The organism is Caballeronia sp. LZ043, assembly GCF_031451075.1.
Lineage (GTDB): Bacteria > Pseudomonadota > Gammaproteobacteria > Burkholderiales > Burkholderiaceae > Caballeronia.
The window spans coordinates 801,022-850,208 of record NZ_JARUXT010000004.1; the positions used below are offsets into that span (position 1 = coordinate 801,022).

Here is a 49,187-nt window from a genome sequence, read left to right on the forward strand (position 1 = left end):
TTCGCGGACCAATCAGGGAATGGCGCCACGGCCCAAAGAACGCAAGGTGGGCACGCGCACGCAGCGCGAACTGACCCTGGAGCGACTCAACGCGGCTGTGTTGGGTTGCGCCGAAGAGCGGGCAGCCGCGGTGGGGAGATAATGATCTAAAGAGATTGGCAAGGCTTAAACCCTGACATTTCTAATGAGCCAGACATCGGACATTTGTATTTAGCCGTGACATTTGATGCCGCAGCAAAGTTGGCAATGCCGTCATGTCATGAATCACGCCATCATCGATACCCGCGCATCTTGATCTTGGAACAGCGAAACGACGGCATCGCCGCCGCGTTGCTTTCGACCATGCGCTCGTCACTGCCCAGTCAATTGCCAGTTGAGGACCGGATGCGTAGCGCCAACCGGCAACGCCCACGCGCCGCCCAAGCTGAAGTCATACCCGCTGAGACTGCCCGGTTGACTCATCTGCGCCGTGGTCAGGCCGTTGGCATTCGACACCGGAGTGCCCGTGTTCATGAACACGCCATTCGCTTGCTGTGTCCCTTGCGCGTCCCAATACACGTTCGCTGCAATCGCGCCCTCGTTGGAGGCCGCGATCCCGGCAGTCCGTGCGCCCACCGTTCCAACGGGAATCACTGCGCCGGTCGCGAAGGACTCGCTGATGACGCCGCTCGGACCATTGCCGTTCACCAGACCGCCCGCGCCGGGAGCATTAACGCCGCCGAAAGCGCCGCTGACGGCCGCAGTGGAATACGACCGGAGGATCGAGCCACCGTTGTATTGGACAAGGCCGCCAGCCGAATAACCCGTCACGGTGCCCGTAGAAAACGACTGCACGATGGTGCCGTAGTTCGACACCGCAAGACCGCCCGAGTTACCTGCATCTCCCACATCGGCACTGCTTGACGAGCGTTCGATCAGACCAAGATTGACGCCCACAAGGCCGCCGTTCTCGTTGTAATTGCTTCCCCCGACGCGACCGCTCGACGTTGCGTAAGCGATCGTGGCGAACTTTTCACCGGCGAGCATGCCCAAGGCAGCATCGGTTGAGCTTGCATTGGTGGATGAGCCGGACACGTTGACGTTCCGCACCACGCCATTCGTGCCGATCACAGCGAACAACCCGCCGAACACGCACTGACAGACAGGCGAGATAACCGTGCTCACCGCATCGACGTTCACCGAATGACCGAAGCCGTCGAACTGCCCTGTAAACGGCGTTTGATCAGAGGCGATCGGACTGATCGTGCCGGCCGAGAAGTCTTTGCCGAGCGCATAGTTACCCGACACATCGCTTGATACCTTCTGCAAGTCCGCTGTGTTGTTCACGAGCTTGTACGCCGTGATGTGCGTCACATCGCCTCTGTAGCGCTGCGGGGTCCATTGTGCGTTCGATAGCAACGTGCCCGGCGTATAGCTGCCGTTCATGTCGTACAGCGCGCTGACCAGCCCTGTGCTCTTCGACCAGTCGATCTTGCCCGCGTTGTTCACGCTGCCGCCGTTATCGACGCCATGCATGTCCGCACGCAGTGTGAGATCGCCCGAACCGCCCTGGTTCGCGATCGTCGCGCCACGGTTGATGGTCACGCCATGACCCGCATCGGGCACGAGCGCTGCATCGCCCTTCCATTCGATGTCGCTGCGCACCGTGCGTGGGGTTGCGCACATAGACCAATGTGCCAAAAGCATGGGCATGCGTGTCCGGATGTCGCGGTCTTGCAGCCACCCGCGCGCATAAAAAAACGCGCGGCATCCCGAAGAACACCGCGCGCAACCTTGCACCCTGGTGCGACCGCTGCTCTCGCTTAACGCGGCGCGCCCGTCTCGATCGCGTGGACAAACTGCCGCAGCACCCCGCCCGATGCATCCGTCACCGCCCAGAACGTCATCCCGTCGTGACTCCAGCGTGCGAGCGCATAGCCATCGTCGGACTGCGTGACGACCGGCTGGAAGTCCTTGTCGGCGGTCTTGCTCTTGCCATCGCCCTTGTGCTCGGGAAACACATACACGTCGATCGGATGCTTCAGATACCGGTACACCACCACCGCCACCGGACGATGATCGATGTAATCCAGCCTGCCGCCGACCAGCGCGAATCCCGGTCCGGCCGGATCGATCACCGGCGGCGCGTAGTCGATACGCCCGTTGAACCACGGCTTCACCGTGTGCTTGTCGCTGGACAGCACGTCGATAGGACGATCCGACATCAGCGCGCGCACGTGGCTCGACACGATCTCCTGCGCCATCGGCGATCCGGTCGCGACGCCCGACATCAGCGGCAACGCCTGGAACCACAGCATCGCGCCGAGCACGAGCGCCGAGAGCGTCGCGCCGGCGAACGCGCCGCCGAAGAACGGCCAGGGCGCGGCGAACGCATTGCCGACCCAGCCCCGGCTCGCCCGATGCACAGGCGCGCGTTCACGCTCTGCCTCGAAAGCCTCTTCCCGCACCCGCGCCAGCACCTGCGTGCGCAAATGCACCGGTGCGCGCTGGTACAGCGAACCGTCGGCGAGCCTCGTATCCAGCGAGGCGGTGTCGTTATTTTCCATTTCCCGACTCCTCTGATTGACCCGGTGCGGCACGGCGCACGAGCCGCACGCTCGGCCGGTCTTGCCCACCCTGGGCCGCGCGTACCGCTCCCGCCAGCATCTTGCGGCCGCGCGCGAGCCGCGACATCACCGTGCCGATCGGCACGCCCGTCACAGATGCGACTTCCTTGTAACTCATGTCTTCCAGTTCCCGTAACACCAGCACCTCGCGAAAGGCCACCGGCAGCGCCTCCAGCGCGCGCTGCACCAGGTGAATCTCGTCGCGGCGCACGGCCAGCGTCTCGGGATCGGCGCCCCCTTCCTCCGACCAGCCCGGCAACGCCTCGTCGCCGCCCAGTTCTTCGTCGTAAGGCGTCGCGTCGGCCGTCTGCACCCGTCGACGCCACTCCGTGAACCAGGTATTGCGCACGATCGCCAGCAGCCACGCACGCGCGTTCGCCTCGGCGCCGCCGTCGAATCCGCCAAAGAAACGAAAGGCGCGGAGATACGCTTCCTGCACCACGTCGTCGGCATCGCTTGCATTGCCGGACAACCAGCGCGCGAGGTTGTAGGCCGCATCCAGATGCGGCATCACGGTCGCCTCGAAACGCGCCCGCATGGCCACCGCAGCCTGCGGGTCCGCGTGCTCGCCGCGTCCGGCCTTGTCCTGTCTCGACCTGCCTTGCCACATCGCGCGGTCTCCTTTCGCTGCCACGTTCGGCAAACTGCCCCAGGCGGCGCGGCCAGACTGCTTCCCGCGCCCTCCCTCACCGTTACGCATGCCGTCCGGGTTTTATTCCCGTCTCCAGTCCGCTTCTACAACAAATAAAAAGGGAATAACAGGCCATCCACGCCGGTTCGATGGACGGATGCCGCAGCAACGTCCGCACACCGGGCGCCACGCTCAGGCCTCGTCCCCTGCACCGGGCCGCCAGGGGCACGCGATCCCACAAAAGGGAGCGCACCTGCCCCAGGAAACACGACCCACATCGACACCAAGGAACCGCCATGAAAACGGATAGCCTCGCTCAGGATCAGCACCCACACGAAGAACTCGACGATCACGGCAAGCACCGCCGCACCGCCCTGTCGTGCATGGCATGGGCGGGCGCCGGCGTGATCTGGACCGTGAGCGGCGGCGTGCCCGTTTCGCGCCTGATCTCGTCCGCGCAAGCCGCCGAGACGACCAGCGGCTTCAGTTTCGTGCAGATCAGCGACAGCCATATCGGCTTCAACAAGGATCCGAACACCGAGCCGACCAGCACGCTCGAAGAAGCCGTGAAGCGCGTGAGCGCCATGAAGAAACAGCCGGCCTTCATGATCCATACCGGCGACATCACGCATCTGTCGAAGCCCGCGCAATTCGATACGGCGACGCAGATCATCGGCGCCGCCGGCATGGATGTGCACTATGTGCCCGGCGAACACGACGTATTGGTCGAAGACGGCAATCCGTTCTTCGACCGCTTCTCGGCGCAATACGGCCGCGGCAGCAACCGTCACTGGTACAGCTTCGACCAGGGCGGCGTGCATTTCATCGGCTTGACTAACGTGATCGACCTGAAGGGCGGCGGCCTCGGCTTTCTCGGCGATGCGCAACTCGCCTGGCTCAAGGCGGATCTGCAGGGCAAGTCGAGCAGCACGCCGATCGTCGTGTTCGCGCACATCCCGCTGTGGGCGCTGTATCCGGAATGGGGCTGGGGCACCGACGACAGCGCGCAGGCGCTCGCGCTGCTCAAGCGCTTCGGCTCGGTGACCGTGCTGAACGGCCACGTGCATCAGGTCGCACAGAAGGTGGAAGGAGAGATGCGCTTCTATTCGGCGATGTCGACCGCCTTTCCGCAACCCGCGCCGGGCGCGCCGTCGGGACCCGGACCGATGAAGGTGCCGCCGGATCAGTTGCGCAGCATGCTTGGTCTGCGTGAAGTCACCCATGTCGCCGGACGAACCCAGCTTGCGGTCACGGATACGTCGCTCGCGGGGGTGCAGTCATGATCTCCACGACGCTCGCGAACCATGTGTCGCCGTATGTTTCGCCGGCCACGCTCCGGCCGCTCGCCGGCAAGTGCCTGCGCAAAGCGGCTTTTGCGCTGGTCGTGAAGGGCGTGATCGGCATGGTGCCTACAGCCTGTGCCGCGGAACCGGCGCAGAAGCCGATGCCCGCGCCCGCGCAACAGGTAGCGATAGCCGCCGCGCCGACCATTTCCATCGACAACTTCGCGTTCAGCCAGCCCAGCATCACGGTGCCGGTCGGGACCACGGTCACCTGGGTGAATCACGACGACATGCTGCATACCGTCGCGGACGAGGGCAAGACTTTCAAGTCGGATCCGCTCGACAGCGGCGAACACTTCTCGCACGTATTCGACAAGCCCGGCATCTACAAGTACTTCTGCTCGCTGCATCCGCACATGACCGGGACGGTCGTCGTGCAATGAGCGCCGATGCGAAGGTGTGCCTGTTCAACCGCGCGCCTTTGCAATCGCGCTCAGGTTGCCCTCGCCGAAACCGTGATGGCCGCGCCGCTCGACGATCTCGAAGAACATGTCGCCGGGCCGGCGCTCGGCGAAGGTCTGCAGGAACAGCTGCGGCGTGCCGTCGGCAAGGATCTCGCCATCGACGAGAATGCCGCGCGAACGCAGCGCCTCGATGTCGAGGCCATGACCGGGCAGACGTTCGTCGATCTCGTCGTAATAGCGCGGCGGCGGCTGGAGGAAACGCACGCCGCGCGCGAGCAGGCTGTCGACGGAAGCGAAGATGTCCGCCGATGCCAGCGCGATATGCTGCACGCCCTCGCCTTCGTGGTCCGGCAGGTACTGCTGCATCAGGTCCGTGCGATAGGTGCCTTCCTCATACACCGGAATGCGGATCGAGCCGCACGGCGACACGATCACGGCCGAGTCCTGCGAGACGTGCCAGTCCGGATGCACCTGATGGATTTCCGCGAAGTGCAGCACTTCGCGATAGAAGTCGAGCCATTCCTGAATGCGCCCCGCACCGACTGTCTGGGTGAAGTGATCGACGTCGAGCAGGCCGGTGCTGTCCGCGGCGGGGCTTGCGTCCGGAATCGGCCGGAAGTCGATGTCGTAGATGGAACTCTCGCCGCTGTTCTTGCCCGGCCAGTGGTCCACGAAGTAGATATGCGAGTCGCCGATGCCCTGAATGGCTGGAATCGCCAGTTCGTTCGGGCCGATCTTCTCGCCCTCGAAGTCCCACGCGCCGTATTCCAGCGCGCGCTCGTGCGCGACCTGCGCATCCAGCACGCGAATACCGATGGCGGCAATGCCCACTCCGTGCGATTCCGCGAAGCGCGAGGCGAACGAATCCGGTTCGGCGTTCAGCAGGAAGTTCATGCTGCCCTGGCGAAACAGCGTCACCGCCTTGCTGACATGCCGCGCCACGGGTACGAAGCCGAGCCGGCCGAACAGCGCGGCGAGCCCCTCCGGATCAGGGCTCGAAAACTCGACGAACTCCAGTCCCGCAATGCCGAGCGGATTGTCGTCCGGACGGGATTCGGACGTCGCGCGGGCGGGAGAAACGGAGTCGGGCTGTGTCATCAGCATTACCTCAAAATTGTACGATCTGGTTCACCGACGCAAAGCTACCACGACCGGCCGCCTCCGCGCGACCCGGCGATGTCCCCGCCGGGCCGGAATGCTTGCGCCTAGAGTAGCGGCAGCGGGTTCGCCGTGTCAAAGCCGGAGCCGCCCGACGCGCTCCGGCCCTGCCCGGCTGTCCGTCGCCGTCGCGGTCGTCGTTTTCAGGCGGCGAGACGCTGCGCGCTCATCGACGGGCGCCGTGTTTGCGGCGGGAACACGTTCCAGGTGCCGTCGTCGTGACGGAAGAAGATGATCGCGAGCGGGCCGCCCGGATGCTGCGCCTCGATGCAGACATAGCGCGCGCCGGTCGCCTGCGAACGGCACAGGCGCACGACCCGTGCCGGATGCGCGGAAGTCGGCGCGAGCCACTTGTCGACGGCCCAGTGCAGCGAGTTGGCGGCGCTTTGCATGACGGTCTCCTCGGGTTCAAGGTTCAGCATTCGGCGCGTCGAGCGCCAATCAGGCGGCGAGCGCCGCATCCATGCGGCGGATGCGTCGGGCGGCGATATAGGCGCGGCACAGTCCGCTCACGGCACGGACCGCCGCGCGCGGATGTGCGAGGCAGGCCTGCACCTGACGGCTGCGCGCGCGGCCGTCGAGGCACCACGTGACGAAGTGCTCGCAGTTGTTGGTCAGCAGGTGATAGCGGTCTTCGCCGATGCGGCTGCGCGCGCGGCGCACCGCTTCCATGCCGACGAAGGTGGCGGCCGGGTTCTGGCGCATCGTGACTTCATGGCCGGCTGCGAACTGTTCGACGGTCACTTCCTCGACCGGCCCGCGATGCAGCGACTTGGCGAAGCCGGCGTAGTGGATGACCATGCCGTTGCCGGCATAGATGCCGTGATGGTCGTAGCCGGAACGCCGTGTGACGAGTTCGGTGCCCAGAGCGGGTTCGTCTTCCTGCGCGAAGGCTTGCGCCTGATTCACTTCGATTTGTTCTTGGGTTGACATGGCTGGCTCCGAGGCTGTTCGGCTTGGCGTCATGTGTTTGTGTGACGCCGGGTTGCCAGCTCTTTTGCATCTTCCTTGCCAGTGTTTCTATGTCGTTGATTTTCATATGGTTCCGCCAGTTTTACCCCATGTGACGGTCGGCGGATGTAGGATCGAGGCCAACAGTTCTCAGGCGTGTCTGTCGGGTCCGTAGTGCCATTTGCTCGCCTGCTTCGTGAAGCGCTTTGGAGCGTATCGAGCGCGCGTCGGAGAAGGTGTTGGCGAGATACAGTCGAGTCTGTACACGGTGTTGGCGCCGTGCCGACTGTTCGCCTGAGTCTGCGAAGCAGAAGTTGTCAGGGACCCAGCCGCTCACGCCCGCCCGTTATGGCGACCCATTTTTCGAACGGCTATGGCGCGCATTCCGGCACGGCCTTTGCATTGATCTCGCGCGTCCCTTCAGGCCATTCCGGAGAACTGCCATGGGCATCCTCACCATCACCGATCTCGCCTACGACAAGGAACTCGATCAGGCGGCGATGTCGGCCATCAGCGGCGGCGGCGGTGCTCCCTGGGTCTACGGCTGGATCACGCCGTACGTGGACCGGGGATCGGGCGGCGGCGGAGTGGGCGGCGCGGCCGTGAATGTCTTCGATGTCACGAACAACATCTACGAGGTGACGAACAACGTCACCAACAACACGACGAACGTCGGCCAGATGGTCAACCAGTTCCAGAGCACCACCGTCAGCAACACGGGCAACGGGGCGACGCTGACGGTCAATCCCGACTCGGTCGCCGGGAATCGCGCGGGCTGAGCGGTGCACATCCGCCGTTCGCTGCGGCGCATGTTGGGAGACAATGACCGCGATCGCTCGCAGTCTCCGCCCGCCGCCGCGCCACCCCGAATTCCGGAGGTTGCCATGACCTTCCCCAGCGAGTTTCGATGGACTTCCGCCGCCCGCAGCGACACCGGCTGCGTGCGGCAGATCAACGAGGACGCTCTGCTCGATGCCCCGGCGCGCGGCGTGTGGGCCGTCGCCGACGGCATGGGCGGCCATGCGGTCGGCGATCTCGCGAGCCGCATGGTCATCGAGAGTCTGGCGAAGGTGAAAGGCGCAAGCGGCCTCACTAGCGTGCTGGCCGATGCACGCGCGAGGCTTCTGCGCGTGAACGAACAACTGCGGGCGGAGGCGGCGCGGCGACAGGTCTCGCGAATCGGCAGCACGGTGGTCTTGCTGATCGCACGCGATCGCGCCTGCGGCTACCTGTGGGCCGGCGACAGCCGGATCTATCTGCTGCGGCGGGGCAATCTCGTGCAGCTGACGCGCGACCACAGCCATGTGGAAGAACTGAAGGCGCGCGGGCAATTGACGGCCGAGGAAGCGCTGCACCATCCGGCGCAGCATCTGATCACGCGCGCGGTGGGCGCGCTGGACGTGCTGGAGCTCGACGAGAACACGCTCGAACTGCGCGACGGCGACACCTTCCTGCTATGCAGCGATGGTCTGTCGAACGAGGTGAGCGAAGCGGAAATGGCGAGCGAGCTGGCTCCCGGCGATTGCGATAGGGCGGCGCAAAGGCTGCTCGAGATCGCGTTGTCACGCGGCGGGCGCGACAACATCTCCGTGGTGGTCGCGCATGCCGAGGATCTGATGGCGTCGGACAAGACGCAGGTGAATCCGGGGGTTTGATTGATAGGGGTGGCGCCGAGGTCCATGCGCTCCGCATCCGATCACCCCGCCCTTCACCCCTCCGCCTCCCGGCTCTTCTGCGCCGCCAGCCGGAACTCCTTCGAATGCAGCCCGTGCTTCTTCAGCAGCATCTGCAGATGCGAGCGGTTCATCTCATAGCGCCGCGCCAGTTCCGCCACTGTCCCGCCGGTCTCCTTCAAACCGCGTTCGAGAAACGCACGCTCGGCTTCATCGCTCGCCACGCGTTTCGCTTCCGCGAGCGAACTCGCCGTCACGATGCCATTGCCGTTCGCCGAGGCATCGTTCATGGCCAGCGAAAGCGACGACTTCGGCCGGATATCCACCGGCAGATGTTCGAGGTCCGCCATGTCGGTGGCGAGGCACGTCAGCCGGTACACCACGTTGCGCAGCTCGCGGATGTTGCCGGGGTAATCGTAGTTGCGCAGGAAATCCCGCAGCCGTGGCGACATGCGCACCGGCCGGCGCTTGAGCGTCGCCGCCGCTTCATCGCCGAAGTACTGCAACAGCAAGGCAATCTCGTCGCGCCGTTCGCGCAACGCAGGCAAGGTCAGGTGAATCACGCTCAGACGGTAGAACAGGTCCTCGCGAAAACGCCCTTCGTCGCAGAACTGTCGCAGGTTGCGATTGGTCGCCGCGACGATGCGCGTATCCACCGCAATGGGTTCGTCCGACCCGACGCGCTGAATCTCATGCGCCTCCAGCACGCGCAGCAGCTTGACCTGGCCCGTGAGCGGCAACTCGCCGATTTCATCGAGAAAGATGGTGCCGGTATGCGCGCTCTCGAACTTGCCCTTGCGATCGTTGGTCGCGCCGGTAAACGCGCCCTTGCGATGCCCGAACAACTCGGACTCCAGCAGATTGTCCGGAATCGCGCCGCAGTTGACCGAGATATAAGGCTTGTCGGCGCGCCCGCCGTTCGCGTGAATCACCTTCGCCATCAGTTCCTTGCCGGTGCCGCTCTCGCCGTCGATCAGGACCGGCAGATCCGTGGGCGCGGCCTTCTCGGCAATCTCCAGCGCTTCGAGCAGCTTCGGATTGTCGCCGAAGGTCCCTTCGAAGATGAAGCTGCGTTCCAGCAAGGCCCGCCTCCGCGCACCCGGCGATAGATCCCGCTTCGGCTCCGCTGCCGCGGCCTGCACGAAGCGCTCCTTGTGCGACATCTGCATGACTTCGTCGCGCAGGGCGCTCGCCTGGCGCAGCAGCTTTTCGATTTCAGGGCGTTCGAGACGCGAGGTCCAGCGCAATGTCGAGCGCAGGATCTCGATCTTCTCGATCAGTCCCGCATACGAGATCGCCGAGGTCGGCGCGCTGGCTTCGCTTTCCGGTTGGTCGAGTATTTTCATGCTGCGCTCAGTTGCTTCTGCACGAGTTGGTAGTACATGCCTTTTCTCGCCACGAGTTCGTCGTGCCTGCCCTGCTCGACGATGCCGCCTTCGTACAGCACGAGAATCTTGTCGGCACGCATGATGGTGGACAGCCGGTGCGCGATGATGACCGCCGTGCGCCCTTTCAATATCTCCTGCATGTTGCCGAGGATGTTGCTCTCCGACTGCGTATCGAGCGCGGACGTGGCTTCATCGAACACCAGCAGGCGCGGGTCGTGATACAGCGCCCGCGCGATGCACAGCCGCTGAATCTGTCCGCCCGAAAGCCCCACGCCGCGCTCGCCCACCACCTGCTCGTAACCGAGCGGCATCTTCACGATGAACGCGTGAGCGTCGGCCATCTTCGCGACTTCCTCGATGCGCCTGCGGTCCGGCGCTTCATCGCCGCTCGCGATGTTGTCGGCAATCGTTCCCGAGAACAGCAGGTTGCTCTGCATCACATAGCCGATCTGCGCGCGATAGAAACCCTTGTCGACCACATTGATGTCATAGCCGTCCACCGTCATCTTGCCTTCGCTCGGCCCGTAGAAGCCGACCAGCAGTTTCGCGAGCGTCGTCTTGCCCGAGCCGCTGCGCCCGACCACCGCAATCAGCTCGCCCGGCTTGATGTCGAAGCTGATGTTCTCCAGCACGTAGGGCGTCTCGCCGTCGCCATAACGGAAGTACACGCCCTTGAAGCTGATGTCGCCCTGCAGGTCGGGCAGCATCACGCGCTGCTGCATGTCCTCGGGTTTCTGCTCCGGCTCGATGTCGAGCACATCGCCCAGCCGTTCCATGGCGACGCCGGCATCGTTGAGCAGGCTCCACAGGTTGATGAGCCCCATCAGCGGCGCGAGCACGCTGCCCATGAACGCGTTGAACGCAATCAGCTGGCCAATGGTCAGCTCGCGCGCCAGCACCAGGTTCGCGCCCACCCACAGCACGCCGATGGTCGTTGCCGCGTTCAGCAACTGGCTGCACAGCCCCACGGCGATATTGAAACGCTGCGACCTGTACTGCACCTCCAGCGACTTCGCATACTTCTTCTCCCACTTGAGCCGCACCGCGCGCTCGATCCCCATCCCCTTCACGGTCTCGACCCCGCCGAGCGCTTCCATCAGATAGGAACGCGCGTCGGTGCCTGCCGAAAAGGTCTCGCGCGCGTTCTGCTTGATGCGCGGCGTGGCGAGCACGGTGAGCGCTGTCATCGGGATCACGAATGCGATCAGCAACAAGGTCAGCTTCACGTTGTAGAGGAACATGATCGTGAAGTAGATGAAGATCATCAGCAGGTTCAGCACGGTCGTGACCGTGGATTCCGTGAGGAACGCGCGGATGGTCAGGTTCTCCTGAAAGCGCGCGAACACGTCGCCGGTCTTGCGCTTGGCAAAGAAGCCGAAGGGCAGCGAGAACGTATGCTTGAAGAACTGCGACATCATCGCGAAGTCCATGTTGCGCACCATGAAGTTCGCGAGATAGGCGCGGATGGTGGACATCAGCTGCGTGAACAGACTGGAGATGATGAGCCCGGCAATCAGCACATGCAGCAGCCCGACGTTCTGGTGCACGATCACGCCGTCGAGAATGTTCTGGATGATGAGCGGCGGAATCACGCCCAGCACCTGGATCACGAAGGTGGCGAGAAACAGGTGCAGCAGGATCTTCTTGTAGGGCTTCAGATAGCCGACGAAGCGCAGCCACGGCGAACGCGACACCGCCTTCTGCGCGAGATCCTGACCCGGCGTGAAGAGCAGGCAGGTGCCGCTCCAGCCGCGTTCGAACTCGCCTACCGTCATCTTCCTGAAGCCGAGCGCCGGATCCGCGACCCACACGTTGTCCTTGGAGACGCCGTAGATGATGATGTAGTGATAGCCCTCCCAGTGCGCGATGAACGGCATCTCGAAGCCGCGCAGCGATTCGAACGTGCATTGCACGCCGCGCGCGGTGAAGCCGAGCGACTCGCCCGCGCGCGCGAGCGAATCGAGCGTCGCGCCGGAGGTCGTCACATTGGCGAGTTCACGCAGCTTGCCGAGCGTCATGTTGATGCCGTAGTGGCGGCAGATCATCGCGAGACACGCCGCGCCGCAATCCATCTCCTCCGCCTGTTCCACCCACGCGAAGCGCTTGAGGACGCGTTCGCCCATTTCGGGGCGCGTGTGCAGGTCGAGCATCGCGGGCAGGCGGCGGCGTTCGGCCATCTTCTTCTGCCGCTGCATTTCGCGCTCGGTGAAGCGGATGCGTTCCTCCAGCACCTCGCGCAGCTTCACATTGCGCTCGATGATGAAATGCACCGTCTTCTCGGGAATCACGAGCAGGCGTGTATCGGTGTTCGCGATCGCCGAAGCCATCTGCTCCTGGCGCATCACGCAGGCTTTCTCGCCGAAGATCTCGCCTGGACCGAGCGTCGCGAGCACATGCTGCTGGCCGCCTTCCTCGCGCACGATGCGCACTTCGCCCTGACGCACGACATAGAGCCGCCGGTCGTCGCGCGAATCCTGCTTGAGGATCTCCTTGCCTTCGGCCACGCGCTTGACGCCCACGCTGCGCACGCACTCTTCCAGTTCGGCCTTGTTGAGCTTGGTGCGCAAGTCGAACAGCTTGGCGACGAAGCCGCCCGCCGAATTGATCGCGACATAACTCGTCACGAAGGCGAGCGCGGCGGGATTCTTCGCGATGACCACTTCGATCGCGGCGCGCGGAATGAACAGCAACTCGGTCTTGCCCGACGAGCGCACCGACGATTCATGGCGGTAGTCGCGCAGCATCGCGATATCGGCGAAGGTCTCGCGCTCCTTCCTGACCCCCATGCTGATTTCCTTGCCATGCTCCTCGGTGAAGATGCGCACCGAGCCCGCCTTGACAATATAGAGGCCATTGGCGGCGTCGCCGGCATTGCACACGGTCTCGCCGAAACCGAAGCGGCGCGAGCTCGCCTGAGCGGCGAGTTCGTCGATTTCTTCGCGCGAAAACGGCGAGAGTATCTCCACCGACGAGAGGAACTCGGCGGGTGAATCGAGGCTCGATGGCGCGTCCATGTCGTGTCGCTTGCTCGGTGGGCTTCGGAGGTCTTCAGCGTGCTTCGATCACATGTTCCTGCGCCCGCAGCGACATCCATTCCTCGCGCAGCAGGCGGCGGATTTCAGCGGTCACGTCGTCGTCGAGCTGCGCGGAATACTTGGCGGTCACCGCGAAGATTTCATATGAGGTGCCGTCGGCGGAGACGAACGGCCCAAGCAGATCGCCGACTTCGGCGTTGAACACCTTCGCCTCGATTTCCGGCTTCAACTGCCCGCGCATCACGCGGCCGACCCGCCCGCCTTCGTCGCGCGTATCGGCCAGCGAATGCTCGCGCGCCATCTCGGCGAAGCTGTCGGGATCGTCGTTGAGATAGGAGATCATCTCCTTCGCGCTGCCTTCGGTGTCCAGCAGGATGTGACTCACTTCGATGCTGTCGAAGCGCGGCGAATTCAACTGGAAGTATTCCTCGACCTCACGCGCGGTGCCCACGCGGTCCAGCATCTTTTCCTGATAAAGCGAGTCCGTGATGAACACCTCGAACTCGTCGAGGCTCACATGCAGCGCATCGAGATAGTTGTTCATGTCCGCCGCGCGATGCAGTCCGCGAATGCGGCGGAACTGGTCCGCGCGGTTCTGGATTTCCTCGTCGCTGACTTCCACGCCGGTCTTGCGCGCCGCGCGCACCGTCAGCTTGTCGCGCACCAGTTGCTCGATGAGGCCGTCGAACTGGCCGCTCAGCTTCAGTGACCTGAGAAACTCGCCGACGTCGACCACTTCGTCGTCGATACGCACAATCGCCGTCATGTTCTTCTCCGTCTGGATGTGTGTCGATCTGGTGATGAGCCTGCCCCTGCACCTACCCCGCCACGTTGCGGAACGGATCGAGCCCGAGGTCGATCAAGCGCCGCTCGCGCACGACGATCTCCGCGTTCGCCGTCATCCCGTAGCGCAGCGGATAACGCGTATCGGCAACCTGGTAATAGTCGCGGTCGAGCGTCACGCGTCCTTCATACACCGGCTGCTTGGAAGTCGGACTCGGTTTCGTCGCGGGTGAGATGAACGCGAGCGTGCCGTCGATCACCCCGTAACGCTGATACGGAAACGCATTGAACTTGAGCTTCACGCGCTGCCCTTCGCGCAGGAACGCCCGGTCGTGTTCCGCGATCTCGATCTTCAGCACCGGCTTGGCATTCGCCGGCGCGATGCCGCCTATCGGCGTGTTCGCCTGGATCTTGTCGCCGGGCTGGGTGGACGTGACATCGGTGATGACGCCCGACACCGGCGCGAGGATCAGCAGGAAATTGTCCTTGTCGATGTTCTCGAACTTGATGCGCGCGGCGGCATCCGCCACCAGCCGCGCGGTCTGTAGTTGCAGACGCAACTTGTCTTCGGTACTCGCGACCTCGCGCATCGCCGCCTCATATTGAAGCCGCAGGCTGGTCGCTTCCTGGCCGCTGGTTTCCAGTTGCCGCTTTGCCTGCGTGAAGTCGTGGCTCAAACGGAAGTCGAGTTCCGCGAGCCGCGATTGCTCGACGCGATACGCGCCGTCCGCTTCGAGATAGGCATTGCGCTTCTGGTCCACCTGCGTCTGCGCGATGCCGCCGCCGCCCGGCAGCGCGAACAGGCGCTGGAAGCGGTCGAGCTCGACCTTGGCGGCATCGCGGGCGCGGCGGGCATTTTCCAGCGTGCTGCGCGCTTCCTGCAACTGCGCCTTCTGGCCTTCCGCGAGCTTGCTCGTACCTTCGGAGACGCGCTGCTGATGCTGATGCTCCTCGACATCCATCTGATCCTTGAGCGCCGCGATGCGCCGCTCCATCAGCAGTTTCTTTTCCGGGAACTGCTTCCATTCACGCTCGGCGTCATCGAGCTTCAGTTGCGCTTCGAGCGCGTTGGAGGCCGCCTCGATCGCGCCCCGGGCATTGAGACGCGCGATCACGTCGTCCTTGCGCACCGGCTGACCTTCCGCGATATACAGATCGGCGAGTTCCCCGTCGATGGGCGCATAGAAGCGCCGCACCTCGGATTCCGGCGCGAGCGTGCCCTGCGCCGACACCATCACGTCCGCATGGCCGACGAACGACCAGATCAGCCCGGAGCCGATCAGCGCGACCATTGCGAAGACCAGCGCCTGCGTGAACCTGAGCGGCTCCGCGGTGAGGATCGAAATGCCTTCCACGCCGTGATCCCCGAGCGCTTCGGACAAGGGCTTAAGGTGTGCGTCTCGCTTCACTGGTCGCGCCTCCGCCGGAATTCGTCATGGCGCCTTGCGCGCCGCCGATCAGTCCGAGCTTCGTATTCAGCAATCCGGGTTCGAGCACCATGCGCAGATCCTGCAGCGAGCGGCGCTGCAAATCCGCTTCGGTGTCGATCTCGCGCGCCAGCGTGCTCCACTTCGCGCTTGCGGCGTCGGCCTTCACCTGCCTGAAGATGCGCATGCCGCGCGTGGCGGCGTCTTCCGCGTCGGACAGCAGCTTCGCCTGGGCACGGAAGGTGTCGGACACGTTGGCCTCAAGACGCTGCGATCCGCCAATGCCGCCGTTCGTCCGGTACTGCTGCCACGACGTCTGCGCCTGCGCCATGAGCGACTGCGCGCGGGCCGTCGCGCGGTCCTTCAGCGAGACTACTTCCGGCGCGACGGTCTTCACGTAGTACGCGTCGCTGTCGAAGTCGAGCGTCTCGTAGAACGAGAGCAATGCCTCTTCATAGTTCTTCGTGCCGCGCGCCTTCTGCACGTCGGCAAACTGTGCGGCGACGGCCTTCTTGTGGGCCAGTTCCTTTTGCACGGTCGCGGACCATGCGCCCTGCGGCAACTGTTGCAGCGCGTCGATCGCCTGGGCGCTCTTGCCCTGGTTCCATGCGTCCGCCAAGGCGGCATACTGCGTCAGCACCGGCTGCTGCGGCAACTGACCCGCGCTCATCTGGCGCAGCTTCTCCTGGAACGGCGGCGTCGAGAAATTCGCCTTCTTCAACGCAGCCGCGAGCGGCGCAAGGCTCGCGCCGTTCAGGCCGCGACGCACGGCGCCGAAGGCATCGAGATCGGCGCGCACGCGATCGAGGCCCGCAAGGCGCGGATACTTGTCCGCATAGTCCTTGAGCGTCGCGTCGATGGCATCGAGATCGTCCTGTCCGAGACTCTTCACGATGCTCGCATCCAGCCGGTCGATAGCCGAGAGATACACGGAATCGTCGCTTTGCAGTTTGCGCAGGTGACTAAGCGCCAGCCCATACGGCTCGCGGAACTCCGGCACATAGCCCGCGATGCGGTCCAGGTCGCGCTGATGTCCGCTTGCATCGGCGTCCCAGTGCTTCAGGATCGCGTCGATGCGCGGCTCGTCGGCATAGATGCGGATGGGCGCATCGGCGCCGCCGCGGCCCATCACGAACGCCTCCAGCTTGCCGATCCAGGCCAGTTCGTCGAGCAGCGAACGCACGTCCGCATTGTGTTCGCCGAGCGTCCTCATCTGCGCGATGATCGCGTCCGCGTCCTTGAAATCGCCTTTCTTCAGTGCAGCGAGCCAGCGCGGCACGTTCGACTTGAGTACGGCCTCCGTGTTGATCGCCGTGTAATGCAGGTCCTGCGGATGGGCCTTCAGATACGTGTCCGTTGCGGCGGCCGCCGCGCCGTAGTCGCCCTCCGCCATCAGCGACTTGACGTGCCGCTCGGACGAGCCGCTATAGAACAGCGCCGCGCCGCCCGCGACGAACACGGCCAGTACGCCTGCCACCACCATGCGCGTGCGCCGCGCCGCGGAACGGTCATCGCTCGCGAGCGCCCGACGCAGCTCCCCGACGAACAGCACAGCCTTGCTCCGTTTCGCCTGATGCGTGTCCGGGCGCTTTTCTTCAGCGACGCCGGGTTGCGCGTCCACGTTGATTTCGTCTTCGCGCGCGGCCGCCTGGTCCACGCAGAAGATGTCGAGGAACGAATGCGCCGAGCCGACGAAAGTCGTCTTGTCGCTGTCGAACGCTTCTTCGGGAGCGACCTGTGCCTGCGGGCTCGCCGACAAGGCGATTTCCGTGAGCGTCGACTCGCCTTCGTCGCCGTGCAGGCGCACCGTGTACGCGAAGTGCGAGCCGCCGAACGCGACACTGTCGCCATCCTTCAGTTCGAGCGCCGACGCGCCGAGCCGTTCGCCGTTGACGAAGGTGCCGTTGGTGCTGCCGAGATCCTCGACGAACGGCGCGCCGCCCTTGATGAACACATGCGCGTGCCGCCGCGACACATAGTTCACCTGATGCGGATAGCGCTCGCGGAAACGCGCGAAGTGATCGTCTGTCTTGCTGACGAGAAACGGAAACTGCACCAGTTCGATGATCTGCAAACCGAGATCATCGCGTTGCGGCACGAAGGTGACGCCGACCGGTCTCGCCTGGCCCGCGCCGCGTGCGCGCGGGGCGAACTGCACGCGATACGACAGCCGGCTGCCGAACGAAACGATGTCTCCAATGTGCACGCGCGCGGGTGTTTCGCGCACGGGCGTGCCGTTGACGGCGGTGCCGTTCTTGCTGCCGAGATCGGCGATATAGACAAAGCCGTGCTCAATGAAAATGCGTGCGTGGCGGCGCGACAGCTGCGCCACGGCTTCGGGCGGACTTGCATCGAACGGCGCTTCGGCACGGCCGATCGGGAACAGGTTTTCGTCGATGCGGATTTCCGTCAGATGGTCGGCATCGCGGCCGAGCTCCGGGTTCGGCAGCGGCTTCAGGATGACATCGAACGCCTCGCCGACACTCGGCGGCGGTTCCGCGACGGGATAGCCTTGAGCCATGTCCATGTCACACGCTGCGTCCAGCCGCTGCGGCCGACGCGTTATGGGAACGCCCGTCGACGCCGGGTACATGGACAAGTTGAGCCGCACCGGAGGCTGCAGCAACGGGTTCCGGCGGCTGTTGAAAGTTTAAGTCACGCATCGTCGTAGTCAATCGTGCGGTACCGGTGTAATCGATCATGAGCGGTCGTGAGCAATCCTGCATGGATTACTTCATATGAAACATCGCCACGGCACATGGGCCGAAGCGATGCTTACTTCATCGCGTCCTTGCTGGCGCTCTGCACGTCGACCGTCGGCCAGCCGCCGCCCAGCGCCTTGTAGAGCGTCACCGTATCGGACAGGATCTGCTGATGATTCGCCAGCAGGGCCAGTTGCGCGGCCAGCAACGTACGTTCGGTCTCGAATACCTGCAGCTGCGAGATCACGCCTTCCTTCAACTGCGCGTCGATCTGCGCGGCCACGACCGACAACTGATCCACTTCCTGCTGAAGCTCGCCACGCTGTTTCATGTGCGAATCGAGATTGACCAGCGCGTTCTCCACTTCCTCGAACGCGCCCATCACCGTGCTTCGATACTGCTGTTCGAACACCGTGGTCTGTGCTTCGGTGGTCTTCACGCGGGCACGCACGCTCGGGTCGAGCAGCGGGATGTTGATGCTCGGCAAAAAGCTGAACGTGAAGGTCTTGAGCAGGTCCGTGAGCGCGAAGCTCGCCGTGCCGCCGCGTCCCGTCAGGCTGATGGTCGGCAGTTGCGCCAGCTTCGCCTGGCCGACGAGGTCGTACGCTTCCAGCACGCGGTATTCGGCCGCGATCAGATCAGGACGGCGCGACAGCAGTTGCGAGGGCAAACCCGAGGGCACTGGCGGCGCCTGCACGCGCTTCTGAAGCTGGCCTTCGGGCACCTTGAAATTGCCGGCCGGCACGCCGATCAATGTCGCGAGCGCGTTGTCGCCGAGATCGCGCGAGCGCTTGATTTCGAGCAGATCGCGCGTCAGCCGGTTGAGTTCGGCGCGCTGCGTCAGGACCTGCGTATGCGGCACGAGGCCGTTTTTCTCCATGCCTTCGAAGATCGTCAGGATCTGCTGATTGGTCGCGATGGTTTTCTTCTGCTGGTCGATCTGGTCGTCGAACTGGAGGATCTGGAAGTAGGTCGTCGAAACGGACGAGACGAGTTCGAGATAACCGGCGCGCCAGTCGGCCTCGGTGGCACGGAATTCCGCCTTCTGCGCCTGCACGCCCTTCTCCACCGCGCCCCAGATGTCGATGTCCCAGTTCACCTGCGTCGCGACGTTATAGGTCTTCAAGAACTTCTGGCCGGTGGTCTTTTCGAAGGCCGCGCCCGCGCCGAGGTCCATCGACGGCAAGGCGCCGGCGCGCGCTTCGCCGATCTGCGCGCCCGCTACCTGGATGCGCGCGGCGAGCACCTTGATGTCGACGTTGCCCTTGATGGCCTGCTCCACGAGCGAATCGAGATACGGATCCTTGAACTGCTTCCACCAGTCGGGCTGGATGGTGTCGGATGCGGCGACGGCCGGTGCGTCGATTTTGGTGAATGCGGTCTTCTCGGGCGTGTCGGGGCGCTGGTAGGTGGGCACTTTCACGTCGATGCAACCGGACAGCAGCGCGGCGACGCTGAGCCCGGCGGCCGTCAACCAGCGACGAACCGATCGCACGCGCAACGATGGCAACAAGGCTTGCACGATCTCACTCCCGGTGAACGCGCACCGACGGTCGGATGAACAGGTGAGAAGCGCGGCGCCGGCCGCAAGTGACGTCATTCAGTCAATCAAGTAAATCACACGGCGCACCGCGACTCCATACGGGTTATGTCACATGGCGCGCGCGTGTTCTGCGACACGGCGCGCGGCCATGAAGCCCGCTTGCGGGCAGTGTTACGGCAGAGCTCCCCGCGCCCCGCCTTTCCTGCATTGATGCATTGATGCGTTACTGCTGCGACGGCTGTTTCATTCCCGGAAATACTCAGGCGACATCGCCCGGCACGCCGAAATTGAAGTTGGTGATGTTCTTCGCATCCTGTTTGGGCGCGACGTTCGATCGTGCGGCAAGGCCTTCGGCGAAGGCAATGTTGCTGCCGTTTTCGTTCAGCGTCGTCTGCGTCTGGTTGATGAATTGCTGCGGCGTCAGCGACATCGCGAACGCCGAAAGATCCAGGCCCGGGAAAAAGCTTGAAGCAAGCGAAGCGTTGCCGCCGCGTACGGCATTCATCGCACGGCGATCCAGTTCTTCGCTGACGGGAAGATCCTTGATGGTGAGCTTCGTCATGTCGGTTCCCCTTGGATGGGTGGCAGGTTCGAGCGGGTGTCGGCTCGTACCGCTTAAATGCATGGGTCATGCCAGTTGCTTCGCTGCATCGTTTTATCTGCGCTGCGCCTTGTCTGGCCTGGTTTGCATCGATACGGCCGGTGCTGCGCTTCATCATCTTGTGCTCGCCGGAGGCCAACACTTCGGATTCCGTCTGTTGGTCCTTCAGCAACAACCCTCACGATCCACAGACACATTTCTCCCGCCGCACCGGAACGTGCGCCGTTTCATCGGCTGAGGACGGGAAAGGCGCCGCGCGCGGCGGCGCCCGATTCACCTGACGTAGATCGTGATCTTTCTGGAATAAACCGGCGGGTTATGCGGTATGTGCTTGTCGTCGCCCATCAGGAGCTGAAGCGTATGCTTGCCCGGCGGAAGCTCGATCAGGGTTTCGGTTTCGCCGGCGCCGTAGTGCAAGTGATTGCGGTCCGATGGAATCTCCTGATCCATCGGCGGCAAGTCCACGTCGATCAACAAATGATGATGTCCCGTGTTCGGAAACTTGACGCCGCGCGGCGCCACGCCCATGAAGCGCAGACCGAACCAGACCTTGAACGGCTTGCCCGCCGGCAGGGTCTGGCCGTCGTTCGGATAGCCGATGTACGCGTATGCATTGGCCGGCGCGGGCGTCGGGCCGGCCTGCGTGTCCGTGGATGCGACAAGCGCAGTCGCGGTGACAAGCGTGGCCGCCAGCAGGAGAGCGGGCGCGCGAGCGGATCGTTTCTTCATGTCGTATGCCCTCGGCAAGTGTCACGCCTTCACGGTGATGGTGATCTTCTTCGAGTACACGGGCGGGTCGTGCGGAACGTGGTTGTAGTCGCCCATCAGAAGTTGCAGCGTGTGCTTGCCGGGCGGAAGTTCGAGACGCGCGTCGGTTTCGCCCGCACCGTAGTGCAGATGATTGCGGTCCGATGGAATCTCCTGATCGAGCGGCGGCAGGTCGGTATCGACCAGCAAGTGATGATGGCCGACGTTCGGCATGTCGATGCCCTTCGGACACACGCCCATGTTGCGCAAGCCCATCCGCACCCACAGCTTGCCGCCGCTGATCACCGCGCCGTCGGGCGGCCAGATGATGTAGGCCTCGGCGTTCGGCGGCGCGGGCGTGCGGGCACGCGCGGCGGGAAACGACGAATCGGCGACGAGTGCGGCAAGGGAAGCCAGCGCGCCCAGCACGGTTCTTCTCAGCATGTTATGCACGCCTCTCGGGTTGAAAGGGCATGGCGATCAGCCAGGGAATCGCTTCCTGCACGAGCGTACGCACAGGTACGGCCATGCTTGAAGCGCTCGACATCGTCTGCGGTTTTTTTAGATTAGGCCGTAACGTTTAAAAAAGATACGTATGCACGCAGGGCCCCGAATGCCTGATTGCGGAGCCCTTCTTCAGGGGGATGAAGCATCGTATGACTAAGTGCTATCGTTGTTGTTGCTGCACTGGCACGGAAACGCGCTTCGCTTCACGTGACCGGCCCCGGGCGCGGACCTCGCCCGTGCAGTCTTTGCGCAGAAGCGCGCAAGCGGCGCTGCGCCCTACAACTCGAAGCCGGACGCACAGGGTGTGAATATGTGGCGAACTCTTCTCATCGCAAGCATGTTCGTAACGATCGGCGCCGCGCTCGCGCCCGACCACGCGGCGGCGTCGAGCGCATCCGCAGCACCGCTCGCACCGCATCGCGCCGCGCTGGTCATCGGCAATGCGGACTATGAAGGGCATCCGCTGCCAGGCGCCGCGCGCGATGCGGACGATATCGGCACGGCACTCGCCTCGCTCGGCTTCGCGGTCACGCGCGGCATCGATCTGGACGCCGGCGCGCTGCGGCACGCCGTTGATGATTTCGCCAGCCGGCTCGGTCCGCGCGACACGGCGCTTGTTTACTTCGCGGGACACGGCGTTCAAGTGGGCGGCGATGCGCTGCTCCTGCCGCTCGACGCGCGTGCGGCCGCGCCCGCGCAGCTCGTCGAAAAGGGCATGGCGGCGCGGGAGATCGTCGAGCGCATGGCGCGCGCGAGACCCGGCGGCGCGAATCTCGTCGTGCTGGACATGTGTCTTTCAGAGCCGTTCGAAAAGACAGCGCCCGCAGTCTGGCGCCTGCCTGCGCACACGCTCGTCACTTATGGGGCCGCGCCCGGCGAAGAGGCTGGCGAGGGTCCGCACAATGGCCGCTACACGACGGCGTTGCTGCATGCATTGGGCGAGCGCGATGTATTGTCCGCCGCGACGTTCAGCGCGGCGGCCGTGCGGATCGCGCAGCAATCCCATGAGTCGCAGCGGCCATGGATTGCGTCTTCTCTGGAAGAGGGCTTTGTGATTGAAGGAAAACCGGACAACATGCGTGTGACTGCCTCAACCGCCACGCATGCAGCCGAATCCGCCATCGACGAACCCATTCGCACACGCGGCATTCTTCCCAAGGACAGCAACGAGCAATACGAACTGGCGTTCTGGGACTCGATCAAGGACAGCACCTTCCCGAGCGACTATGAGGCGTATTTGAAGGCCTATCCAAACGGCCGCTTCGCGGCGCTCGCGAAAGCGCGCATCGAACGGTTGCACGCGGCCGGCAACGCGAAGCCGAGCGTATCGGCGCCTGCTGCGCAGCCCACGGCTCCGTCCGCCGCCACCGCCACGCCCGCCGCGCCTGCGCCCAAGCCGGCGCCTGCCGTCGCCGCGGCTCCCGAGAAGCCGCGTTCGCCTGCCCCTGCCCCCACGCCCCCTACGCCCGCTACGCCCGCCGCGACAGCCGCCGCTGCCACCGCGTCAGCCAAACCCGCCGCGAAGACTGCGGGCGGCGAGATCAAGGACTGTCCGGCCTGCCCGGCCCTGATCGCGATCACGCCCGGCAGCTTCACGATGGGCAGCAACAACGACGATCCCGCTGAGAAGCCGCCGCACAAGGTATCGATCGGGCACGCGTACGCCATCGGCAAGAACGAAGTGACGGTCGAGCAATGGAACGCCTGCGCCGACGCCGGGGCCTGCACGCGCATCGCACCGGATGGCGAAACGGGCGGCGCGCCCGCCGCCAATGCGCCGATGCGCAACGTCAGCTGGGACGATGCGCAGGTGTATGTCAAATGGCTGAGCAAGACGGGCGGCAAGCCGTATCGCCTGCCGACCGAAGCCGAATGGGAATACGCCGCGCGCGGCGGCACGCAGACGGTCTACTGGTGGGGCGACCAGATGAAGAAAGGCAACGCCGACTGCAAGGACTGCGGCGAGCCGTATCGTGCGGATGCGCCGACGCCGGTCGGATCGTTCGCGGCGAATCCCTACGGCCTGCACGACATGAACGGCAGCGTCTGGGAATGGGTAGCCGATTGCTGGCACAGTTCCTACAAGAACGCGCCCGCCGATGGCCGCGCCTGGGACGAACCGTCGTGTTCGGTGCGCGTGATCCGCGGCGGATCGTGGCGGGAAGGCGCGAGCTACATGCAGTCCGCGACGCGCTTCAAGTACAGCGCGAGCGTGCGGCAGTCGCAGAACGGCTTTCGCGTCGTGCGCGAGATGGAATGAGGCGCGCGCTCAGCTTGTCATCCTGACGATGATCTGCTGCCGCGTGTCCCACTCCGTCTTGCGCAGCGCCGGCAGCGCCGTCTGAAAGTCGCCGGGCGAGCAGGCCTGCTTGCCGAAGTCGGCGCCGAGCGTCCACGTGATCCTGATCGTGTGGGTCGCGGGATCGAGCGAATAATGCGCGTGGTACTTGAAGAAGCCGCTCGACAGATCGAGGTTGTCCGGCATGCTCGTGATATGGATGTTCTCCGGCAGCACGATCTGCGCGGTTTCGAGAAAACGCCCGCCGACACAGATATAGGGCTGCGTGCGCGCACGCTCGACGAGCCAGTCGCGCACTTGCGTCGCGATGCCGCCCGACAGACTCGTCAGCGCGGGAAGCGCCGTGGCGCCGTTCGACCAGACGACGTCGTCGAGCGTGCCGCGCTGGGTGGTCGAGAACGGGCCGCTGGTGGCCGCGAGATCGCTCGATGTCAGCACGCCCGTGCCGCGCAGATTCGACTCACGCAACCGGTTCTGCGCGATCTGTTCGCTTCCCGTTGCGTCGACGCGCCCCAGCCTGGTTCGCTCGATGTCCGTCATCACGCCCGCATGTTCGACCCAGTAGGTGTAGTCCGCCGCGCCGTCCGGCTTGACGTCGGTATTCAGACGCGCCTTGCGCTCCGACGCCAACGTCGCGGGCGTGCGCGACAACACCGCGGAGTTGACCAGTAACACCGGCCGGTCCATGTCGGCCGTGGGCAGGAAGCCGAAAGAGACGTCATCGGCCGTGGTGTCGGCATAGAGCTGAAGATCCGGCAGCCAGGTGATCACATGATCGATTGCGCCCGATCCGTAACCCGGCACGGACGGCAGCGTGTACACCGTGCCGAGCCCGGTCAGCGCGGGCTCGCTGTGAATCCCTACTGCTGCAAGCAGCGCGCCGTAAAGCGCAACGTGATCCTTGCAGTCGCCGTAACGGTTAGCGAGCACTTGCGTCACGTGATGCGGATTGGCCGGATTCTCCCCGATGTACACGAAGACGCAGCGGATGTTGTGACGCACCCAGTCATACAGCGTCCTCGCCTTTGCGCGTTCGTCCGGATCGTTGCGGGTCAGTTGGCGCGCGAGTGCCTTGGATGGCTGGATCGTTCGCGGTCGCATCGACAGCGGCTTCGCGATAGCTCGCCGCAAAGCTCGCATAGTCCGGGAAAGTCGAGACTATCAAGCAGTCGTCATACTGCGCACGGCCAACCGAGCCCTGCTCGGCACGCACGAGGTTCTCGCGCCGATAGTCGAATACATAGCGCGTACGGCGATTCGCCGTGACCGGCAGCTCGCGGACGTAGCCACGCGCATCCGCGTACAGAGGCTTGTCGGCGGGCAGGTCGTATTTGAGCTGTTGCTTGAGCACCGGTTGCTGCCCCGGAACCGTAAAGTCATCGAACTCGCCGGGCACCACTGCTTCGGACTGAATCATTCGGTAATGCAGATGCACCGTCCAGCCCACCGTCACCGCCGGGAAAATTACGAGACGCAGCTTCTCGTCGAAGAACATCGGCGCGCCCTCAGGACGTGACTTCTGAAGGTCATCGATCTGGCTGGAGGCAACATCGTGGCGCACGCCGTTTGCATCGAGCGTGTAGGCCTCCAGGATGTCCAGCTTCGACCGGCTCGGGTCATATTCGACATATCGACGTCGCTAACGAGAGTCGAGGGAGAGTCCGTCTGCGCGGCGCTTGCCGAAGCGGCACATACGAAGGCGAGCACACAGGTGCCCATTAGAAGAAGAACTGAGCGGGCCATGTCGGAAATCGCCTCGTGATGCAAAGCACCAAAGCTACACGACCAAGCCGCCTCCGAGCACTTCCATCAGATGAATTCCCCGTTCGATGAAACCGGCCGTTTTATATCACATTGAGATATACTTTCGAACTCGACGCACGCTTGCTCTCGCACCTTCCGCCGGTCAGACAGTGTGTAACCCGCTGACTGACTTCCCCGGAATGCCCGACACGTGTCGCGACTCGCCTTACTCCGCTGGCTGCATGGTTTCCTCCCCGCTCCCGTCGCGCTGCGCTGGAGCGAGCGCCTGCGCGGCGGTCTGGGCGCGCTGCTCGGCATCGCGCTGACGGGCGGCATCGGCCATCTGCTGCCGGGCAATGCCGCCACCATCCCGTATCTGATCGCACCGATGGGCGCCTCCGCCGTGCTGCTGTTCGCGGTGCCGGCGAGCCCGCTGGCGCAGCCGTGGTCGATCATCGGCGGCAATCTGGTGTCGGCGACCGTCGGCGTGAGCTGTGCGCTGCTGATCCACGATCCCGTCGAAGCCGCCGCGCTCGCCGTCGCGCTCGCCATCTGTGCGATGTTCGCGCTGCGCTGCGTGCATCCGCCGTCGGGCGCGGTCGCGCTGACGGCCGTGCTCGGCGGGCCGTCGGTTCACGCGCTCGGCTACGGCTTCGTGCTCGCGCCGGTGGCCATCCAGTCGGCGGCGCTGCTGGGCGCGGCCATCGTGTTCCATGCGCTGACGGGGCATCGCTATCCGCACGGCCATGCCATACCCAAACCCGCAGCCGCGCCGCAGGACGCCGCATCGTTCACGCGCGCGGATCTGAAAGCCGTGCTGGCGCGCCGCAGCGAACTGCTCGACGTCGATCCGGACGATCTCGAAACCCTGCTGCGCGAAACCCAGCTGCAGGCCTATGCGCGCCGCTTCACCGAGTTCCGGTGCGCGGACATCATGTCGCGCACGGTCGTCTCGGTGACGCCGCAGACGAGCGCACAGGAGGCGCTTGCACTGCTCGGACGCCATCGCGTGAAGGCGCTGCCGGTGATCGATGCGGCGCGCCGCGTGTGCGGCATCGTGACCCGCGCGGACCTTGCGCCCGTGCGGCGCGGTGCAAGCTTCCAGGGCCTGCGCAGCGCGCTCGCGCGGGCCATGCGCGGATCTACGGCGGACGCGCCGCGCGTCGCCGCCCTGATGACGACCGAAGTCCGCACCGTGACCTCGAATACCGCCATCGCCGAACTGGTGCCGATGTTCGCCCACTTCGGCCATCACCATATTCCGGTCGTCGATGCGCACGACCGGCTCGCCGGCATGATCACCGAAGCCGACCTGATCGCCGGGCTCTACCAGCAGTCATTCGCAGCCGAGCGCAAGCAGGCCTGATCCAATTCCGTTTTCCCAGACCGTCTCCATGACTCGACCCCGCACGCTCGCCAAACCGGACTTCGAACAGTTGTCCGAATTCCGCTATCAGATGCGGCGCTTCGAACGCTTCTCCGAACACGCCGCGCAGGACGAAGGCATCACGCCGTTGCAGTACCTGCTGCTGCTGCACATCAAGGGCTATCCGGGCCGCGCCTGGGCGACGGTCGGCGAACTGGCCGAACGGCTGCAGTCGCACCATCACGGCGTGGTCGCGCTGGTCACGCGCTGCGAGGCAGCCGGGCTCGTGCGGCGCGCGCCGAGCGCGACGGACCGTCGCCAGGTGCAGGTGCATCTCGAAGCGCGCGGTGAAGAGGTGCTGACGCGCCTCGCCGCGCTGCACCGCGCGGAGCTCAAGTCGCTGCAGGGCGCGTTCCGCGTGCCGCAAATCGATCTTTGATTCATCAGGACATCGGGAGCTCATCTCATGGACCAGCATAAACGCGACTTTTCCGTCAACGACCGCCTGCTGACGATCTGCGGACTGGCCGCTGTCATCGGCGCGATCAGCACGCTCGCGGCCGTCGTGCTGCTCGGGCTGATTCATCTGTTCACCAACCTGTTTTTCTTCGGCACGTTCTCGGTCGCGGAGCACTCGCCGGCGCTCAATACGCTCGGCCCCTGGGTGATCGCGATTCCGGTGATCGGCGGGCTGATCGTCGGGCTGATGGCGCGTTTCGGCTCGGAGAAGATTCGCGGCCACGGCATTCCCGAAGCCATCGAGGCCATCCTGTTCGGCAAGAGCCGCATGTCGCCGAAAGTCGCGATCCTCAAGCCGCTCTCGTCGGGCATCGTGATCGGCAGCGGCGGGCCGTTCGGCGCCGAAGGCCCGATCATCATGACCGGCGGGGCGCTCGGGTCGCTGATCGCGCAGTGCATCGACGTGACCGCCGCCGAACGCAAGACGCTGCTCGTGGCAGGCGCGGCCGCCGGCATGACCGCCGTGTTCGGCACGCCGGTCGCGGCCGTGCTGCTGGCCGTCGAACTGCTGCTGTTCGAATGGCGCCCGCGCAGCTTCCTGCCGGTGGCGCTCGCATGCGCGGTCGCGGGGTTCGCGCGCGCCGCGGTGTTCGGCACCGGCGCGCTGTTTCCGCTGGAGACCGCGCCGCCGCACATGCTGTCGCTGCTTTCCTGCCTCGTCGCGGGTCTGCTCTCGGGCGCGCTGGCCTCGGGCTTGTCGGCGTCGCTGTACAAGCTCGAAGACCTGTTCCACAAGCTGCCCATCCACTGGATGTGGTGGCCCGCGCTGGGCGCGGTGTTCGTCGGCATCGGCGGCTATTTCGAGCCGCGAGCGCTCGGCGTCGGCTATGACGTGATCGGCGACCTGCTGCATCAGCACATCGCCATCCAGGTGGCGCTGTCGATCCTTGCGGTGAAGGCGATCATCTGGGTCATCGCGCTTGCGTCGGGCACCTCGGGCGGCGTGCTCGCGCCGTTGCTGATGCTCGGCGCCGGCCTCGGCACCGCGCTCGGCGCGATCCTGCCCGGGCACGACGCGGCGCTCTGGCCGCTGGTGTGCATGGCCGCGACGCTCGGCGCCACGCTGGGCGCGCCGCTGACCGCCATCGTGTTCGCCTTCGGCCTCACGCACGATGCCAACGCGCTGCTGCCGCTGCTCGCGGCGACACTGGTCGCGCACGGTTTCGCCACCGTCGTCATGAAGCGCTCGATCATGACCGAGAAGATTGCCCGGCGCGGCTATCACATCTATCGCGAATACGGCGTGGACCCGCTGGAGCGGCATCACGTCGAGGAAGTAATGACGCGCGATGCCCAGACCATCGACGCCGGCACGCCGCTCGCCGACGTCCTCGCCAGACACTTCGGCCCGCAGCAGATGCACCGCGCGTATCCGGTGCTGCGCGACGGCGCGCTCGCCGGCATGCTCGACCGGGCGTTGCTGGGCACGCTGATCGGCGCTTCGTCGGTGCGGGAAGCGGGCGTCAGTGTCGGCGATGCGCTGCGCGGCGCCGGCTATGCCACGCCGGTCTTCGCGCTGCCGGGCGAACCGTGCCGTCTCGCGGCCACGCGTCTTGCCGTACACGAACTGGAGCGCCTGCCGGTGGTCGCGGACGCGGCTTCGCTGCGGCTGGTGGGCATCGTCGCGCGCAGCGATCTCGTGAAGCCGGCGCGCGCGCACTTCGACGAGGAGCATCGGCGGGAGCGGTTCAGGGGCTTCCGCCGCGCGCCCGCGTTGCGCAAACACTGAGGCGGCGCGGAACTTTCTGGCGGGATCGCGCTTCCGAAAGCAGTCGTCCACGCTTTCGCAGGAGCCAAAAAGATGGCCGCTTTCCCGCTTGCTTTCCCTTGCGACATCCCGGCGCGCGTGCAACCGTCATGACCACGCGCCGCGCCTTTCTTCACTGGACGGCCGCCGCCGCGCTCGTGACGCAGGCCGGACGAGCCACCCGAGCCGCCGACACGCCACCCATGCTCAAGCGCCCGATTCCATCGACGGGCGAGCCGCTGCCGATCGTCGGCTGCGGCACCTGGCGCACCTTCGATGCGGGCACGGACGCCGCCCGCCGCCGCGAACTCGCCGACGTGCTGCGCGCGCTGTTCGCGGCAGGCGGTTCGGTGATCGATTCCTCGCCGATGTACGGCTCCTCCGAAGAAGTCGCGGGCGCATTGCTGGCCGACGCGCGCACGCGCGAGCGCGCGTTCATCGCGACCAAGGTCTGGACCGAAGGCCGCGCGGCGGGCATCGCGCAGATGGAGCAGTCGCTGCGCTACTGGCAGACGGATCGCATCGATCTGATGCAGATCCACAATCTGCTCGACTGGCGCACCCAGCTCGCGACGCTGCGCGAATGGAAGGCCGCCGGCAAGGTGCGCTACGTGGGCGTCACGCATTACACCTCCAGCGCGTTTCCGCAAGTGGAAGCGGTGCTGCGCTCGGAGCGCGTGGATTTCGTGCAGATCAACTACGCCGCCAACGATCGCGACGCCGAAGCGCGCCTGCTGCCGCTCGCGGCGGAACGCGGGGTCGCGGTGATCGTGAACCAGCCGTTCGGCGGCGGCTCGCTGCTCGCCAGTCTGCGCGGCCGGCCGCTACCGGACTTTGCGCGCGAACTCGGCTGCGGCTCGTGGGCACAGCTTCTGCTGAAATTTGTGCTGGGCAACCCCGCCGTGACCTGCGTCATTCCCGGCACGGGCAAGCGCGACTACATGATCGACAACGCGCGCGCGGGCAGCGGCGGCTTTCCGGACACGGCGATGAGACAGCGCATTGCCGCGGCCGTCGCATGAGGAGCCGATCATGAGCGATCCGTATGACCTGCAGCGCTTCGTCGATGCTCAATCGGGCGTCATCGAAGACGTCCGCGCCGAGCTTGCCGCTGGCCGCAAGCGCACGCACTGGATGTGGTTTGTCTTTCCGCAGATCGAAGGGCTCGGCCACAGCGCGATGGCGCAGCGCTACGCCATCGCGTCGTGTGACGAAGCCCGGGCGTATCTCGCGCATCCGGTGCTGGGCGCGCGTCTCGTCGAGCTCACGCGGCTCGTGAACGGCGTGCAGGGACGCGGCGTGGACGCCATCTTCGGCTATCCGGACGACCTGAAATTCCATTCGTCGATGACGCTGTTCGCCCGCACCGCCGACGATCCCGCCGTCTTCGACGAAGCGCTGCGCCGCTACTTCGAAGGCCGCGCCGACGAAGCGACGCTCGCGCGCCTCTAGCCTCCCCGGCGACGGGCACAGCCGTTGCGCGAGAGCGGGCATTCTCATCCGAACGGAGCCTCATCTCATGAGCCATGCCTTCAAGATCAAGGACCACGTCAGCTGGAACACTCCGCAGGGCGAAACGACGGGACACGTCGTGCGCGTCATCACCGAGCGGACCCATGTCGACGGCCACACCGTCAACGCCTCGTCCGACGATCCGCATTTCGAGGTCGAAAGCGACAAGAGCGGCAAGCGCGCCGTTCACAAGGGCGAAGCGCTCAAGCGCATCGCGCGCTGAATCCCCTTTCCGACCACCGCACGCTCGCACTAATGCAGTGCGCGCGGCGCGGGCGGACACCGTTTCTGCAGAAGTCACGAGAAACGTTCAAACTTCCATCGCGCTGCAAGCTTGAATCGCGCATTTCCCATTGAACCGGTTGGCCCAACCCTTTGAGGAACAGAAGAATGAAAGCGAAACTCGTGGCACTGCTCGTTGCATCGTCGGCACTTGGCCTGACTTCCACGGCATCGTTTGCCCAGGTCGCCGGCGCCCAGCCGCTCGGCGTATCGGTCGAGGTCTCGACTGCCATCATCAACGGCTGGAGCGTCAAGAAGTCCATCCTCAACAAGCCCGTCGTCAACGACCAGGGACAGCGCGTCGGCGTGATCCACGACATCATCGTCGCGCCGGACAAGTCGGTGTCGTTCGTCATCATCGCGGCGAACCAGTTCCTCGGCGTGTCGCATCACGACGTCGCCATTCCGGTCGATCAACTCGACGTCAAGGACGGCAAGCTCGTGCTCGCGGGCGCGACCAAGGACGCCATCAAGGCGCTGCCTGAGTTCCAGTACAACAAGGTCAAGGCCACGCCCCAGCCGCGCGCCGAATACGAGCATCACTGATCCAGCCTTTGCGTCATGAACGGGGCGGCCTCGCGCCGCCCTTTTTCCAGCCACAGGAGCCCCGCCGATGTTCAACGCCCTCATGCTCCAGAAGCAGGACGACCGCACGCTTGCCGCCGTCGAATCCATCGACGAATCCCGGCTTGCCACATCGAGCGACGGCGACGTGCTGGTGCGGATCGACTACTCCACGCTCAATTACAAGGATGCGCTCGCGATCACCGGCCGCGGCCCGGTCGTGCGCGCCTGGCCGATGGTGCCGGGCATCGACTTCGCGGGCATCGTGGAGACGAGTTCGCATCCGGACTATCAGCCCGGCGACCCGGTTGTCATGAACGGCTGGGGCGCGGGTGAAACCCACTGGGGCGGACTCGCGCAAAAGGCCCGCGTGCCGGGCGCGCATCTGATCGCGCTGCCCACCGGCATCACGACGCGCCAGGCGATGGCCGTCGGCACCGCGGGTTACACGGCCATGCTGTGCGTGCAGGCGCTGGAGCGGCACGGCGTGAGCGCCGCCGACGGCGAGGTGCTGGTGACGGGTGCGAACGGCGGCGTCGGCAGCTTCGCGGTCGCGATTTTGGCGCGGCGCGGCTATCGCGTGATTGCCTCGACGGGACGGCCTGAAGAAGCCGCGCGGCTGCGCGAACTGGGCGCGGCGGATATCGTCGAACGCGCCACGCTGTCCGCGCCGGGCAAGCCCTTGCAGAAGGAACGCTGGGCGGCGGCGGTGGATTGCGTCGGCAGCCATACGCTCGCCAATGTCTGCGCGAGCCTGCGCTACGGCGGCGCGGTGGCGGCGTGCGGCCTCGCGCAAGGCATGGATCTGCCGGCCACGGTCGCGCCGTTCATCCTGCGCGGCGTGGCGCTGCTGGGCGTGGACAGTGTCTATGTGCCGCGCGAGCGGCGAGTCGCCGCGTGGCGGGCCATCGAGGAAGACGTGCCGGTGGCGACCATGGAAAGCGTCGCGGCCACGATCCCACTCGCCGATACGCCCGACTACGCCGCCCGGTTGCTGCGCGGTGAAGTGGCCGGGCGCGTGATCGTCGATGTCAACGCCTGAGAGACGTCAGAAGGTGCTCCAGCCGTCGGCGCTGACTGTTGCCGGGCGCGTGATCGCCACCGGCGCGACATGCCGGACGGGCTTGACGGCCGGCGCTTGCACCGCCTGAGTCAGGCGAGACGGCGCGCCGCCTTCCACCACGAAGAACGCCACGGCTTCGTTGAGCCGGCGGCCCTGCTCTTCGAGCGAAGTCGCGGCGGCGGCGGCTTCCTCCACCAGCGCGGCGTTCTGCTGCGTGACTTCATCCATCTGGGTGATGGCCTGATTGACCTGTTCGATACCGCGCCCCTGTTCCGCCGACGCCGCCGCGATCTCCTGCATGATGTCCGTCACCCGCGCGACCGCCTGCGTGACTTCGGCCATCGTCGTGCCGGCTTCGCCCGCGAGTTCGGAGCCGTTGCGCACCTTGTCGACGGACGCGGCAATCAGGTCCTTGATCTCCTTCGCAGCGCTCGACGAGCGCTGCGCAAGGCTGCGCACTTCGCTCGCCACAACTGCAAAGCCGCGGCCCTGTTCGCCCGCGCGCGCCGCTTCGACCGCCGCGTTGAGCGCGAGAATATTGGTCTGGAACGCAATCCCTTCGATGATCCCGGTGATCTCCGCGATCTTGTCCGAGCTGTCGCTGATGCCGTTCATCGTCGCGACGACGCGGCCCACCACGTCGCTGCCCTTCCTGGCGATCTGCGATGCGTTCGACGCGAGCGAGCTGGCTTGCTGGGCGTTGTCGGCATTCTGGCGAACCGTCGACGTGAGCTGTTCCATGCTGGCCGCGGTTTCCTGCAGCGACGCGGCCTGTTCCTCGGTGCGCTGGCTCAAGTCGGTATTGCCGGTCGCGAGTTCCTTCGCCGCGCCGCCCACGGCGCCGCTGCTTTCGCGCACCCGGCTGACGGTCTCGGTCAGACGGGCATTCATCTCGGCGAGCGCGCGCAGCAGGTCGCCGGTTTCGTCCTTCGCGTCGGCGACGATGCGGCTCGTCAGATCGCCGCGCGCCACCGTCTGCGCAATGTCGACCGCCGCGCCGATCGGCCGCGTGATCGAACGGATGATGGCGATGCCCGCGATCACCGCGAACAGCGACGCCGCCACGCACAGCGCGATCAGCACATTGCGCTGGAACACGTAGCTGGCGTCGTAGTCGCGCACGATCTCTTCGCGGCGCGCGATGGTGTAGCTCGCGTAGTCGTCGGTGGCCTTGACGAGCTGGGCGAGCAGCGGACGGCACTGGTCGTCCATCTTGACGATCGCGTCCTCGTGTTTGCCCGCCAGCGCCAGGCCGACGATATCCGTCGCAACCGGCCCGTACAGCGTCTCCACACGCGCCATCTCGGCGACCAGGCTGCGGGCCGTCTCGCTCGTGTCGGTGGCGCTCGCGATCATGTCGCGCAACTGCTTGAGCCGCGCCTGCACGTCTTCGTGCGCGCGCGTGACGGCTTCCTTCTCGATCTCCACGTCGGCGGGCTTCGTGACCAGCACCAGATTGCGGGCAGCGATGGCGCGGCGGTCGACGGCGGTGCGAATCTGTGCGGCGACATCGGCGCGGGCGTTGATGCCGTTCACGTAGTGCGAGAAGCCGTCGGTCGCCACCGACAACGCCCGCAGCGACATGCCGGCCACCAGCACGACCAGCACGGCCAGGATGCCGAATCCAGCGATCAGTTTGGTTTTGATCGTGATGTTCTTGAGGTTCATGGTTTGGGTTCTCTCAGGGTCCGGTTGTGGGACTGTCGGCGCCATAGGGTTCGATTGAACGTTTGCCCTCATGCGGGGCGCGGCGCTCCAGGTACTGATTACGGCCTGTGGCCATCGCTCTTAAGATCAGACAAGTAAATAAGTCTGAGATTTGTCCAACCGTGGCGGCCGGTGTATATCGGCGATACTGAGCGGCCGTGCTGTCCCGTCGATCCCTCCTGATAACAATCCATGTCCGATTTACTCGACTTCCGTACGTCCGAATTCGAAGCGGCGCTTGCCGCGCTTCCGCCGACGCCCGTTTCCGGCATTGCCACCGACGAGTCCTGGTGGAACGCGGTGCGCGGCCTGTACCAGCAATCGGATGAGCTGATCAACCTGGAGAACGGCTTCTGGGGCGCCATGGCCGAGCCGGTCAGGCAGATGTTCGAGTACTGGACCGATCGCGTGAACCGCGAGACGACGCTGCTGATCCGGCGGCACTACACGCCGCTGCTCGACGGCCTGCGCACGCGGGTCGCGGCCGCGATGGGCTGCGCGCCCGAGGAGATCGAGCTGACGCGCAACGCCACCGAGGCGCTGCTGGCGCTCATCAGCGGCTATAACCGCCTCGCGCCCGGCGACACGGTGCTGTACAGCGACCTCGATTACCCCTGCGGCAAGGACGCGATGGAATGGCTGCGCGAACGGCGCGGCGTGACGCCGGTGCGTCTCGTGATCCCCGAGCCCGCCACCCGCGAAGCGGTTCTGGACGCGTATGCGGAAGCGCTGCGCGCGCATCCGCGCACGCGCCTCGTGCTGCTGTCGCATGTGTGCTTCGCAACGGGATTGGTCATGCCGGTGGCGGAACTGTCGGCGATGGCTGAACGGGCAGGCGCGGATGTCATCGTCGATGCCGCGCATTCGTGGGGCCAACTGGACTTCGACGTGCCCGCGCTCGATGCGCCCTTCGCCGCGCTGAACCTGCACAAGTGGATCGGCGCGCCGCTCGGCTGCGGGGCCATTTATGTGCGGCGCGGGCATGTCGCTTCGATCGATCCGTATCTCGGCAATCGCAGCTGGCCCGCGGACGACATCCGCGCGCGCGTCCACACCGGCTCGCCCAACTTCGCCGCGTGGTTCACGGTGCCGGCGGCGCTGGAGTTGCACCAGCGCATCGGCGCGCACGCGAAGGAAGCGCGCGTGCGCGCGCTGCGCGATGCGTGGGCCGAGCCGGCGCGCGAGATCGACGGCGTCCAGATCCTGACCCCGCCCGATCCCGGGATGACCGCGGGCATCACCGCGTTCCGGCTGCGCGGCCACGCCGGCAAGACGGGCTGCGATTCGCTCGTGGCCGCGCTGAGCGAGCGCTTCGGCGTGTTCACGGTGACGCGTCCGGGGCCCGAAGCGGGCGAAGTCGTGCGGGTGACGCCGGCCGTGCTTTCGCGCATGGAGGATGCACAGCGCCTGCTCGACGGCATCAGGACGCTCGCGCGCGGGGCTTGAGGCCCGCGCGTTCAGTCCGCGACGGGCCGTGCGTCCAGCCGTTCGATCAGCGCTTCCAGCGCCTCCGAGCACGGCGCTTCCACTTTCAGCGCGAGCAGCGCGTCGGCGCGCGTCTTGCCGAGATTGATCGCCGCGATCGGCTTGCCGCTCTTCGCCGCCCATTCGCAGAAGCGGTAGCCGGAATAGACCATCAGCGAGGAGCCGACGACCAGCATCGCATCGGCGCCCTCGAGCGAGCGTGCCGCGTCCTCGACGAGCGGACGCGGCACGCTTTCGCCAAAGAACACCACATCCGGCTTCAGCAAGCCGCCGCAGCGGGTGCAGCCGGGCACCTCGAAGGCGGCGAAGTCGAGATCCTCGATCTGCGCATCGCCATCGGGCACGGCGGGCGCCGTGTGGCCCACGAAGTCCGGGTTCAGCGTCTCGAGCCGGCGCTGCACGGCGGAGCGCGTGTGCGGCTCGCCGCAGGCCAGGCAGCGCACCCGCCCGATGTTGCCGTGCAGTTCGATCACGTCCGGATTGCCGGCCCGCGTATGCAGGCCATCGACGTTCTGCGTCACCAGCCGATGCACGCGCGAACGCGCGGCCAACGCCCGCACCGCGTGATGCGCGGCATTGGGGCGGGCCTGCTCGACCATCGGCCAGCCGATCAGACTGCGCCCCCAGTAGCGGCGGCGCGCATGGTCGGAATCGAGAAAGTCCTTGAGCAGGATGGGCGAGCGGCCGGTGCGCTGGCCTTCGCGGTCGCGGTAACAGGGAATGCCGGACTCGGTGCTGATGCCCGCGCCCGACAGCACGAACAGCCGCGGATGCCGTTCGACGAATTCATGAAGCTGCTGCACGTGTCGTCCTTCGACGCGCGTGGGGGACGCGTCCGTATCGATCGATAGAGTCAAAATATACGGGCAAACCGGCCGCGCTGCTGGCCTTACCAATTTTACGATTGGTAAATTGGCTTGACCAAATGAGCGGCCCTCGCTAGATTGTCGGCACCCCACTCCAACGACACATCGAGACAATCGGCATGCTGACCGTCATCTGCGAAACGCCCGGAACCCTCAAGGCCGAACAGCGCGACAAGCCGCAACGCGGCGCCAATGAAGTCCTGCTGCGCGTGAAGCGCGTCGGCGTGTGCGGCACCGACCTGCATATCTTCACCGGCAATCAGCCGTATCTCTCCTATCCGCGCGTAATGGGCCACGAACTGTCCGGCGTGATCGAGGAAGCGGATCCGGCGAGCGGCCTCGCCGCCGGCGACACCGTCTACGTGATGCCCTATCTCTCCTGCGGCACGTGCATCGCCTGCCGTCAGGGCAAGACCAATTGCTGCGTCAACATCCAGGTGCTCGGCGTGCATCGCGACGGCGCCTTCACCGAATATCTGAACCTGCCCGCGCAGTTCGTCCACAAGGCCGAAGGCGTCACGCTCGATCAGGCCGCGATGGTCGAATTCCTCGCGATCGGCGCGCATGCCGTGCGCCGCGCCGATGTCCAGCCGGGCCAGCGCGTGCTGGTGGTGGGCACGGGACCGATCGGCATGGCCGCGCTCACCTTCGCGCGGCTGCGCGGCGCCCATGTCACCGCGCTCGATACGCGCGCGGACCGCCTCGCGTTCTGTCAGCGCGAGCTGAAAGTGGATGCCACCGTGCAGATCGGCGCGAACGACAAGGACGAGTTGTCGACGCTCACGAACGGCGAATTCTTCGATGTCGTGTTCGACGCCACCGGCAACCCGCGCGCGATGGAACGCGGCTTCGAATTCATCGCGCATGGCGGCAAGTACGTGCTGGTGTCGATCGTGCCGGACCGGCTCTCGTTCGCCGATCCCGAGTTTCACAAGCGCGAGGCGACGCTGCTGTCGAGCCGCAACGCGACGCCGGAAGACTTCGAAACCGTGCTCGCCGCGATGCGCCGCGGCGACGTGCCCACCGACGCGCTCAACACGCACCGCCTCGCGCTCCACGACGTGCCCGAGCGCTTCTCTTCGCTGCTCGATCCGCAGGCGGGCGTGGTGAAGGCGATCGTCGAGTGCTGAGGCTTCATGCCGGCGCGCCGCGTTCAAAGCGCGGCCGTCCATGCGCGTCGTGCCACGGCTCGGCGCTCTTGCACCAGATCTCGTAGCGCGGCGGAAACAGGCCGGTTTCATCGAAGAGACCGGTCGGCACTTCCACCTCATCCACGCCGTCGAACGCGAGATAGACCGGCGACCCGCATGACGGGCAATGATGCCGCCGGCCCGTCGCGGAACTCGACCACGCACGCGTGTCGCCCGACACCTGCACTGCGTGGCGCGCGAAGATCGCGTAGACGCCGAACGGCGCGCCGTGAATGCGCCGGCACGTCATGCAATGGCACAGGTTCACTTCCTTCGGCTGGCCGGTGACGCGGATCCGCACCGCGCCGCATGCGCATTGTCCTTCGTGGACCGGTTGAGGATTCATGGCCTGCCTCCGTCTGGATTCGCCGCCTGCATTTCGCCCTATGAACCGAGCAATCGACGCCGCGTGACGCTGGCGCTTTGGGCGTTGAAAGTGTCTTTCGACGCGCCTGCACGTTCGATACCATGAGTTCAGCGGCGCTTGCAAACCTCACGCGGACCTTCCCACGAGGCGGCGCTCGACGGCAAGCGGCAGACCGTCATCGCGCTGGCCCGGCGCGCGAGATTCACGATCAGAACGATCACCCGGGACCGTCCACGTGAGGTTCGTATGCGCGCGCAGCAGCCGAATGACGAGTCCTGTTCGCCCCGTCACGATTCTTCCCCGGCGCGCATGCGCCGCGCCCGCTGGCTCAGGCGGTCGCTGCAAGTGATCGTCGCGGTGACCATCGCGGCATGCGGTGGAGGCGGAGGCGGTTCAGGCGACTCATCGACAGCGTCCGGCGGCTCGCCTTCGAGCGGAGGGTCTGCGTCAGGAAGCGGCAGCGCTGGCAGCTCCGGGAGCGGCACGTCATCGGGCACCTCATCAGGCACCGGGACCGGCGCCGGCAGCGGCATGGCTTCAGGCGGCAACACCGGAACCGGCAGCGGCACCACCACCGCCCGCTCATCCCCGACCGATGTCCTCATGCATCACAACGACCTCTCCCGCAGCGGCCAGATGCTCGCGGAAACGAAGCTCACGCTCGCGAACGTCAACGCTTCGACCTTCGGCAAGCTGCGCATGCTCACCACCGACGGCCGCGTCGATGCGCAGCCGCTGCATGTGACGGGCCTGTCGATCGGCGGCGCAGTGCGCAACGTGGTCTACGTGGCAACGGAGCACGGCAGCCTGTACGCGTTCGACGCCGACACCGGCGCACCGCTCTGGCAAGTCTCCCTGCTGGGCGCAGGCGAAACGCCGACGACGACCGCCTGCCAGGACCTGTCGCCGGAGATCGGCATCACGTCGACACCGGTGATCGACCGCTCGCGCGGAACGAACGGCGTGCTCTATGCCGTCGCGATGAGTTCCGACGCCAATGGCCGCGCGCATCATCGCCTGCATGCGATCGACCTCGCAACCGGCGCCGAACTGTCCGGCGGCCCGCGCGAGATCGCGGCGACCTATCCCGGCACCGGCAGCAACAGCGTGAACGGCGTGATCACCTTCGATCCCGCGCTGCACACCGAACGGGTCGCGCTCACGCTCGTCAACGGCAACGTCTACATGGGCTGGACCGCGCACTGCATGTCCGGCCCGTACACCGGCTGGGTCATGGCCTACAGCGCCGATACGCTCGTGCAGACCGGCGTCATCAACATCACCGCAAACGGCGCACAGGGCTCCATCTGGATGGCGGGCTCGGGCATGGCTTCCGACGGCAGCTACGTGTACCTCATCGCCGGCAACGGCTCGTTCACGCCGACGCTCAACGCGCAAGGCTTTCCCGTCGACGGCAATCTGGCCAACACGTTCATGAAGATGTCGCTGGCGCCGGACCTGAAGATCGTCGATTACTTCGCGACGATGAACAACGTGCAGCAGGCAGGCAACGACGAGGACTTCGGTTCCGGCGGACCGCTGCTGCTGCCCGACCAGACGATGAGCGACGGCACCGTGAAGCACCTCGCGGTCGGCGCGGGCAAGGACAACAAGATCTACGTCGTCGACCGCGATGCGATGGGCAAGTACAACCCCAATGCGAACGGCAACTGGCAGACGCTCGTCGGCACGCTGGCGGGGGGCATATGGGGATCGTCGGCGTACTACAACGGCGTGGTCTACTACGGCGGCCTCAACGACAGCCTGAAGGCGCTGCCCATCAGCAACGCGATGCTCGCGACCACCGCCGCCTCGCGCAGCGCAACGGCCTTTCCCTACCCCGGCACGACGCCCGCGATCTCGGCGAACGGCGCGGCGAACGGCATCGTGTGGGCCCTCGAGAACGGCGCGGTGGGTGCGCTGCATGCCTATGACGCGGCCAATCTCGGGCGCGAACTGTACAACAGCAATCAGGCGGGCACGCGCGATCAATGGGGCGCGGGCAACAAGTTCATCACGCCGATGATCGCGAACGGCAAGGTCTTCGTCGGCACGACGACGGGTGTCGCGGTGTTCGGGCTGCTGCAGTAATTGCAGCGCATGCGCGCGTCCGATGCAACGGACGCGAGCGAATCCCGGCTTCAGCGCACGAAATAGCCGCGGTTCTGCATGCAGTCGCTGTAGGCGCGCCAGTAACGCACCATCGGCGGCTCGGGCGGAGGAAGGGGCGGCATCTTCATGTCGCCGCTGAGGATGGCGTCGGATGCACCGGACGCGGCCGCGATGCCCGATGCCGGCAGCGCCGCCGATGCCCCCTGCGGCGCCGAAGCTGCGTGCGCGCCTGAAGCGCCCGCCACGGTGACGGCGGACGCCCCCGAAGCCGCCACCGCCGACGACGCTGCGGAAGCCGCCAGCGCACCCGATGCAACCGGCGGCAACGGCGGCTCGACCGCACGCGGCGGCGAGAGCGGACGCGGTTCGCGAGGCGCATCGCGCGGCGGCGTCTGCGCTTCGCGCGCCATGTTCACTTTGGTGTTCTGGTTGGCGTAGGCGTAGCAGGCGGCGGTATCGACCGATTGCTGCCACGAACTCTGACTGCGGCCGGGCAAGGCCAGCGGCTGTTGCGCGGCAGCGGCGCCTGACGCTGCGAGCAAGGCGATTCCCGCGTAAGTGGAAAGTCTCATTTGGCTTGCTGTTCCCCGATGCGGTGTTATTAGTCGTTGCAGACGGCTTGCCGCCGGCCGGTCCAGGCGTGCACGCACGCACCGGCATCCGGACGGCGCGCGTCTGCGCCGGGCCTGCTGTCAAGGATACCGCGCGAGCAAAACCGTCCACGCCAGAAGCACCGGCTTCTTCCGCCATTTTTCAGACAAGGCGCGAGGTGCCGGAAAACGCCAGGCTCAGAACTTCATGCCGATGCCCACGCCGAGCACCCACGGATCGATCTTCAGCGACCCAAGGTCCGCGCCATCCGCCGACGCGCTCGTGCGCATCCAGATCTTCTTCAGGTCCGCATTGACGAAGAGATTCTTGGCGACCTGCACGTCGACGCCCACCTGCAAAGCCGGACCGAAGCTGCTGTGATTGATCGATACGGGCGTCGCGCCGGCCTTCAGCTTGTCGTTGTAGAAGAGCGTGTAGTTCACGCCCGCGCCCACATACGGACGCACGCGCCCCGCGTGATTGAAGTGATATTGCAGAAGCAAGGTGGGCGGCAGCACGCCGACGCCGCCCAGCCCGCCCACGTTCGACGTCACCTGATGCCGCGACGTCGCCAGGATCAGTTCCACGCCGATCTGGTCGCGAATCATGTAGGTGAAGTCGAGTTCGGGAACGATCGCGTTGTTCACGCCTGCGTCGAGCGTGCCCAGCGCGCCGCCCGCCTTCACGTCCGGCTGAATGCTGATCGCGCGCAGCCGCACGAGCAGGTCGCCCGCATGAAGTCCGCCGCTTGGCACGCTTGCCGGCGTGTCATCGCCCGCGCATGCCGGCATCGAAAACAGCGTGACGCATGACAGTGCAATCACGCCTGCAACCACCCCTGGTGCCTTTCTCATTTTCGCTTTCCCGCGTTGAAAATGAGGATTTTCCCGAGGGATGGAGCCTGCGCCCTTGACCACCATCAAGCCGGCAGCACGTCCCGAGGCTTGCGCGCGCAATGCTTGCGCATCGACAAGCAATCAGTGCGGGCAGTGTTGCGCGAGCGGGTCCGCGTCTTGCTGAAACCGAGGAAAGTGCAGAACAAAGGGAGGCGCAGATGAAACCCACACTCAACGCACTCGGACGCATGGCGGGGATTCTGCTGGGCGGCACCTTGGCGATGGTCGCGAACGCACAGCAACCGAACAAGCTTCAGTACGACAGCACGCCCGCTTACCAGGAGCACAACACGACGCCGCCCGCCGCTGCAGCCGCAAACGCCAGCGACGCATTGAAGACGCGGCCTGGCAAGGAATCGGCGGGCAAGGCGGAAGCGGCGAAACGGCCCAACGGACTCGGCTTCGATGCCGGCTCCAGCACCATGGGCAAGAAGCAATAGGACTGTGGCGTACTGCCGCGTCAGGACTCGTTAGGCCAGGGCCAGGTGGCATAGCGCGACGGCTCCGGCGTTGCGGCCTCATGCGCCGGCGCCGCGCTGCGTGCCTCATCCGGCAGATTTTCGCCGAACCATGACACCTCCTTGCGACGCTCCTGCACATAGGCATTCCAGCCTTCCTTGCGGCCGGCGAAGAGATCGTGCTTCACCGTGTTTGCAAGCATCGGCCGGTTGAGCGTCTCATCCAGCAATGCCTTCGGCCAGACGAAGAAGGCGCCGGACGCGCGGCGGATGAATTCGCGCGGCGCCATGTCGGGATTGATGAAGCCGAGCAGCGTGAAGCCCGCCAGCGCGTCATTGCTTTTCAGCGCGTCGCCGATGCTTGCATATTCGTCGGCGCATTGGCTTACGCAGAACACTGCCTCCAGTACGTCGCCCAGATGCAGCAGCAACGCGCGGCGTTCGTAGGGTTCCTGCGTGGCGGTTTCGTGTTTCGTCATTCGCTGTTCCGATATGTCGAGAGTGGATGGCGCGGCATGCGATGCACGTCCTGTGCCCGCCTTTTTACATGCGCCGCGATCATCTGAATTCTAGCGAACCCTTCGTGACGCGTCGGCGCGCCGCGCGGATCATTTCGCGAAGCGCGCCCGAAAGCTCGCCCGATAATCGTTCGGCGACACACCCAGCCGCCGCGCAAACACGAGCCGCATGCGATCCGCCGTGCCGAAGCCGCATTCATACGCGACCGTCTTGAGCGGCGTGTCGCTGCTTTCGAGCGCGTTGCGCGCGGCATCGACACGCGCACGCTCGACGAACTCATGCGGCGTCATTTGCGCGAGCTGCACGAAGGCGCGCGCAAAGTTGCGCTCGCTCATGCCGGCCACGCCCGCAAGCTGCGCCACCGAAAGCCGCGCGCCGATGTGCTCCATCACATACGCCTGCACCTTTGCGACGGGTGATGTGTCGTCGGCGGGTGCGCTGAGATACGGGCTGAATTGCGACTGCCCGCCGCGCCGCTGCGCGAACACCACGAGGCGTTTGGCCACCGCGAGCGCCACCTGCGGACCGTGATCTTCGGCGACCAGCGCGAGCGCCACGTCGATGCCCGCCGTCACGCCCGCCGACGTGACGAGACGGCCATCGCGCATGTAGATGCGGTCCAGCTCCACCCGCGCACGCGGAAACGCATCCGCGAGCCGGCGTGCGTCCTGCCAGTGCGTGGTGACGTCGCGTTCGTCGAGCAGGCCCGCATGGCCCAGCGCGAACGCGCCGGTGCAGATGGAGCCATAGCGTTCGCAGCGCGCGGCGACATCGGTCAGCCAGTGGGTCAGCGCGGGAATCGGCGGCTGCGTCGGCAATGCGGGGCCGCCCGCGACGAGCGCCGTGCCATAGCGCTGGCCAGGGGCGTCGAAGGCGACATCGGCCAGCAGACGCGTACCGTTCGAGGCCCGCACGACGCCCTCCTCCGGACCGACCAGCGTGATCGCGTAGCCCTCGGTGGCGGGCACGAAGCCGTTCGCTTCGGCGAAGACATCGAGCGGACCGGCTACATCGAGCGCCTGCACGCCCGGGAAGATGGCTATCGCAACGGTATGCATCGGGTAAGAGTCCGTGAGACGCGTGTGGCTGAGGCGTGTGGCAGAAGACGGCGTGCGCTTGGCAGGCTTCGGCGCATCGTTTCGATTGAGACGGACGCGCGTTTTGCCGAGACTGATCACTGTCGCAACGCACTGATCCAGCCCGGCGGCTACTGCTGCGATTCTAGCAATCCAAGGCTTCATGTTCCTCACGTTTCGCCTGTTTCGAATACGCCGCCGCATCAACTTTCACGGAGTCTCCGTCATGAACGAAATCATCGCAGGCATCAAGATCCCCGATAGCCGCCTCGCACGCGAAGCCACGCAACTCGTGCGCGACACCGAGCCCGACCTGCTCTATCACCACTCGCGCCGCGTGTTCCTGTTCGGCGCATTGACCGGCGAACGCAAGCAGCTCAAGTACGACGCGGAGTTGCTCTACATCGGCGCGATGTTCCACGACATGGGCCTCACGCCGGCCTACAGCAGCCCGCATGACCGCTTCGAAGTCGATGGCGCGAACGCGGCGCGCACGTTCCTGCATCAGCATGGCATTGGCGAGAGCGATATCGAGCAGGTGTGGGACGCGATCGCGCTGCACACCACGCCGGGCATTCCGCAACACAAGAAGCCGGTGGTGGCGCTGGTCACGGCGGGCGTCGAAATGGACGTGCTCGGACTCGCCTACGACCAGTTCACCGACGATCAGCGGCGTCTCGTGGTGGCGGCCCATCCGCGCGAAGCGAACTTCAAGGAAGGCATCATCGATGCCTTCACGCAAGGCACGATCAACAAGCCGGAATCGACCTTCGGCAACGTCAAGGCCGACGTGCTCGCGCTCAAGGACCCGAACTACCGGCGCCTGAATTTCTGCAGCATCATTCTCGGCTCCGCCTGGAACGACCAGCCGCACGATCACGCGAGCTGCCGCAACCCGGCACACGCGCACGGTTGAGCGGGAGGTTCATCGACAGACGTTGTACGGCCCCATGTCCACGTGGAAGTGAGTCTTGTGCAGCGCGTTGTAATCAGGGCCGAGCGTTGTGTTGAAGGAACGGCACGCGCCCGCGTGGACCCGGCGCAGAAACAGTGCGTCGGGTGACGCGGGATCGTCCCAGCGGGCGAGCGTGATGCGGCGGCCATCGTCGAGCACGAAGCCGGTCAGGTCGATGGCGTTCGCGCTCGCATGCTGGCTCAGCGCCGTGTCCTGCTGATGATTGACGTTGCGGCACGCATAGCTGCCTACGTGCTCGATACGCGTCACGCCTTCGCCGAAGGTTTCGCGCGCGGCGGGTTGCAGATACTGATGCTCGAAATACGCGAGGCCGAGCGCGAGCGGACACGTGGCGAGAAACGGCGCACTGAAGCGCACGTCTTCTGTCTGCGTGACACGCACCACGTCTTTCAGCGGACAGCCGCCCTGGCCCGTTGCGTTCGCCATGTGGCGATAGGCCAGCCCCGAGCGCGCGAGCGCCGCGTCGCAACGCTGCGGGTCGTGCATCGCGCGCCACAGTTTGAACTGCGTGAACGTGTCGGGCGGCGCGCGCACGTCGAGCGGCGCGAACGGATCGTAGCGTTCAGGCAGCGCGATGCGCCGCGAATACACGCCATAGCCGAACGCCAGCGCGCCGGCGAGCACCGCCAGCAGCAGCCAGCCGATGATCCGGCCTGCCATGCGTCGCTCAGGAATGATCGGCCGCGTGCGCGGCGCTCACGCGTTCCGCGAGTTTCGCGTCGTAGCTCGAATGCACGTGCATGCGCTTCTTGTCGGGATAGGCGTATGAATAAGCCTTGCGCAACGCAAGCGAGGCCTCGTGGAAGCCCGACAAAATGAGCTTCTGCTTGTTCGGATAGTTGGCGATATCGCCCACCGCGAAGATGCCCGGCCGCGACGATTCATAGTTCGACGTATCCACTTCGATGCGGCCGCCGCGCACGTCGAGATTCCAGGTCGCGATAGGACCCAGCTCCGAGACGAGGCCATACAGCGCCACGAGCTTGTCCGCCGCGAGTTCGGTCGCGCCTTCGATCTGCTTCACGCGCACGTGTTCGAGCCGGCCTGCCGGAGCATCGAGCGAGTCGATCATGCCGACCACGAACGTCATCTCGCCCGCTTCGACGGCGCGCTTCATCGCCGCAACCGAATTCGCCGCCGCCGAGAAGCCGTTGCGCCGATGCACCAGCGTCAGCGACCGGGCAATGTCCTTCAATGCGAGCGCCCAGTCGAGAGCCGAATCTCCGCCGCCGGCAATCACGACGTTCTTGTCCGCAAAGTCTGCCGCGCGCGACACGCTGTAATGCACGTCCGTGCCTTCGAGCGCCGCCGCTTCGGGAACCTGGAGGCGCTGCGGGACGAAGGCGCCGTTGCCCGCGGCGATCAGGATCGCGGCGCAGTCGAAGCGCATGCCATTTTCGGTCGTCACGGTCCAGCGATGATCGGTCTCGCGCTGAGTGACGGACTGCACGCGCTGGTCGAGATGGATGGGCACGTCGAACGGGCGGATCTGCTCGAGCAGGCGATCCACGAGTTCGCGCGCGGTGCAGGACGGGATGGCGGGGATGTCGTAGATCGGCTTGTCGGGATACAGCTCGATGCATTGCCCGCCGATGCGCCCGAGCGTATCGACGATCTGGCATGTCAGGCCGATCACCCCGGCCTCGAAGGCGGCAAACAGGCCCACAGGGCCGGCGCCAATGATCAATACGTCGGTGGTGATGGTGTCGCTGCTGGGGGTCATGTCGTGGGATTCCTGTAGCGGCTGCGGGTTCTGCGCAGCACGGTTCAGGCCACGATACAGAAAGCATGGGGATGGGGCAATGAAGGCCCTTGTCGCGGAGCGGCGATTGGGCGGGGTGCCGGATCGGCGGGACTCGGGACATGCTCGCTTTTCGGACCTTTCTCCTTACGCGGCGCTGGGCGAGCGCTGACAATCTTTCCTGAGTTGCTTGCCTTCGCGACGCCTCGCGGGACGATCAAGCCGCCTCGTTCCCGAAGAGAGCATGAACAAGCGTCTTTACAAGTCAAGGTTGAAACGCGTCTGGCATCCGCTTGTCGGTGCAGCGAAGCTGTGCATCGGCACGCTTGCCGGGACTGAACCGACGTGGGCGCAGATTGTCGCGGTCCCGGGCTCTGGCGCGCAGGTCATACAGACGCAGAACGGCCTCGCACAGGTGAACATCGCCAAGCCCTCGGGCGCGGGGGTGTCGGTCAACAACTACTCCCAATTCGACGTTCAGCGACAAGGCGCGATCCTCAACAACTCGCCCGCCATCACGCAGACGCAGCAGGCCGGACTGATCAACGGCAACGCCAACCTCGCGCCGGGCGGCTCTGCTCGTGTGATCGTTAATCAGGTGATGAGCAGCGCGCCCTCAGCGATTCGAGGGTACGTCGAAGTCGCCGGGCCTCGCGCCGAGGTCGTTGTTGCCAATCCAAACGGTTTGATAGTCGACGGGGGCGGCTTCATCAACACGAGCCGCGCGATCCTGACCACGGGCACGCCGAACTTTGGGCCGAACGGGTCGCTGACGGGCTTCACGGTGAGCGGCGGCAACCTCGTCGTGCAAGGTGCGGGCTTGAACGCCGCCAACATCGATCAGGTCGACCTGCTCGCGCGCGCAATCCAGGTGAACGCGGCCATTTACGCGAACCGGCTCAACACGATCACCGGCGCGAACGGCATCGAGCACGATACGCTCGCCGCGACGCCGGTCGCGGGCAACGGCACGGCGCCCGCCGTCGGCCTGGACGTGAGCGCGCTCGGTGGCATGTATGCGAATCGGATCTTTCTCGCGTCGAACGAGTATGGCGTCGGCGTCTCGACGCGCGGCGTGCTTGCCGCTCAGGCGGGCGAGCTCACACTCACGTCGAACGGGAAACTCGTGCTCGCGGGGCAGACCAACGCAAGCGGCACGCTCAACGTTGCCGCGCGAGACGGCATCGACAATCGCGGCACGACGTACGCGCAGGGCGACCTCGTCGCCACGACAGGAGGAGTGCTGGCGAACAGCGGCCTGCTTGCGGCGCAGCGCCAGACAACGCTTCGCGCGGACAGCATCGCCTCGACGGGCACGCTCGCGGCGGGCGTGAACGGCGACGGGTCGCTTGCGCAGTCGGGCGACCTCGACGTGAGCGCGTCGGGCGCCGTGACGGCGACCGGCCGCAATGTCGCGGGCGGCAATGCGGCCCTGAGCGGCAGCGCGCTTAATCTCGGCGGCAGCATCACGTCCGCGCACGGCGCGCTCACATTGGCGGCGCGCGGCGCCGATGCGAACCTGTCGGGCGCGACGACTACGGCCGGCGGCGGCCTCGAGGTGAGCGCCGCGAATGCGCTGGTCAACGATCAAGGCGTGCTCAGCGCAGCAGATATCCAGTTGAACGCGGCGTCGCTCTCGAACCGCGATGGCTTGATCGCACAGACGGGCACTGGCACGGCCGCGCTTGCCGTAGCGAACACGCTCGACAACCGCGCCGGCTCGATCGCCAGTAACGGACGTGTGGCTGTCGCGGCCGGTACGCTTGTCAACGCGTCAGGCTCCATGACGGCCCGAGGCGGCCTCGCGGTGACGGCCGACGGCGTGCTCGATAACGCCGGCGGCAAACTGCTGTCGAACGCGGACGTGAATCTCGTGAGCGTTGCGCTCAACAATGAGCGCGGGCAGATCGGCGCAGGCACAAACGAGACGATTCGAACCGGGCGACTGACCAATAGCGGCGGCTCGCTCGTCGCGCCGAATCTCACGGTCACGAGTACCAGCACAATCGACAACACCGGCGGCGGGATCGAGGCGAACGCGCTCAATGTCAACACGACGGAACTTATCAATCGCGCGGGCCGGATCACGCAATACGGCGCAACGTCGACGGGATTCCATGTCAGCGGCACGTTCGACAATTCCAACGACGGGACTTTTCAGACCAACAGCACGGATCTAACGCTCGCGCCGGGCGCGCTCATCAACGACGGCGGCTCCATCATCGATGCTGGCATGGGCACGCTGACGATTGCGCCCGCCAACGGCGCTGGCTATTTCTCGAACGTTGGCGGCCGGATCATCTCGGCCGGCACGCTCACCGCGCAGGCCGCTGGCCTGAACAACGCGAACGGCGTGCTGGCCGCACAAGGCGCGATCTCTGCGCGCTTCGCCGGCGACGTCGACAACACGCGGGGCGCAGTTCGCGCGCTCGGGTCGCTGTCGCTCGCCAGCGGCGGCCGCCTGATGAATACGAACGGGCAGGTTCAAGCGGGCACGTGCACGGGCACGGGCACGGGCGCAGGCGTTGATCTGAGCACGCTCGACCTTCAAGCGGCGAGCATCGACAACACGAGCGGCCTCGTGAGCAATCTTGGCACGGGCGATGTGG

The 49,187-nt window shown here is 65.5% G+C and carries 45 protein-coding genes; 19 read left to right on the plus strand and 26 right to left on the minus strand.

Features of this window, described 5'->3' with window-relative positions:
* Nucleotides 1-351: 351 nt before the first annotated feature.
* The 3 genes from QCE64_RS31165 to QCE64_RS31175 form a co-directional block, all read right to left on the minus strand.
* Nucleotides 352-1,605: a hypothetical protein gene (locus QCE64_RS31165; protein WP_310008008.1), complete on the minus strand. Its 1,254-nt coding sequence runs from the start codon at nt 1,603-1,605 to the stop codon at nt 352-354.
* A gap of 197 nt (nt 1,606-1,802) precedes the next feature.
* On the minus strand, nt 1,803-2,546 hold the full coding sequence (locus QCE64_RS31170; RefSeq protein ID WP_310008009.1) for an anti-sigma factor: 744 nt from the start codon (nt 2,544-2,546) through the stop codon (nt 1,803-1,805).
* Nucleotides 2,536-3,216 carry an RNA polymerase sigma factor gene (locus QCE64_RS31175; protein ID WP_310008011.1) on the minus strand — a complete coding sequence of 227 codons (681 nt, stop codon included), beginning with the start codon at nt 3,214-3,216 and terminating at the stop codon, nt 2,536-2,538. Before QCE64_RS31175 ends, QCE64_RS31170 begins: the two co-directional genes overlap by 11 nt.
* A gap of 404 nt (nt 3,217-3,620) precedes the next feature.
* On the opposite strand from QCE64_RS31175, the gene QCE64_RS31180 reads away from it, so the two are divergent.
* Complete coding sequence (locus tag QCE64_RS31180; protein WP_404987801.1) at nt 3,621-4,520, plus strand: metallophosphoesterase family protein; 900 nt, start codon at nt 3,621-3,623, stop codon at nt 4,518-4,520.
* A complete protein-coding gene (locus QCE64_RS31185; RefSeq protein ID WP_310008015.1) occupies nt 4,517-4,963 on the plus strand; it encodes a cupredoxin family copper-binding protein in 447 nt (148 codons plus the stop codon). The genes QCE64_RS31180 and QCE64_RS31185 overlap by 4 nt, the downstream gene beginning before the upstream one ends.
* 24 nt (nt 4,964-4,987) lie before the next feature.
* Here QCE64_RS31185 and QCE64_RS31190 read toward each other — a convergent pair whose 3' ends face one another.
* From QCE64_RS31190 to QCE64_RS31200, 3 genes are all read right to left on the minus strand, one after another.
* A complete protein-coding gene (locus tag QCE64_RS31190) occupies nt 4,988-6,082 on the minus strand; it encodes a VOC family protein (RefSeq protein ID WP_309934834.1) in 1,095 nt (364 codons plus the stop codon).
* Nucleotides 6,083-6,285: 203 nt separating this feature from the next.
* Nucleotides 6,286-6,534: a hypothetical protein gene (locus tag QCE64_RS31195; protein WP_310008017.1), complete on the minus strand. Its 249-nt coding sequence runs from the start codon at nt 6,532-6,534 to the stop codon at nt 6,286-6,288.
* A gap of 49 nt (nt 6,535-6,583) precedes the next feature.
* Nucleotides 6,584-7,075: a lecithin retinol acyltransferase family protein gene (locus tag QCE64_RS31200; RefSeq protein WP_309926375.1), complete on the minus strand. Its 492-nt coding sequence runs from the start codon at nt 7,073-7,075 to the stop codon at nt 6,584-6,586.
* A 461-nt stretch (nt 7,076-7,536) separates the two neighbouring features.
* On the opposite strand from QCE64_RS31200, the gene QCE64_RS31205 reads away from it, so the two are divergent.
* Together QCE64_RS31205 and QCE64_RS31210 are read left to right on the plus strand one after the other, a co-directional pair.
* The gene (locus QCE64_RS31205; RefSeq protein ID WP_310008019.1) at nt 7,537-7,872 is read left to right on the plus strand and encodes a hypothetical protein; all 336 of its coding nucleotides are present in this window, start codon (nt 7,537-7,539) and stop codon (nt 7,870-7,872) included.
* A 105-nt stretch (nt 7,873-7,977) separates the two neighbouring features.
* Complete coding sequence (locus QCE64_RS31210) at nt 7,978-8,748, plus strand: protein phosphatase 2C domain-containing protein (protein ID WP_310008022.1); 771 nt, start codon at nt 7,978-7,980, stop codon at nt 8,746-8,748.
* A 53-nt stretch (nt 8,749-8,801) separates the two neighbouring features.
* Here the strand turns inward: QCE64_RS31210 and QCE64_RS31215 are convergent, their stop codons facing one another.
* From QCE64_RS31215 to QCE64_RS31255, 9 genes are all read right to left on the minus strand, one after another.
* Entirely contained in the window at nt 8,802-10,112 is a 1,311-nt protein-coding gene (locus QCE64_RS31215) for a sigma-54 dependent transcriptional regulator (RefSeq protein ID WP_309820267.1), read from the minus strand.
* Entirely contained in the window at nt 10,109-13,168 is a 3,060-nt protein-coding gene (locus QCE64_RS31220; RefSeq protein WP_310008024.1) for a peptidase domain-containing ABC transporter, read from the minus strand. Before QCE64_RS31220 ends, QCE64_RS31215 begins: the two co-directional genes overlap by 4 nt.
* 34 nt (nt 13,169-13,202) lie before the next feature.
* On the minus strand, nt 13,203-13,955 hold the full coding sequence (locus QCE64_RS31225; RefSeq protein WP_309820271.1) for a peptidylprolyl isomerase: 753 nt from the start codon (nt 13,953-13,955) through the stop codon (nt 13,203-13,205).
* A gap of 52 nt (nt 13,956-14,007) precedes the next feature.
* The gene (locus QCE64_RS31230) at nt 14,008-15,381 is read right to left on the minus strand and encodes an HlyD family efflux transporter periplasmic adaptor subunit (RefSeq protein WP_309926383.1); all 1,374 of its coding nucleotides are present in this window, start codon (nt 15,379-15,381) and stop codon (nt 14,008-14,010) included.
* Nucleotides 15,359-17,920 carry an FHA domain-containing protein gene (locus tag QCE64_RS31235; RefSeq protein ID WP_310008614.1) on the minus strand — a complete coding sequence of 854 codons (2,562 nt, stop codon included), beginning with the start codon at nt 17,918-17,920 and terminating at the stop codon, nt 15,359-15,361. The genes QCE64_RS31230 and QCE64_RS31235 overlap by 23 nt, the downstream gene beginning before the upstream one ends.
* A gap of 254 nt (nt 17,921-18,174) precedes the next feature.
* The gene (locus QCE64_RS31240) at nt 18,175-19,623 is read right to left on the minus strand and encodes an efflux transporter outer membrane subunit (RefSeq protein WP_310008026.1); all 1,449 of its coding nucleotides are present in this window, start codon (nt 19,621-19,623) and stop codon (nt 18,175-18,177) included.
* A 280-nt stretch (nt 19,624-19,903) separates the two neighbouring features.
* Nucleotides 19,904-20,206 (minus strand): hypothetical protein, encoded by a 303-nt coding sequence (locus tag QCE64_RS31245; protein WP_309820278.1) that lies wholly within the window; start codon nt 20,204-20,206, stop codon nt 19,904-19,906.
* A gap of 312 nt (nt 20,207-20,518) precedes the next feature.
* Nucleotides 20,519-20,974 carry a DUF4399 domain-containing protein gene (locus QCE64_RS31250; protein WP_309934839.1) on the minus strand — a complete coding sequence of 152 codons (456 nt, stop codon included), beginning with the start codon at nt 20,972-20,974 and terminating at the stop codon, nt 20,519-20,521.
* 21 nt (nt 20,975-20,995) lie between these two features.
* Nucleotides 20,996-21,436 (minus strand): DUF4399 domain-containing protein, encoded by a 441-nt coding sequence (locus tag QCE64_RS31255; RefSeq protein WP_309820281.1) that lies wholly within the window; start codon nt 21,434-21,436, stop codon nt 20,996-20,998.
* Between the two features lie 373 nt (nt 21,437-21,809).
* On the opposite strand from QCE64_RS31255, the gene QCE64_RS31260 reads away from it, so the two are divergent.
* Nucleotides 21,810-23,759 (plus strand): SUMF1/EgtB/PvdO family nonheme iron enzyme, encoded by a 1,950-nt coding sequence (locus QCE64_RS31260; protein WP_404987636.1) that lies wholly within the window; start codon nt 21,810-21,812, stop codon nt 23,757-23,759.
* Between the two features lie 9 nt (nt 23,760-23,768).
* Here the strand turns inward: QCE64_RS31260 and QCE64_RS31265 are convergent, their stop codons facing one another.
* Both QCE64_RS31265 and QCE64_RS31270 read right to left on the minus strand, forming a co-directional pair.
* Nucleotides 23,769-24,899 carry a transglutaminase-like domain-containing protein gene (locus tag QCE64_RS31265; protein ID WP_310008030.1) on the minus strand — a complete coding sequence of 377 codons (1,131 nt, stop codon included), beginning with the start codon at nt 24,897-24,899 and terminating at the stop codon, nt 23,769-23,771.
* Nucleotides 24,805-25,398: a DUF3857 domain-containing protein gene (locus QCE64_RS31270; RefSeq protein WP_310008616.1), complete on the minus strand. Its 594-nt coding sequence runs from the start codon at nt 25,396-25,398 to the stop codon at nt 24,805-24,807. Before QCE64_RS31270 ends, QCE64_RS31265 begins: the two co-directional genes overlap by 95 nt.
* 354 nt (nt 25,399-25,752) lie before the next feature.
* Here QCE64_RS31270 and QCE64_RS31275 point away from each other — a divergent pair, with 354 nt between their 5' ends.
* The 8 genes from QCE64_RS31275 to QCE64_RS31310 all read left to right on the plus strand — a co-directional run bounded on the left by QCE64_RS31275 (nt 25,753) and on the right by QCE64_RS31310 (nt 32,573).
* Nucleotides 25,753-26,907, plus strand: a complete 1,155-nt coding sequence (locus QCE64_RS31275; protein ID WP_310008032.1) for an HPP family protein — start codon at nt 25,753-25,755, stop codon at nt 26,905-26,907.
* A 28-nt stretch (nt 26,908-26,935) separates the two neighbouring features.
* Nucleotides 26,936-27,346, plus strand: coding sequence for a MarR family transcriptional regulator (locus QCE64_RS31280; RefSeq protein ID WP_309926395.1), 411 nt, complete (start codon nt 26,936-26,938; stop codon nt 27,344-27,346).
* Nucleotides 27,347-27,373: 27 nt separating this feature from the next.
* A complete protein-coding gene (locus QCE64_RS31285) occupies nt 27,374-29,155 on the plus strand; it encodes a chloride channel protein (RefSeq protein ID WP_310008034.1) in 1,782 nt (593 codons plus the stop codon).
* 128 nt (nt 29,156-29,283) lie between these two features.
* The gene (locus tag QCE64_RS31290; protein ID WP_309926399.1) at nt 29,284-30,195 is read left to right on the plus strand and encodes an aldo/keto reductase; all 912 of its coding nucleotides are present in this window, start codon (nt 29,284-29,286) and stop codon (nt 30,193-30,195) included.
* A 10-nt stretch (nt 30,196-30,205) separates the two neighbouring features.
* Nucleotides 30,206-30,625, plus strand: a complete 420-nt coding sequence (locus tag QCE64_RS31295) for a DUF1810 domain-containing protein (RefSeq protein WP_310008036.1) — start codon at nt 30,206-30,208, stop codon at nt 30,623-30,625.
* 67 nt (nt 30,626-30,692) lie between these two features.
* Entirely contained in the window at nt 30,693-30,908 is a 216-nt protein-coding gene (locus tag QCE64_RS31300) for a DUF2945 domain-containing protein (RefSeq protein ID WP_309926402.1), read from the plus strand.
* Nucleotides 30,909-31,075: 167 nt separating this feature from the next.
* On the plus strand, nt 31,076-31,513 hold the full coding sequence (locus QCE64_RS31305) for a PRC-barrel domain-containing protein (protein WP_309820298.1): 438 nt from the start codon (nt 31,076-31,078) through the stop codon (nt 31,511-31,513).
* 67 nt (nt 31,514-31,580) lie between these two features.
* Nucleotides 31,581-32,573, plus strand: a complete 993-nt coding sequence (locus QCE64_RS31310) for an MDR family oxidoreductase (RefSeq protein WP_310008038.1) — start codon at nt 31,581-31,583, stop codon at nt 32,571-32,573.
* 6 nt (nt 32,574-32,579) lie between these two features.
* Here the strand turns inward: QCE64_RS31310 and QCE64_RS31315 are convergent, their stop codons facing one another.
* Nucleotides 32,580-34,262, minus strand: coding sequence for a methyl-accepting chemotaxis protein (locus QCE64_RS31315; protein ID WP_310008040.1), 1,683 nt, complete (start codon nt 34,260-34,262; stop codon nt 32,580-32,582).
* A 231-nt stretch (nt 34,263-34,493) separates the two neighbouring features.
* On the opposite strand from QCE64_RS31315, the gene QCE64_RS31320 reads away from it, so the two are divergent.
* Complete coding sequence (locus tag QCE64_RS31320; protein ID WP_310008042.1) at nt 34,494-35,747, plus strand: aminotransferase class V-fold PLP-dependent enzyme; 1,254 nt, start codon at nt 34,494-34,496, stop codon at nt 35,745-35,747.
* 11 nt (nt 35,748-35,758) lie between these two features.
* On the opposite strand, the gene QCE64_RS31325 is transcribed toward QCE64_RS31320, so the two are convergent.
* Nucleotides 35,759-36,646 carry an NAD-dependent protein deacetylase gene (locus QCE64_RS31325; protein ID WP_404987803.1) on the minus strand — a complete coding sequence of 296 codons (888 nt, stop codon included), beginning with the start codon at nt 36,644-36,646 and terminating at the stop codon, nt 35,759-35,761.
* Between the two features lie 125 nt (nt 36,647-36,771).
* Here QCE64_RS31325 and QCE64_RS31330 point away from each other — a divergent pair, with 125 nt between their 5' ends.
* Nucleotides 36,772-37,782, plus strand: a complete 1,011-nt coding sequence (locus QCE64_RS31330) for a zinc-binding alcohol dehydrogenase family protein (RefSeq protein WP_309926409.1) — start codon at nt 36,772-36,774, stop codon at nt 37,780-37,782.
* 4 nt (nt 37,783-37,786) lie between these two features.
* On the opposite strand, the gene QCE64_RS31335 is transcribed toward QCE64_RS31330, so the two are convergent.
* The gene (locus QCE64_RS31335; protein ID WP_310008044.1) at nt 37,787-38,188 is read right to left on the minus strand and encodes a GFA family protein; all 402 of its coding nucleotides are present in this window, start codon (nt 38,186-38,188) and stop codon (nt 37,787-37,789) included.
* Nucleotides 38,189-38,518: 330 nt separating this feature from the next.
* On the opposite strand from QCE64_RS31335, the gene QCE64_RS31340 reads away from it, so the two are divergent.
* Entirely contained in the window at nt 38,519-40,300 is a 1,782-nt protein-coding gene (locus QCE64_RS31340) for a PQQ-binding-like beta-propeller repeat protein (RefSeq protein WP_310008046.1), read from the plus strand.
* 50 nt (nt 40,301-40,350) lie between these two features.
* Here the strand turns inward: QCE64_RS31340 and QCE64_RS31345 are convergent, their stop codons facing one another.
* Entirely contained in the window at nt 40,351-40,893 is a 543-nt protein-coding gene (locus QCE64_RS31345) for a hypothetical protein (RefSeq protein ID WP_309926415.1), read from the minus strand.
* Between the two features lie 216 nt (nt 40,894-41,109).
* On the minus strand, nt 41,110-41,766 hold the full coding sequence (locus QCE64_RS31350; RefSeq protein ID WP_404987643.1) for an OmpW/AlkL family protein: 657 nt from the start codon (nt 41,764-41,766) through the stop codon (nt 41,110-41,112).
* A 200-nt stretch (nt 41,767-41,966) separates the two neighbouring features.
* On the opposite strand from QCE64_RS31350, the gene QCE64_RS31355 reads away from it, so the two are divergent.
* Nucleotides 41,967-42,248 (plus strand): hypothetical protein, encoded by a 282-nt coding sequence (locus tag QCE64_RS31355; protein ID WP_309926417.1) that lies wholly within the window; start codon nt 41,967-41,969, stop codon nt 42,246-42,248.
* Nucleotides 42,249-42,268: 20 nt separating this feature from the next.
* On the opposite strand, the gene QCE64_RS31360 is transcribed toward QCE64_RS31355, so the two are convergent.
* On the minus strand, nt 42,269-42,745 hold the full coding sequence (locus QCE64_RS31360) for a hypothetical protein (protein ID WP_310008047.1): 477 nt from the start codon (nt 42,743-42,745) through the stop codon (nt 42,269-42,271).
* A 129-nt stretch (nt 42,746-42,874) separates the two neighbouring features.
* Nucleotides 42,875-43,843 (minus strand): DJ-1/PfpI family protein, encoded by a 969-nt coding sequence (locus QCE64_RS31365; protein WP_309934858.1) that lies wholly within the window; start codon nt 43,841-43,843, stop codon nt 42,875-42,877.
* 244 nt (nt 43,844-44,087) lie between these two features.
* Here QCE64_RS31365 and QCE64_RS31370 point away from each other — a divergent pair, with 244 nt between their 5' ends.
* Nucleotides 44,088-44,777, plus strand: coding sequence for an HD domain-containing protein (locus QCE64_RS31370; protein WP_309934860.1), 690 nt, complete (start codon nt 44,088-44,090; stop codon nt 44,775-44,777).
* A 9-nt stretch (nt 44,778-44,786) separates the two neighbouring features.
* Here the strand turns inward: QCE64_RS31370 and QCE64_RS31375 are convergent, their stop codons facing one another.
* Both QCE64_RS31375 and QCE64_RS31380 read right to left on the minus strand, forming a co-directional pair.
* Nucleotides 44,787-45,497, minus strand: a complete 711-nt coding sequence (locus QCE64_RS31375; protein WP_309926423.1) for an extensin family protein — start codon at nt 45,495-45,497, stop codon at nt 44,787-44,789.
* A gap of 7 nt (nt 45,498-45,504) precedes the next feature.
* Complete coding sequence (locus QCE64_RS31380) at nt 45,505-46,560, minus strand: NAD(P)/FAD-dependent oxidoreductase (RefSeq protein ID WP_310008049.1); 1,056 nt, start codon at nt 46,558-46,560, stop codon at nt 45,505-45,507.
* A 262-nt stretch (nt 46,561-46,822) separates the two neighbouring features.
* Here QCE64_RS31380 and QCE64_RS31385 point away from each other — a divergent pair.
* Nucleotides 46,823-49,187, plus strand: a 2,365-nt coding sequence (locus QCE64_RS31385; protein WP_310008051.1) for a filamentous hemagglutinin N-terminal domain-containing protein, incomplete at its 3' end; no start/stop codon positions are given.

Coding starts and splice junctions, on each gene's coding strand:
- QCE64_RS31170 (WP_310008009.1), bottom strand. CDS start 2,546: ATGGAAAATAACGACACCGCCTCGCTGGATACGAGGCTCGCCGACGGT.
- QCE64_RS31175 (WP_310008011.1), bottom strand. CDS start 3,216: ATGTGGCAAGGCAGGTCGAGACAGGACAAGGCCGGACGCGGCGAGCAC.
- QCE64_RS31180 (WP_404987801.1), top strand. CDS start 3,621: ATGGCATGGGCGGGCGCCGGCGTGATCTGGACCGTGAGCGGCGGCGTG.
- QCE64_RS31185 (WP_310008015.1), top strand. CDS start 4,517: ATGATCTCCACGACGCTCGCGAACCATGTGTCGCCGTATGTTTCGCCG.
- QCE64_RS31190 (WP_309934834.1), bottom strand. CDS start 6,082: ATGACACAGCCCGACTCCGTTTCTCCCGCCCGCGCGACGTCCGAATCC.
- QCE64_RS31195 (WP_310008017.1), bottom strand. CDS start 6,534: ATGCAAAGCGCCGCCAACTCGCTGCACTGGGCCGTCGACAAGTGGCTC.
- QCE64_RS31200 (WP_309926375.1), bottom strand. CDS start 7,075: ATGTCAACCCAAGAACAAATCGAAGTGAATCAGGCGCAAGCCTTCGCG.
- QCE64_RS31205 (WP_310008019.1), top strand. CDS start 7,537: ATGGGCATCCTCACCATCACCGATCTCGCCTACGACAAGGAACTCGAT.
- QCE64_RS31210 (WP_310008022.1), top strand. CDS start 7,978: ATGACCTTCCCCAGCGAGTTTCGATGGACTTCCGCCGCCCGCAGCGAC.
- QCE64_RS31215 (WP_309820267.1), bottom strand. CDS start 10,112: ATGAAAATACTCGACCAACCGGAAAGCGAAGCCAGCGCGCCGACCTCG.
- QCE64_RS31220 (WP_310008024.1), bottom strand. CDS start 13,168: ATGGACGCGCCATCGAGCCTCGATTCACCCGCCGAGTTCCTCTCGTCG.
- QCE64_RS31225 (WP_309820271.1), bottom strand. CDS start 13,955: ATGACGGCGATTGTGCGTATCGACGACGAAGTGGTCGACGTCGGCGAG.
- QCE64_RS31235 (WP_310008614.1), bottom strand. CDS start 17,920: ATGGCTCAAGGCTATCCCGTCGCGGAACCGCCGCCGAGTGTCGGCGAG.
- QCE64_RS31245 (WP_309820278.1), bottom strand. CDS start 20,206: ATGACGAAGCTCACCATCAAGGATCTTCCCGTCAGCGAAGAACTGGAT.
- QCE64_RS31250 (WP_309934839.1), bottom strand. CDS start 20,974: ATGAAGAAACGATCCGCTCGCGCGCCCGCTCTCCTGCTGGCGGCCACG.
- QCE64_RS31255 (WP_309820281.1), bottom strand. CDS start 21,436: ATGCTGAGAAGAACCGTGCTGGGCGCGCTGGCTTCCCTTGCCGCACTC.
- QCE64_RS31260 (WP_404987636.1), top strand. CDS start 21,810: ATGTGGCGAACTCTTCTCATCGCAAGCATGTTCGTAACGATCGGCGCC.
- QCE64_RS31265 (WP_310008030.1), bottom strand. CDS start 24,899: ATGCGACCGCGAACGATCCAGCCATCCAAGGCACTCGCGCGCCAACTG.
- QCE64_RS31280 (WP_309926395.1), top strand. CDS start 26,936: ATGACTCGACCCCGCACGCTCGCCAAACCGGACTTCGAACAGTTGTCC.
- QCE64_RS31285 (WP_310008034.1), top strand. CDS start 27,374: ATGGACCAGCATAAACGCGACTTTTCCGTCAACGACCGCCTGCTGACG.
- QCE64_RS31290 (WP_309926399.1), top strand. CDS start 29,284: ATGACCACGCGCCGCGCCTTTCTTCACTGGACGGCCGCCGCCGCGCTC.
- QCE64_RS31295 (WP_310008036.1), top strand. CDS start 30,206: ATGAGCGATCCGTATGACCTGCAGCGCTTCGTCGATGCTCAATCGGGC.
- QCE64_RS31300 (WP_309926402.1), top strand. CDS start 30,693: ATGAGCCATGCCTTCAAGATCAAGGACCACGTCAGCTGGAACACTCCG.
- QCE64_RS31305 (WP_309820298.1), top strand. CDS start 31,076: ATGAAAGCGAAACTCGTGGCACTGCTCGTTGCATCGTCGGCACTTGGC.
- QCE64_RS31310 (WP_310008038.1), top strand. CDS start 31,581: ATGTTCAACGCCCTCATGCTCCAGAAGCAGGACGACCGCACGCTTGCC.
- QCE64_RS31315 (WP_310008040.1), bottom strand. CDS start 34,262: ATGAACCTCAAGAACATCACGATCAAAACCAAACTGATCGCTGGATTC.
- QCE64_RS31320 (WP_310008042.1), top strand. CDS start 34,494: ATGTCCGATTTACTCGACTTCCGTACGTCCGAATTCGAAGCGGCGCTT.
- QCE64_RS31330 (WP_309926409.1), top strand. CDS start 36,772: ATGCTGACCGTCATCTGCGAAACGCCCGGAACCCTCAAGGCCGAACAG.
- QCE64_RS31335 (WP_310008044.1), bottom strand. CDS start 38,188: ATGAATCCTCAACCGGTCCACGAAGGACAATGCGCATGCGGCGCGGTG.
- QCE64_RS31340 (WP_310008046.1), top strand. CDS start 38,519: ATGCGCCGCGCCCGCTGGCTCAGGCGGTCGCTGCAAGTGATCGTCGCG.
- QCE64_RS31345 (WP_309926415.1), bottom strand. CDS start 40,893: ATGAGACTTTCCACTTACGCGGGAATCGCCTTGCTCGCAGCGTCAGGC.
- QCE64_RS31350 (WP_404987643.1), bottom strand. CDS start 41,766: ATGAGAAAGGCACCAGGGGTGGTTGCAGGCGTGATTGCACTGTCATGC.
- QCE64_RS31355 (WP_309926417.1), top strand. CDS start 41,967: ATGAAACCCACACTCAACGCACTCGGACGCATGGCGGGGATTCTGCTG.
- QCE64_RS31360 (WP_310008047.1), bottom strand. CDS start 42,745: ATGACGAAACACGAAACCGCCACGCAGGAACCCTACGAACGCCGCGCG.
- QCE64_RS31365 (WP_309934858.1), bottom strand. CDS start 43,843: ATGCATACCGTTGCGATAGCCATCTTCCCGGGCGTGCAGGCGCTCGAT.
- QCE64_RS31370 (WP_309934860.1), top strand. CDS start 44,088: ATGAACGAAATCATCGCAGGCATCAAGATCCCCGATAGCCGCCTCGCA.
- QCE64_RS31375 (WP_309926423.1), bottom strand. CDS start 45,497: ATGGCAGGCCGGATCATCGGCTGGCTGCTGCTGGCGGTGCTCGCCGGC.
- QCE64_RS31380 (WP_310008049.1), bottom strand. CDS start 46,560: ATGACCCCCAGCAGCGACACCATCACCACCGACGTATTGATCATTGGC.